The organism is Pseudomonas sp. PDM27, assembly GCF_019219205.1.
Taxonomy (GTDB): Bacteria; Pseudomonadota; Gammaproteobacteria; order Pseudomonadales; family Pseudomonadaceae; genus Aquipseudomonas; species Aquipseudomonas laurylsulfatiphila.
In genome coordinates this window covers 1-57,671 of the sequence record NZ_JAHUWF010000004.1, presented here as the reverse complement: position 1 = coordinate 57,671, position 57,671 = coordinate 1, and the positions used below count along the sequence as shown (strand labels likewise).

At 61.5% G+C, this 57,671-nt stretch carries 46 protein-coding genes, 1 rRNA gene, 1 other RNA gene and 1 pseudogene (1 of these 49 running past the window's edge); 20 read left to right on the top strand and 29 right to left on the bottom strand.

The annotated features are described in order from the left end of the window. From KW838_RS10440 to KW838_RS10390, 11 genes are all read left to right on the top strand, one after another. Positions 1-1,269: the 3' portion of a lactate permease LctP family transporter gene (locus KW838_RS10440; RefSeq protein WP_102698884.1), read on the top strand. It extends 426 nt beyond the left edge of the window; 1,269 of the gene's 1,695 nt are visible here — the last part of the coding sequence; its start codon lies beyond the left edge, outside the window; its stop codon occupies positions 1,267-1,269. A gap of 151 nt (positions 1,270-1,420) precedes the next feature. Continuing rightward, positions 1,421-2,245 carry a (Fe-S)-binding protein gene (locus KW838_RS10435; RefSeq protein ID WP_102698885.1) on the top strand — a complete coding sequence of 275 codons (825 nt, stop codon included), beginning with the start codon at positions 1,421-1,423 and terminating at the stop codon, positions 2,243-2,245. Then, positions 2,242-3,696 carry a LutB/LldF family L-lactate oxidation iron-sulfur protein gene (locus KW838_RS10430; protein WP_218501049.1) on the top strand — a complete coding sequence of 485 codons (1,455 nt, stop codon included), beginning with the start codon at positions 2,242-2,244 and terminating at the stop codon, positions 3,694-3,696. The genes KW838_RS10435 and KW838_RS10430 overlap by 4 nt, the downstream gene beginning before the upstream one ends. Continuing rightward, positions 3,696-4,367: a lactate utilization protein gene (locus KW838_RS10425; RefSeq protein WP_218501048.1), complete on the top strand. Its 672-nt coding sequence runs from the start codon at positions 3,696-3,698 to the stop codon at positions 4,365-4,367. Before KW838_RS10430 ends, KW838_RS10425 begins: the two co-directional genes overlap by 1 nt. Next, a complete protein-coding gene (locus KW838_RS10420) occupies positions 4,364-7,174 on the top strand; it encodes an FAD-binding and (Fe-S)-binding domain-containing protein (RefSeq protein WP_218501047.1) in 2,811 nt (936 codons plus the stop codon). The genes KW838_RS10425 and KW838_RS10420 overlap by 4 nt, the downstream gene beginning before the upstream one ends. 190 nt (positions 7,175-7,364) lie before the next feature. Then, positions 7,365-7,640: a hypothetical protein gene (locus KW838_RS10415; protein ID WP_218501046.1), complete on the top strand. Its 276-nt coding sequence runs from the start codon at positions 7,365-7,367 to the stop codon at positions 7,638-7,640. A gap of 173 nt (positions 7,641-7,813) precedes the next feature. Beyond that, entirely contained in the window at positions 7,814-8,092 is a 279-nt protein-coding gene (locus KW838_RS10410) for a hypothetical protein (protein ID WP_218501045.1), read from the top strand. Positions 8,093-8,186: 94 nt separating this feature from the next. Continuing rightward, positions 8,187-8,583: a transfer-messenger RNA gene (ssrA, locus tag KW838_RS10405) on the top strand. A 170-nt stretch (positions 8,584-8,753) separates the two neighbouring features. Then, a complete protein-coding gene (locus KW838_RS10400) occupies positions 8,754-9,215 on the top strand; it encodes a cysteine hydrolase family protein (protein ID WP_218501044.1) in 462 nt (153 codons plus the stop codon). Between the two features lie 162 nt (positions 9,216-9,377). Next, the gene (locus tag KW838_RS10395) at positions 9,378-9,740 is read left to right on the top strand and encodes a DUF6124 family protein (protein ID WP_218501043.1); all 363 of its coding nucleotides are present in this window, start codon (positions 9,378-9,380) and stop codon (positions 9,738-9,740) included. Between the two features lie 115 nt (positions 9,741-9,855). Further along, positions 9,856-11,262 carry a DUF2252 domain-containing protein gene (locus KW838_RS10390; protein ID WP_218501042.1) on the top strand — a complete coding sequence of 469 codons (1,407 nt, stop codon included), beginning with the start codon at positions 9,856-9,858 and terminating at the stop codon, positions 11,260-11,262. A 446-nt stretch (positions 11,263-11,708) separates the two neighbouring features. Here KW838_RS10390 and KW838_RS10385 read toward each other — a convergent pair whose 3' ends face one another. Beyond that, positions 11,709-12,542, bottom strand: a complete 834-nt coding sequence (locus tag KW838_RS10385) for a phosphatase PAP2 family protein (protein WP_218501041.1) — start codon at positions 12,540-12,542, stop codon at positions 11,709-11,711. Between the two features lie 31 nt (positions 12,543-12,573). After that, entirely contained in the window at positions 12,574-13,245 is a 672-nt protein-coding gene (locus KW838_RS10380; protein WP_218501040.1) for a histidine phosphatase family protein, read from the bottom strand. Between the two features lie 260 nt (positions 13,246-13,505). Here KW838_RS10380 and KW838_RS29870 point away from each other — a divergent pair. Then, positions 13,506-14,567, top strand: a pseudogene (locus KW838_RS29870) (methyl-accepting chemotaxis protein); the annotation flags it as partial. Further along, positions 14,562-15,425, top strand: a complete 864-nt coding sequence (locus tag KW838_RS29865; protein ID WP_371317832.1) for a methyl-accepting chemotaxis protein — start codon at positions 14,562-14,564, stop codon at positions 15,423-15,425. The pseudogene KW838_RS29870 and the gene KW838_RS29865, both read left to right, overlap by 6 nt. A 124-nt stretch (positions 15,426-15,549) precedes the next feature. Here the strand turns inward: KW838_RS29865 and KW838_RS10370 are convergent, their stop codons facing one another. From KW838_RS10370 to KW838_RS10335, 8 genes are all read right to left on the bottom strand, one after another. Beyond that, the gene (locus KW838_RS10370) at positions 15,550-15,969 is read right to left on the bottom strand and encodes a type II toxin-antitoxin system VapC family toxin (protein WP_218501038.1); all 420 of its coding nucleotides are present in this window, start codon (positions 15,967-15,969) and stop codon (positions 15,550-15,552) included. Further along, on the bottom strand, positions 15,966-16,211 hold the full coding sequence (locus KW838_RS10365) for a plasmid stabilization protein (protein WP_007973186.1): 246 nt from the start codon (positions 16,209-16,211) through the stop codon (positions 15,966-15,968). Before KW838_RS10365 ends, KW838_RS10370 begins: the two co-directional genes overlap by 4 nt. Before the next feature lie 87 nt (positions 16,212-16,298). Next, on the bottom strand, positions 16,299-17,672 hold the full coding sequence (locus KW838_RS10360; protein ID WP_218501037.1) for a DUF1329 domain-containing protein: 1,374 nt from the start codon (positions 17,670-17,672) through the stop codon (positions 16,299-16,301). Positions 17,673-17,812: 140 nt separating this feature from the next. Next, positions 17,813-19,768: a DUF1302 domain-containing protein gene (locus tag KW838_RS10355; RefSeq protein WP_218501036.1), complete on the bottom strand. Its 1,956-nt coding sequence runs from the start codon at positions 19,766-19,768 to the stop codon at positions 17,813-17,815. A 41-nt stretch (positions 19,769-19,809) separates the two neighbouring features. Continuing rightward, complete coding sequence (locus KW838_RS10350) at positions 19,810-21,111, bottom strand: phospholipase (protein ID WP_218501035.1); 1,302 nt, start codon at positions 21,109-21,111, stop codon at positions 19,810-19,812. 216 nt (positions 21,112-21,327) lie between these two features. Beyond that, complete coding sequence (locus KW838_RS10345; RefSeq protein ID WP_218501034.1) at positions 21,328-22,896, bottom strand: FGGY-family carbohydrate kinase; 1,569 nt, start codon at positions 22,894-22,896, stop codon at positions 21,328-21,330. A 20-nt stretch (positions 22,897-22,916) separates the two neighbouring features. Beyond that, a complete protein-coding gene (locus KW838_RS10340) occupies positions 22,917-24,506 on the bottom strand; it encodes a glycerol-3-phosphate dehydrogenase/oxidase (protein ID WP_218501033.1) in 1,590 nt (529 codons plus the stop codon). Positions 24,507-24,511: 5 nt separating this feature from the next. Continuing rightward, on the bottom strand, positions 24,512-26,107 hold the full coding sequence (locus tag KW838_RS10335) for an FAD-binding oxidoreductase (RefSeq protein ID WP_102698904.1): 1,596 nt from the start codon (positions 26,105-26,107) through the stop codon (positions 24,512-24,514). Positions 26,108-26,317: 210 nt separating this feature from the next. Between KW838_RS10335 and KW838_RS10330 the strand changes: the two genes are divergently transcribed. Then, a complete protein-coding gene (locus tag KW838_RS10330; protein ID WP_102698905.1) occupies positions 26,318-27,346 on the top strand; it encodes an AraC family transcriptional regulator in 1,029 nt (342 codons plus the stop codon). Positions 27,347-27,365: 19 nt separating this feature from the next. On the opposite strand, the gene KW838_RS10325 is transcribed toward KW838_RS10330, so the two are convergent. From KW838_RS10325 to KW838_RS10290, 8 genes are all read right to left on the bottom strand, one after another. Then, the gene (locus tag KW838_RS10325) at positions 27,366-27,734 is read right to left on the bottom strand and encodes a glyoxalase superfamily protein (protein ID WP_008047543.1); all 369 of its coding nucleotides are present in this window, start codon (positions 27,732-27,734) and stop codon (positions 27,366-27,368) included. 234 nt (positions 27,735-27,968) lie between these two features. Continuing rightward, entirely contained in the window at positions 27,969-29,426 is a 1,458-nt protein-coding gene (locus tag KW838_RS10320; RefSeq protein ID WP_218501032.1) for an amidohydrolase family protein, read from the bottom strand. A 1-nt stretch (position 29,427) separates the two neighbouring features. Further along, on the bottom strand, positions 29,428-30,288 hold the full coding sequence (locus tag KW838_RS10315) for a MurR/RpiR family transcriptional regulator (RefSeq protein WP_007973204.1): 861 nt from the start codon (positions 30,286-30,288) through the stop codon (positions 29,428-29,430). A gap of 14 nt (positions 30,289-30,302) precedes the next feature. Beyond that, the gene (locus KW838_RS10310; protein WP_102698907.1) at positions 30,303-31,652 is read right to left on the bottom strand and encodes a gluconate:H+ symporter; all 1,350 of its coding nucleotides are present in this window, start codon (positions 31,650-31,652) and stop codon (positions 30,303-30,305) included. Between the two features lie 185 nt (positions 31,653-31,837). Next, positions 31,838-33,283, bottom strand: coding sequence for a SulP family inorganic anion transporter (locus KW838_RS10305; RefSeq protein ID WP_095965975.1), 1,446 nt, complete (start codon positions 33,281-33,283; stop codon positions 31,838-31,840). A 202-nt stretch (positions 33,284-33,485) separates the two neighbouring features. Further along, entirely contained in the window at positions 33,486-34,379 is an 894-nt protein-coding gene (locus KW838_RS10300) for an NAD-dependent epimerase/dehydratase family protein (RefSeq protein WP_218501031.1), read from the bottom strand. A 103-nt stretch (positions 34,380-34,482) separates the two neighbouring features. Next, entirely contained in the window at positions 34,483-35,394 is a 912-nt protein-coding gene (locus KW838_RS10295) for a LysR family transcriptional regulator (RefSeq protein WP_007973212.1), read from the bottom strand. A gap of 247 nt (positions 35,395-35,641) precedes the next feature. Then, complete coding sequence (locus KW838_RS10290; RefSeq protein WP_218480177.1) at positions 35,642-36,232, bottom strand: NAD(P)H-dependent oxidoreductase; 591 nt, start codon at positions 36,230-36,232, stop codon at positions 35,642-35,644. A 162-nt stretch (positions 36,233-36,394) separates the two neighbouring features. On the opposite strand from KW838_RS10290, the gene KW838_RS10285 reads away from it, so the two are divergent. Then, the gene (locus tag KW838_RS10285) at positions 36,395-36,709 is read left to right on the top strand and encodes a putative quinol monooxygenase (protein ID WP_057716513.1); all 315 of its coding nucleotides are present in this window, start codon (positions 36,395-36,397) and stop codon (positions 36,707-36,709) included. Here KW838_RS10285 and KW838_RS10280 read toward each other — a convergent pair. Next, positions 36,699-37,463 carry a sulfite exporter TauE/SafE family protein gene (locus KW838_RS10280; RefSeq protein ID WP_218501030.1) on the bottom strand — a complete coding sequence of 255 codons (765 nt, stop codon included), beginning with the start codon at positions 37,461-37,463 and terminating at the stop codon, positions 36,699-36,701. The genes KW838_RS10285 and KW838_RS10280 overlap by 11 nt on opposite strands. Before the next feature lie 216 nt (positions 37,464-37,679). On the opposite strand from KW838_RS10280, the gene KW838_RS10275 reads away from it, so the two are divergent. From KW838_RS10275 to KW838_RS10260, 4 genes are all read left to right on the top strand, one after another. Then, on the top strand, positions 37,680-38,564 hold the full coding sequence (locus KW838_RS10275) for a LysR family transcriptional regulator (RefSeq protein WP_218501029.1): 885 nt from the start codon (positions 37,680-37,682) through the stop codon (positions 38,562-38,564). A gap of 42 nt (positions 38,565-38,606) precedes the next feature. Next, complete coding sequence (locus KW838_RS10270) at positions 38,607-39,185, top strand: NAD(P)H-dependent oxidoreductase (protein WP_102698913.1); 579 nt, start codon at positions 38,607-38,609, stop codon at positions 39,183-39,185. Between the two features lie 49 nt (positions 39,186-39,234). After that, a complete protein-coding gene (locus tag KW838_RS10265) occupies positions 39,235-39,606 on the top strand; it encodes a MerR family transcriptional regulator (protein ID WP_218501028.1) in 372 nt (123 codons plus the stop codon). A 106-nt stretch (positions 39,607-39,712) separates the two neighbouring features. After that, positions 39,713-40,057 carry a cupin domain-containing protein gene (locus tag KW838_RS10260; RefSeq protein WP_046038617.1) on the top strand — a complete coding sequence of 115 codons (345 nt, stop codon included), beginning with the start codon at positions 39,713-39,715 and terminating at the stop codon, positions 40,055-40,057. 164 nt (positions 40,058-40,221) lie between these two features. Here the strand turns inward: KW838_RS10260 and mmsB are convergent, their stop codons facing one another. Beyond that, positions 40,222-41,109, bottom strand: a complete 888-nt coding sequence (gene mmsB / locus KW838_RS10255) for a 3-hydroxyisobutyrate dehydrogenase (RefSeq protein ID WP_116583371.1) — start codon at positions 41,107-41,109, stop codon at positions 40,222-40,224. Positions 41,110-41,119: 10 nt separating this feature from the next. Beyond that, on the bottom strand, positions 41,120-42,646 hold the full coding sequence (locus KW838_RS10250; protein WP_102698916.1) for a CoA-acylating methylmalonate-semialdehyde dehydrogenase: 1,527 nt from the start codon (positions 42,644-42,646) through the stop codon (positions 41,120-41,122). A gap of 150 nt (positions 42,647-42,796) precedes the next feature. Between KW838_RS10250 and KW838_RS10245 the strand changes: the two genes are divergently transcribed. After that, on the top strand, positions 42,797-43,744 hold the full coding sequence (locus KW838_RS10245) for a LysR family transcriptional regulator (RefSeq protein ID WP_104450826.1): 948 nt from the start codon (positions 42,797-42,799) through the stop codon (positions 43,742-43,744). A gap of 100 nt (positions 43,745-43,844) precedes the next feature. Here the strand turns inward: KW838_RS10245 and KW838_RS10240 are convergent, their stop codons facing one another. The 8 genes from KW838_RS10240 to rrf form a co-directional block, all read right to left on the bottom strand. Next, positions 43,845-45,389 (bottom strand): class I SAM-dependent methyltransferase, encoded by a 1,545-nt coding sequence (locus tag KW838_RS10240; RefSeq protein ID WP_218501027.1) that lies wholly within the window; start codon positions 45,387-45,389, stop codon positions 43,845-43,847. 227 nt (positions 45,390-45,616) lie between these two features. Next, positions 45,617-46,081, bottom strand: coding sequence for an OmpA family protein (locus KW838_RS10235; protein WP_102698925.1), 465 nt, complete (start codon positions 46,079-46,081; stop codon positions 45,617-45,619). Between the two features lie 44 nt (positions 46,082-46,125). Next, positions 46,126-47,394 carry a diguanylate cyclase domain-containing protein gene (locus tag KW838_RS10230; RefSeq protein WP_218501026.1) on the bottom strand — a complete coding sequence of 423 codons (1,269 nt, stop codon included), beginning with the start codon at positions 47,392-47,394 and terminating at the stop codon, positions 46,126-46,128. Next, positions 47,391-47,966, bottom strand: a complete 576-nt coding sequence (locus KW838_RS10225; protein WP_218501025.1) for a YfiR family protein — start codon at positions 47,964-47,966, stop codon at positions 47,391-47,393. The genes KW838_RS10230 and KW838_RS10225 overlap by 4 nt, the downstream gene beginning before the upstream one ends. A gap of 119 nt (positions 47,967-48,085) precedes the next feature. Continuing rightward, positions 48,086-50,188, bottom strand: a complete 2,103-nt coding sequence (recD, locus tag KW838_RS10220) for an exodeoxyribonuclease V subunit alpha (RefSeq protein WP_218501024.1) — start codon at positions 50,186-50,188, stop codon at positions 48,086-48,088. Then, positions 50,185-53,874, bottom strand: coding sequence for an exodeoxyribonuclease V subunit beta (gene recB / locus KW838_RS10215; RefSeq protein ID WP_218501023.1), 3,690 nt, complete (start codon positions 53,872-53,874; stop codon positions 50,185-50,187). The genes recD and recB overlap by 4 nt, the downstream gene beginning before the upstream one ends. Continuing rightward, the gene (recC, locus tag KW838_RS10210; protein ID WP_218501022.1) at positions 53,874-57,323 is read right to left on the bottom strand and encodes an exodeoxyribonuclease V subunit gamma; all 3,450 of its coding nucleotides are present in this window, start codon (positions 57,321-57,323) and stop codon (positions 53,874-53,876) included. The genes recB and recC overlap by 1 nt, the downstream gene beginning before the upstream one ends. Positions 57,324-57,561: 238 nt before the next feature. After that, positions 57,562-57,671, bottom strand: a 5S ribosomal RNA gene (rrf, locus tag KW838_RS10205); the annotation flags it as partial.

Genomic DNA, 57,671 nt, shown 5'->3' with positions numbered 1-57,671 from the left:
GCCGCACTCCTTGTAGGACTGGGCTTCAACCCGTTGTACGCCGCTGGCTTGTGCCTGATCGCCAACACCGCACCAGTGGCCTTCGGCGCCCTGGGCATTCCGATCATCGTGGCCGGGCAAGTGACCGGTATCGACGCCTTCAAGATCGGCGCCATGACCGGCCGCCAACTGCCGCTGCTGTCGCTGTTCGTGCCGTTCTGGCTGGTGTTCATGATGGACGGCCTGCGCGGCGTGCGGGAAACCTGGCCTGCAGCGCTGGTGGCCGGCTTGAGCTTTGCCGTGACCCAGTACTTCACCTCGAATTTCATCGGCCCGGAACTGCCGGACATCACCTCGGCCCTGGCCAGCCTGATTTCCCTGACCCTGTTCCTGAAAGTCTGGCAACCAAAACGCGCCGCCGGCCAGCACATCGTCGGCGCTGTCTCGGCCTCCGTGGTGAGCGCCAGTGTCGGTGGTTTTGGCCAGAAGCGCACAACCGTGGCTTCGCCCTACAGCCTTGGGGAAATCTTCAAGGCCTGGTCGCCGTTCCTGATCCTGACCGTACTGGTCACCCTCTGGACCCTGAAGCCGTTCAAGGCGATGTTCGCCGCCGGCGGTTCGATGTACAGCTTCGTGTTCAACTTCGCCATTCCGCACCTGGACCAGATGGTGATCAAGGTCGCGCCGATCGTGGCAACGCCAACGGCTATTCCGGCAGTGTTCAAACTGGACCCGATTTCCGCCACCGGCACAGCGATTTTCTTCTCGGCGCTGATCTCGATGCTGGTATTGAAGATCAACCTCAAAATTGGTCTGACCACTTTGAAAGAGACCTTCTACGAACTGCGCTGGCCGATCCTGTCCATCGGCATGGTGCTGGCGTTCGCCTTCGTCACCAACTACTCGGGCATGTCCTCGACCATGGCCTTGGTGTTGGCAGGCACCGGTGCAGCCTTCCCGTTCTTCTCGCCGTTCCTCGGCTGGCTGGGCGTGTTCCTCACCGGCTCCGATACTTCGTCCAACGCCCTGTTCAGTTCGCTGCAAGCGACCACCGCGCACCAGATCGGTGTCAACGACACATTACTGGTGGCAGCGAACACCAGCGGCGGCGTGACCGGCAAGATGATCTCGCCACAATCGATCGCCGTGGCCTGCGCCGCAACCGGCCTGGTGGGCAAGGAATCGGATCTGTTCCGCTTCACCCTCAAGCACAGCCTATTCTTTGCAACGATTGTCGGCTTGATCACCCTGGCTCAGGCCTACTGGTTCACCGGCATGCTGGTGCACTAAGGACTACAAGCAAAACGGTAAAAACCGACGCCGGGCCACGCCCCCGGCGTCCGCAATTCACACCCCGGTCTGTAAGGCTGCTGAAAGCTTCCCTCACTATATTCAGCGGCCTCAACAGACGAATAACCGGGACCACCCGGAGACACGCCTGATGAGCGAGCTTTTTTACAACGCTGTGCCGAATGCGACCCGTGTCGCCCCGCCACTGCCCGAGCCTCGGCAATACCCCAGCGAGAAACCGTCACGGGTCTACCTGTTCGGGACCTGCGTGGTCGATTTGTTCTACCCCGAAGCCGGGATGGATGCGATCCACCTGCTGGAACGCGAAGGCATTCGTGTCGAGTACCCGCAAGGGCAAAGCTGCTGCGGACAACCGGCCTACACCTCGGGTTACACCGAACAGGCTCGGTCCGTGGCGCGCTCGCAACTGGCGCTGTTTGCCGGGGATTATCCGGTGGTGGTGCCATCAGGCTCTTGCGCCGGGATGTTGCGCGAACACTATACCGACTTGTTCAAGGACGAGCCGCACACGTTGAAACAGGTTCAGGCCCTGGCTGCCAGAACCTATGAACTGGCCGAGTTCCTGTTGTTTGTCTGCAAGGTGCAGTTCAAGGACAGCGGTGAGCCGGTGAAAGTGGCGCTGCACACTTCGTGTTCGGCACGCCGCGAAATGAACACCCACCTGCACGGCCGCGAGTTGTTGTCGCAGTTGAGCAATGTGGAGCGGGTCAATCACGATCACGAAAGTGAGTGCTGTGGCTTTGGCGGAACATTCAGCGTCCGTATGCCAGACATTTCCGGCGCGATGGTGGCTGACAAGACCCGGGCGTTGAAGGAATCCGGCGCGCACAAGGTATTGAGTGCCGATTGCGGCTGCTTGATGAACATCAACGGCTCATTGGAAAAACAGCAGGAAGCGTTGCGCGGTCAGCATCTGGCCAGCTTCCTCTGGCAGCGTACCGGAGGTGCCCGATGAGCACCTCCACGATTATTCCTACGGTTGCCGTAGAAGAAGATTTCCGCACCCGCGCCCACAACGCGCTGGGTGATGCGCAATTGCGAGGCAACTTTCGCAAGGCGATGGACTCACTGATGACCAAACGGGCAGCGGCGTTCAGCGATGCCCATGAAAGAGAACACTTGCGCGCACTGGGCAATGCAATCCGTGCCCGCGCGCTCTCCAAGTTGCCCGACCTGCTCGAGCAACTGGAACAGAACCTGACCCGCAACGGTGTGACAGTGCACTGGGCGGAAACGGTGGACGAGGCCAATGGCATCGTCCTCTCGATCATCCGCGCTCACGAGGGGCGGCAAGTGATCAAGGGCAAATCGATGGTCAGCGAAGAAATGGAAATGAACCATTTCCTGGCTGACCGGGGCATTGAATGCCTGGAATCGGACATGGGCGAGTACATCGTCCAGCTCGACCACGAGAAGCCTTCACACATAATCATGCCGGCGATCCACAAGAATGCCGGTCAGGTCGCGTCCTTGTTCCACGACAAACTTGGGGTGGAATACACCAAGGACGTTGACCAACTCATTCAGATCGGTCGCAAGGTCTTGCGGCAGAAATTCTTCGAAGCGGACATCGGCGTCTCCGGCGTCAACTTCGCCGTGGCCGAAACCGGCACCCTGCTGCTGGTGGAAAACGAAGGCAACGGGCGCATGACCACCACCGTACCGCCCGTGCACATCGCCGTTACCGGCATCGAAAAAGTCGTGGAAAACCTGCGCGATGTGGTGCCGTTGCTGTCGCTGCTGACCCGCTCGGCCCTGGGCATCCCGATCACGACCTACGTCAACATGATCTCCGGCCCGCGCAAGGAACATGAACTCGACGGCCCGCAGGAAGTGCACCTGGTACTGCTCGACAATGGTCGCAGCCAGGCCTTTGCCGACAGCGAATTGCGCCAGACCCTGAACTGCATTCGCTGCGGTGCCTGTATGAATCATTGCCCGGTCTATACCCGAATCGGCGGTCATGCCTATGGGGAGGTTTACCCCGGCCCTATCGGAAAAATCGTCACCCCGCACATGGTCGGCCTGGCGAAAGTCCCGGATCACCCGAGCGCTTCTTCGCTGTGCGGTGCCTGTGGCGAAGTGTGCCCGGTAAAAATCCCGATCCCTGCTCTGCTGCGGCGTCTGCGCGAAGAAAACGTCAAGGCCCCGGACAGCCCCCATCAAGTGATGCGTGGCCAGGGCAGCAAGTATTCGCGCAAGGAGCGGTTCCTCTGGAACGCCTGGGCGAAACTCAACAGTTCGCCGACGCTGTATCGCCTGTTCGGTTTCTTCGCCACCCGCCTGCGCGCCCTCACGCCGCGCAATGTCGGCCCGTGGACGCAAAACCACAGCGCACCTAAACCCGCCGCCCGCTCACTGCATGACATGGCCCGCGAGCACTTGGCCAAACAGGGAGACCGCTGATGAGCGCCAAGCAAAATATCCTCGCCAAACTGCGTAAAAGTCTGACAGGCACCACGCCGGTGGCCGACAACTTTGATGTCGATCTGGTGACCCAGCCTTACACCTACGCGCCTGAGCAACGCATTCCACAACTACGCAAACTGATGGAAGCGGTGCACACGGAAATCCACCTGACGTCCGGTGAACAATGGCCGGCGCTACTCGCGCAATTGCTGCGGGAGCGCCAGTTGCCGAGCCTGCTGATCGCACCGACAACGCCCCATGGCCAACGCATCACGCAGCACTGGGCGAATAATCCCGATCTGCCGCTGCTCAAGGCCTACGACCGTCCGGTCGAAGAATGGAAAGCCGAGCTGTTCAACGACACCCCGGCGAGCCTGACCGGCAGCCTCGGCGCCATCGCGGCAACCGGCAGCCTGATCATCTGGCCGACCCGGGAAGAACCGCGCTTGATGAGCCTGGCGCCACCGGTGCATTTCGCCCTGCTCAAGGCCAGTGAAATCCGCGATAACTTCTATCAGGTGCAACAGGAATTCGAATGGGCCCAGGGCATGCCGACCAACGCCTTGCTGGTGTCCGGCCCGTCGAAGACCGCCGACATCGAACAAGTGCTGGCGTACGGCGCCCACGGCCCGAAAGACCTGGTGGTGTTGATCCTGGAGGACCAATGAGTCTACCGGCCGCTTTCCTGCGAGATGCACAGCAACTGATTCCACAAGAGCGACGTTTCGACGACCCGCTGTCGACCCTGGCCTTCGGCACCGATGCCAGTTTTTATCGATTGATTCCGCAACTGGTGATCCGCGTCGAGTCCGAAGACGAAGTCGTGGCGCTGCTGCAATTGGCGCAACGCGATCAGGTGCCGGTGACCTTCCGCGCCGCCGGTACCAGCCTCTCTGGCCAGGCGATCAGCGACTCGGTTTTAATCGTGCTTGGGGATAACTGGAACGCGCGCGAGATCCGCGACCAGGGCACGCAAATCCGCCTGCAACCGGGTGTGATCGGTGCCCAGGCCAACGCCTGGCTGGCGCCGTTCGGACGCAAGATCGGCCCGGACCCGGCCTCGATCAACGCCTGCAAGATCGGCGGCATCGTCGCCAACAACGCCAGCGGCATGTGCTGCGGCACGGCGCAAAACACCTACCACACCCTGGCCGGTATTCGCCTGGTGCTGGCCGACGGCAGTCGTCTCGACACTGAAGATGCCGCCAGCGTCGCGGCGTTTCGCCAAAGCCATGCCGCGCTGCTGGAGCGCCTGGCGGCTCTGGGTCGCGAGACCCGCGCCAACGCTGATCTGGCTGCGAGAATCCGCCACAAGTACCGTCTGAAAAATACCACCGGCCTGTCGCTCAATGCCCTGGTGGATTTCGACGAGCCTGTGGATATCTTGAGCCACCTGCTGGTGGGCTCCGAGGGCACGCTCGGGTTCATCAGTGCGGTGACCTACGACACGGTGATCGACCACCCGAACAAGGCCTCGGCCCTGATTGTCTTCCCGGATGTCGAGACCTGCTGCAACGCGGTCACCGTACTGAAAAGCCAACCGGTGTCGGCCGTGGAACTGCTGGACCGGCGCAGCCTGCGTTCAGTGCAGGACAAACCCGGCATGCCGCCTTTCGTACAGCATCTGTCGAACAATGCCTGCGCCCTGCTGATCGAATCCCGCGCCGCCTCGTCCGCCCTGCTGCACGAACAACTGGCGCAGATCATGGCGTCGCTGCAGGCGTTCCCGGTGGAAAAACAGGTCGACTTCACGGAGGACCCACGGGAAAACGCCCGTCTCTGGGCCATCCGCAAAGACACCTTCCCCGCCGTCGGCGCGGTGCGCAAGACCGGCACCACGGTGATCATCGAAGACGTCACCTTCCCGGTCGAACAACTGGCCATCGGCGTCAATCGCCTGATCGAACTGTTCGACAAACATCACTACGATGAAGCGATCCTTTTCGGACACGCACTGGAAGGCAATCTGCACTTCGTCTTCACCCAAGGCTTCAACAACACGGAAGAAGTCGCACGCTACCAGGCGTTCATGGACGACGTGGCGCAACTGGTGGCGGTGGAGTTCGGCGGCTCGCTGAAGGCCGAACACGGTACCGGACGCAACATGGCGCCGTTCGTCGAACTGGAATGGGGCAGCGATGCCTACCAGTTGATGTGGCAACTCAAGCGTCTGCTCGACCCCAACGGCATTCTCAACCCGGACGTGGTGCTCAGCGAAGATCCGCAGATCCACCTCAAGCACCTCAAGCCCTTGCCGGCCGCCGACGAGATTGTGGACAAGTGCATCGAGTGCGGCTTCTGCGAACCGGTCTGCCCGTCGAAGGGCCTGACCCTGAGCCCACGCCAACGCATCGTGATCTGGCGCGACATTCAGACGCGAAAACGCGCCGGCATCGATACCACCGAACTCGAAGCCGCGTACGAATACCAGGGCATCGATACCTGCGCCGCCACCGGCCTGTGCGCGCAACGTTGCCCGGTCGGCATCAACACCGGCGAGCTGGTGAAAAAGCTGCGCAGCCGCACGGCCACCCATACGAAAACCGCCAACTGGCTTGAAGGAAATTTCGCCACGGCGCTACAAGGGGCGCGGTTCACCCTGCACGTCGCCAATGGCGCACGGATGTTGTTGGGCGCGCCACGCCTGGCAAAACTCTCGGCGACATTGACGAAGCTGTCCAAAGGCCAGGTCCCGCAATGGACCAACGCCATGCCGCAGCCGGAAAAAGCCATCCGCTTCAGTCCCGCCGTGTCGGACGAACGCCCTCGGGTGGTGTACCTGGCGGCGTGTGTGTCGCGGGTCATGGGGCCAGCGGCGGGGGATAAAGAGCAGGTGTCGTTGTACGACAAAACCCGCGGGCTGCTGGAGAAGGCCGGTTACCAGGTGGTCTTCCCGGACAATCTGGACAACCTCTGCTGCGGCCAGCCGTTCGCCTCCAAAGGCTACGCCGAACAAGCCGAACACAAGCGCCAGGAACTGATCGGCGCCTTGCTGCACGCCAGTCGCGGCGGGCTCGACCCGATTTATTGCGACACCAGCCCCTGTACGTTACGGCTCACTCAAGACCTGGGCGACGTTCGACTGGACCTCTACGACCCGGTGCGTTTCATCCGCACGCACTTGATGGATCGCCTCGATTTCACACCACAGGAAGCGCCGATTGCGGTGCACGTCACCTGCAGCACTCAGCACCTTGGCGAAAGTCAGGCGCTGATCGATCTGGCACGCAAATGCAGCAAAAACGTGGTCATTCCTGAGGGTATTCACTGCTGCGGCTTCGCCGGCGACAAGGGTTTCACTACGCCGCAGCTCAATGCCCATTCGCTGCGCACGCTCAAGGAGGCGGTGCAGCAGTGCAGCGAGGGGATTTCCACCAGTCGCACGTGTGAGATCGGGCTGACGCAACATGGCGGCATTGATTACCACGGTCTAGTCTATCTGGTGGACCGCGTTACCCAGGCTAGGGTGCCCTGATAGCAGGACCCAAGGAAGGTGCATAGATGTACCTACTTGCCGGAATCGATAGTTCTACAGCAGAAAAACAGAACCCTGAGGTGCCGCCGCAGTCCACTGATCAAGTCCCGCCAATGCGGGGCTCTCCCAACACTCGGTAGCTCGATTTGATGGCCAGCAATGCCTGGCCCTTCAGCTCAAGGAGATACACATGAATCGTTCTGTGCTGTTAGGTTTGTTTCTTACTGCTTCCATGATGGCTTCCACTTCGTTTGCTGCAGAAGAAGACCTTTGCGCGGTCAATCTGCAAACCATCGAAAACGCAAAGGCACAGATTCCTCCGGAAATGGCTGACCAGGTGAAAGCCTCCGTCGAGCAAGCCAAAGCCGACCATGCAAAAGGCACCAAGGCAGGCATTGATGATTGCGTCGCCGAGACCAACGACGTCATCAAGGCCGTCACCGACGCGAAAAAAGGCGGGAAGTAATCCGATACGAAGCAAACCAAAACCCGCCAACGGCGGGTTTTGTTGCATCCGGGGTCTGGAAATGCGTAACCGCCCGCATCGCAGGAGAAGCTCGACACGTTGTCTGAAAAAACCGAATTCCTGCGTTGAATCGTAGTCTTTGAGGTAGGCCCCATCCGTTCAAGGTGATATCCATGAAACCTACCACGCTCGCTGGTCTGTTCATTTGCGCTGCAATGCTGGCCTCTCCTGCATTGGCGGCGGACAACAACCTGTGTACGAGCAAGCTGCAAGAGCTCAAAGGCAAAGTGAATGCGCTGCCGGCGACCTCCGGAAACACCGCCATGGAGATCAAGAGACTGATGTCCAGCGCCGAAGCCTCACAAGCCTCCGGAGACGACACAAAATGCGTCACCGAAGCCACCCAGGCATTGGCACTCGCTGACAAACAGCGTAACGAACCCAACCCATGATGTGTGGTGGCCTACCTTCGGGTTGGCCTTCTGAGTCGCGTTGACGTACACTGTACAGGCTTGTTGCTCACTTGATTCACAGAGCACCAGGCTCGGGGCCGTTTAGGATTCGACGCCGGTTGCGAAACTTTAGGTGCATGCCGAGTTGGTAACAGAACTCGTAAATCCACTGTTGCAACTACTTATAGTTGCCAATGACGATAAATACGGCCAGGAATTCGCTATCGCTGCGTAAGCAGCCTTAGACCTGAGCTTCTGGTACCTTCGGGTCCAGCAATCACCAGGGGATGTCTGTAAACCCAAAGTGATTGTCATATAGAACAGAATCGCCGTGCAGTACGTTGTGGACGAAGCGGCTAAAACTTACACAACTCGCCCAAAGCACCCTGCCCGTCGGGTCGCTGAGGGTTAACTTAATAGACACGGCTACGCATGTAGTACCGACAGCGGAGTACTGGCGGACGGGGGTTCAAATCCCCCCGGCTCCACCAATCAAAGCTGACAAGGCCCGCCCAGTGCGGGCCTTGTTGCATCTGGGGTTTGATCATTCATGCCTCACACCCTGTGGGAGCGGGCTTGCCCGCGAAGAGGCCAGCGAAACCGCCCGGATATTTTCCAAACGCAGGTCCCCGCGTCACCGCCCTCTCTCCCGGAGAAGCCCATGCGCCAAGCCCTCCTCATCATCGACGTACAACCTTGTTTCGCCCCACCGCAGTGGCTGGTCGACGGTATCCAGGCACTCATCGGCACCCTGCCCAGTGTCGCCACGGTCGAGCGTCACGACGAGTCCATAACCCCCTTCGAAAAACAGCTTGGCTGGCACCCCGCGCCGGACGATGACAGCCTGATCCCCGCCGACCGCATTTTCATCAAGCACGGCTACGCGCCCACGCCGCAAACCATCGACTACCTGAAAAGCCTGAACGTCGAGCGCGTACTGGTGTGCGGCCTGCAGACCGAAACCTGCTGCCTGGCGGCGGGGTTTGCGCTGTTTGATGCGGGCTTGCAGCCGACCTTGATTACGGATTTGACGGTGGGGTCGTCGCTGGACCGGACGGGCGGGCTGGGGGTCCGGCTTTGGGAGCATCATTTCAAGCACACGGTGAAATCGAGCGACCTGTGACTTCCCCTTGTCCTAGGACATTTCCCGCAAAACGCATCGCCTTTCATGAACTGGCGGGGCCTGCTTCTCGACGATAGCCTTCCTGGGTCGCTGAAAATCAGCGACCGGCTTTGACAGGCTGAAAAACGGGGCAGCTCCTATAAACAAACCAGGATCTCCATCATGAAAAGACACAGCCCCACCCTGCAAGACTCTTCACCTGATACAACAACCGAAACACCCGACTTATCCAACCTCTCCAACACCACCGAACCCGCCATCAGCGCCCGCCTGCGCAACCCCAATCACCTCGACCCCGTCAGCCACGTCTTCACCATCCGCCCCGACATCGACACGCCGTCCCTGCTCACCCACGCCAGCGAAACCCTCGCCTCGCTCAACGTCATGAGCACCGACCTTGCCTGCGAGCTTGAGAGTTCGCGTCGCAACATCGCCCTGGCGATCCAGCAGTTGGCTGTGCTGGCGCAATTGCTGGTGAACCGGGCGCTGGACAACATCGCGCCACTCGACGAAGCAGAGGCTTGAGATGGATCGATACAGGCCGATGCCAGACAGGTCAGTCGCCGGGCAAACACGAACCCGCAAAGCCCTTCTACACTCCATTCGCAAACGCCCTAAAACACCCGTCGAATAGGCCCCCATGACCACCCTCACCGACCGTTTGAAGCAAGGCAAGGATGCGCGCAAGAAGTGCTCGCGCAGTTCGCAAGCAGCCTTGGGCAATGTCGATCGCGACCCGATTCCGCTGATCAAGGCGTCGAGTGAGGGACGCATCAAATCGCTGGTGGAGCTGCGCTACGGGCGCATGCTGGTGTCGCCGTTCACCTTCTATCGCGGCAATGCGCTGCTGCAGGCCCACGACCTGGCGGGCACCTCGAACATGGGGATGGTTTCGCCGATTTGTGGTGATAGCCACCTGATGAACTTCGGCGGTTTCGCAACGCCTGAACGCAACCTGCTGTTCAGCGTCAACGACTTCGATGAAGCCCATCCCGGGCCGTGGGAGTGGGACTTGAAACGCCTGGTGGCGAGTTTTCTGGTGGCCGCCCGCGACTTGCGCCATGGCGAGTCGGTTGAAGAAAGCATCTGCCATGAGGTGGTGAGTGCCTATCAGAAAACCATACTCGAATGCGCCGAACAAAGTTCGCTGGAAACCTGGTACGAGTCCATCAGCTATAACGACCTGCTGGCGCAGGCCAACAAAAACACCCTGGAACACGTGGAACGCGCCATCGAAAAAGCCGAGCGTCGCACCCATGCCGAACTGCTGCCGAAAATCAGCGAACGCGACGCCCATGGGCGTCTGATCATTCGCGATGACCTGCCGGAAATTTTCCACCTGCACAAGAACACCACGCTGCTGGACGCCGATGATGACTGGTTGCGCCTGTCGGACTGGCGTCCGCTCTACGACACCTTCATGCGTGACTATCGCGGCACCCTGCAAGCGGACCGCCGTGAGCTGCTGTCGCGTTTTCACGTGCAGGACATGGCGTTCAAGGTGGTGGGCGTCGGCAGTGCCGGCACCCGTTGCCTGGTGGCGCTGCTGACCGACGATCAGCAGTTCCCGCTGTTCCTGCAATTCAAGGAAGCCCGGCGCTCGGTGCTCGCCGGCTACTTGAAGGCCAGGTCGAGGGTGCGGCATGAAGGGCAGCGGGTGGTCGAGGGTCAACGCTTGATGCAATCGGCCAGCGACCTGTTCCTCGGCTGGACCACCGGGCCCAGCGGGCGGCATTTCCATGTGCGGCAATTGCGCGATATGAAAATATCCGCCGAACTCGAGACCTTCGATGGCGAAGCCTTCGCGGCCTATGGCCGGCTTTGCGGCCGGGCCCTGGCTCGCGCCCATGCCAAGTCTTCCGGGCAGGCGGCGGTGATCAGCGGCTATATCGGCAAGAGCGAGGCATTGGCCGATGCGCTCTATAAGTATGCCCGGGGTTATACCGAGCAGAACGAGCGTGATTTCGAGCGCTTCCAGCAAGCCTGCCGCAAGGGCCGTTTACGTGCCCGATCGGAAGCCGACTTTGCCGCGGATCATTTGCCGTAGCGGTGTCGCAGGCTCTGGTGCGGGGCTTTGTTCGAGATGAATTTTTCTTCACCCCACCCTCTCGCGCCAGCCTGTACATTTCACTCGCTCATTCAAGAAACTACGGTTTGCCCGCCCTCCCGCGGGCTTTTTTTTTGGTTGTTTCGGGGAGCATACCTATCCATTTCTGCGGTAACGGCCGCCTATGGTTGCGCTTTTACAGCACCGCGAGGCGAGCTAACGCTCGACCTCGTTGTTTGGTGGTGCACGCGTTCCCCTGTAGGAGCTGCCGAAGGCTCGGGCCGCGTTCGGACGATCTTTTGATTTTGCGATCTGGAGATTGCTGAAGATCAAGATCAAAAGATCGCAGCCTTCGGCAGCTCCTACAGATATTTCGTTATCTGTTTTCCCTTGGGATTCCCCCAAGCCGAGGCATCTGTGCGCCGCGGTGCAGTTGTTACGCCCACTCAATTCACTGGCTGAGTCTCAGCCACCGGCACCGGTTGTTGCGCTTTGGAGAACACCGGTAGTTCCAGCCTCGCTCGCCCGTAAAACGCCAGTGCCGTCAGCAAACACGCCAGCCACACGAAGATCCCGGCCCAGAAGGTGTGGGACATGTAGTGCCAGCCTTGCAGCACCCGCGTTGTGCCATAGATGAAACCGAGGGTCAGCGATCCGTACATGATCGCCTTGGAATAGCGCCAGCGATAACGGCGAGCCACGAAGTACAACGCCAGCATGGTGAAACCGCCCGAGGCATGTCCGCCCGGCCAGCAGCGACCGTCACCGGCGACTTTCAGCAGGTCGAAATTTTCATACCACTCAACGTGCTGCATTTTGCCGCCGTACAGTGTCGTCTCGATCGGGCAATACACGCTGGTGTGGCCTTTGAGGTAGTGAATGACCCCGGTGCTGATGGAAAACGCGAACACCACGTAGAGAAAGTCGCGACGGTGGCGGTTGGCAAAGCGCAGTACCGGTGCCACTTTGATTTTTTCCAGGAAGGCGATGATTTTCGAGTGCTTTTCAGCCTTCAGGCGCGGCCAGAGAAACGACAGCAAGGCACCGATAATCGCAATTTCGCCGGTCCAGTTCGGGATGATCCGCGCCCATTTGTGGGTGATTTTCTCGAACAGGTGGACCTGGTCCAACGGGTACGTCTGCGTCACCGGATCAAAAAAGTAATTGTTGAAGGCGATGTCGATGCGGGTCATGTCGAACATCAGGAACACCACGGCTGCGCAGGCCAGCGGAATACCAAAGTTCACCCAATAAAAGCGGTAGCGGGAGGCAGTCTGCATGCTCAATCCTGATTCAAAGGGAGGGTGAAGTTCAACGGGGTGTCACCGTGGGCCAATCCGATGCTTCGATAAAACCCAGCATGCGCGGACTGTTCGGCGTTTCGGCGGAGATAAACAGAGACGCTCCATAACCCAGGGTCGACGTGGTCAAATCGAGGTCCTTTTCCAATTGCGCCATGCATTCGCTGTGGGTCACCAGAATCAGGTTACGTCCGGCCACCTTGTGCGCCAACGCGTCACGCAGCATGGTGCCCTTGCAACTGATCAACCAGTCTTCGCCCGTGCCGGCCTTGTTGAACATGAAGCCGGCGGTCTGCGCCGTACGCAGGATCGGGCTGTGGTAGATATCGGACTTGTCCAGGCCCAGGTTACGGAAATGCGCCCCGACATTTGTGGCAATACTGCGCGAACGCTCGGTAATGCCATCGTTGCCGATCAGGCAGGCAGCCGAAGAGTGATCGCAGCGTTCGACGTGGCGCACCAGCACGATCAGGTCGCCCTTGGCCCACCCCTTCATCAACGCCTGTGCACCGCGCACATTGCCATGAGCCAGGTCCGGAACGGTGGCCGGTCGCAGTAAAAACACCGTCAACGGGATCACCAGCAGCGCCGAGGCCAACACCACCGCAGCGTTGCGATAGCGGGCGAAGCGCTTCAGATCGATCGAGCGTTTTATCCCGAAAAGACTCAGTCTTAATTCCACATCAAGCCGCCTCGCCGGCACGCACTACCTCATTAGATCCCCGGAGGTTAAAGAAGCGTGCGTCGGTGGCGGGTGAAACCCATGTGAAAAAAAGCTTAAAAACGCTGTAAAAACCTTGTTACAGAATCAGTTTGGAAAAATCCTTTCAGCTCCCGCCATTGCTGCCGATACATCCTGCTTACACAGCTTGGCGGCCCCCAAAAAAAACAATCTTCCAGCCAACCGACGAAAAAGTAGCACTACGTTCCTGGAGGAATTTGATGAATAGCTGGTTCGGCAACATCAGCGTGAACCTGAAACTGGGCCTTGGATTTGGCCTCGTGCTGGCACTGACCTGCGTCCTCGCCCTGACCGGCTGGACCAGCCTGGGCGGGTTGATCGACCGCAGTAACTGGATGAGCGACATCACCCAGCTCAACGCCGGCCTGACCAAGCTGCGCGTGGTTCGCCTGCAATACATGCTGACCAACGGCGACGAAACCGCCGCGCAGGGCGTGCAGACCACCCTCGACGCCTTCTCGGCCCAGCAACAGGCCCTGCTGGCGAAGTTCAAGAGCCCGGAAAACCTCAAGCTGCTCCGGGAGCAGGGCACCGTGATCGACGCCTACAGGACGTCCCTGGGCAAAATGCGCAACGCTTATCGCGCCGGCAACAGCGCCCGCGACGCCATGAGCGTCAACGCCGAAACCGCCAACTCGCTGATCAATGACATCAACACCCGCGTGCAGCAAATGCCGCTGAGCGACCAGCGCTTCGAACAGTTCCAGGCCATTACAACGGCCAAGGAAGCGTTCCTGTTGGCGCGTTACGAAGTACGTGGTTACACCGCCACCACCAATACCGAAACCGAGCAAAAAGCAGTCAGCCAACTGGACGCCGCCATCGCCAGCCTGAAACCGCTCAACGCGCATTTCGCCGACGCCCAGCAAGACGCCCTGCGTCAGCTGGAAACCGCGCTGGGCAACTATCGCAGTGCCTTGCAGGCCTACAAGGCCGCCAGCAATGACGCAGTGCAGGCGCGCAAGGAAATGACCGACCAGGGCGCCGCCATCGTGTCCCAGAGCGATCAGCTGTATCAGATCCAGCTCGACCGCCGCGACGCCGAAAGCGCCCGGGCGCGCACGCTGCAACTGATCAGCACACTGTTGGCATTGTTGGTGGGCATCATTGCCGCCGTGGTCATCACGCGCCAGATCACCCGTCCATTGCGCGAAACCCTGGCGGTGGTCGACCGCATCGCCAGCGGCGACCTGTCCCAGAACGTGCTGGTCACCCGTCGTGACGAACTCGGCGTGTTGCAACAAGGCATCGCACGCATGGGCGTGACCCTGCGCGACTTGATCAGCGGCATCCGCGACGGCGTGACCCAGATCGCCAGCGCCGCCGAGGAACTGTCGGCCGTGACCGAACAGACCAGCGCCGGGGTCAACAGCCAGAAAGTCGAGACCGATCAGGTCGCGACCGCCATGCACGAGATGACCGCCACCGTGCAGGAAGTCGCGCGCAACGCCGAAGAGGCTTCGCAAGCCGCTGCGGCGGCGGACGGCGAAGCCCGTGAAGGCGACAAGGTGGTCAACGAAGCCATCGCCCAGATCGAGCGCCTGGCCAGCGAAGTGGTACGTTCCACCGAAGCCATGAGCGTGCTGCAACAGGAAAGCGACAAGATCGGCAGCGTCATGGACGTGATCAAAGCCGTGGCCGAACAGACCAACCTGCTGGCGCTCAACGCCGCCATCGAAGCGGCCCGCGCCGGTGAAGCCGGTCGTGGTTTCGCCGTGGTGGCCGACGAGGTCCGCGGCCTGGCCCAACGCACGCAGAAATCCACCGAAGAAATCGAAGGCCTGGTGGCCGGCCTGCAGAACGGCACGCAGCAAGTGTCCGCCGTGATGAACAACAGCCGCGTCCTCACCGACAGCAGCGTGGCCCTGACCCGCAAGGCCGGCGAGTCACTGGAGAGCATCACCCGCACCGTGTCCAACATCCAGTCGATGAACCAGCAGATCGCCGCGGCTGCCGAACAGCAAAGCGCCGTGGCCGAGGAGATCAGCCGCAGCATCATCAATGTGCGCGATGTGTCGGAGCAGACGGCTGCAGCGAGCGATGAGACCGCCAAGTCCAGCGTTGAACTGGCGCGCCTGGGTGGTCAATTGCAGCAGATGGTGAGCCACTTCCGCGTGTGATGAATTCAGGCTCGCCCTGTAGGAGCGAGCTTGCTCGCGATGGTGGTCAACGATAACGCGTGCATTCTGAATGACCGCGGCGCTGGCAAGTTCTTCGCGAGCGAGCTCGCTCCTACAGGGGAGCTCAGCTCATCCAGGGATCTATCACTTCAACACCGCTGAACTCGAAATCTCGAACATTGCGGGTGGCTATTGCCGCCCCATGGCTTCGGCAAGTGGCGGCAATTTGCGCATCTGCCATTGAAACCGCACGCCCATTTGCCTCAGCACCTGCCGTCAGCGCTGCGTACTCAACTGCGGCATGAGCATCGAACGGCAAAATGCGTCCGGCAAAGTCCTCTTCGAACATGGCCATGGCATGGGCTTCAAGTTTTTGTTTGCGCTTGCCAGATGGAAGGCGCGCGATTCCGTGAAGTATTTCTGCCACCGTCACCGCACTGACTGCCAGATCCATCGCTGGCTGCGCATCAACCCAGGCAAGCACCCGGCTTTCAGGCTCGACTCGCATAAACTCTGAAAGAACGTTGGTATCGAGCACTATCATTCAGAAAAATCCACCGCCGTTGCTTTCTCTGAACGCTCTGGCAGATCAAGCTCGACTCCCCCCAGAGTGCTGAAACGATTGCGGATCCTGCTTCCAAGTCCACCGGCGCGATCAACCGTCGCCAAGGCCCTGCCCAGAATCAGGCGAGCCTCTTCTTCCATGGAATGTCCGTTATGAGCCGCTGTGATGCGCAGTTGCTCCTTGAGCTTCTCATCAAGGTTTCTAATTGTGATGCTGGCCATGATGCCCCCTGCAATCAATGAAATCATTGATTGCAGGCTAGCACATCCTGGCAAACCAAAACCCGGCAATCTTCCGAATGGCCAATATCACCGCGTCCCACGCTGGCGCAATGCCGACGGCATGAAGTACGCGTCTTCCGGCACCGGTTGGGCGAAGTCCACGGTGCCCTGCTCTTCGTTATCCAGATTCTGCACGTAGTAACGACGCGCCTGCAGGTCATGGAAAACGTCCAGCGCACTCCAGGTGGTGGGCAGGTCGTAGAAGTTTTTCAGGTAGGCCATCGACACCCGCCACAGCTCCCCTCGCCCGTCATACTGATCGACCAAGGCGGCACCCCAACTGTCCTCGTCGAGAAACAGCACGCGCTTGGAATAGATATGCCGCGCGCCCGGTTTGAGCGTGCCTTCGACCACCCAGACCCGGTGCAGCTCATAACGGGTGTACTGCGGGTTGAGGTGGCCCGGTGTGAGCAACTGAGCGTACTTCACCTCAGGGCTGCCGACTTTGTAGTTGTTGTAGGGAATGTAGACCTCTTGCTTGCCCTTGAGCTTCCAGTCGTAGCGGTCCGGCGAGCCGTTGAACAGGTCGGTATCGTCCGCCGTGCGCAGGCCGTCGGATGAGGCGATCGGGGTGTCATACGCGAGGTTCGGCGCCCGGCGCACACGGCGTTGGCCCGCATCGTAGACCCAGGCCTGACGCGGGTCCTTGAGCTGGTCCAGGGTCTCGTGAACCAAGGCCGCACCACCCGCCAGGCGGGCCGGGCTCTTCACGAACGCCAGGTAGTAAAACAGGATGTTTTTCAGGTCGGCGAATTGCCCGCCCGGGCGGTAATAGTTGAAGAGCCCCTCCTGCTGCGAGGTCACAAGCGCGAAGCTGCCGTTGCGTTGCACCGGCGCTTCGGAGGCACGACGGACCACATAGATACCGCGATAACGGGTGATGTGGTTCCACAGTACCTCGACCCCATCCTTGGGCACCGGGAACGGCACACCGCCATAGGCATCGGCAAAACCGCTGCCGCCATCGAGCAGCTTGGTCGCGGTCGCATTCTTCAAGGTGTTGTCATACAGCCACTGCGGCGCCGAGCCAGAGCGGCGTGAGGGATAGACCGGCATCTGGAAGGTGTCGGGGTAGCTATTGAACAGGGCGATCTGGCCCGGGCTGAGGTGGGCCTTGTACTGTTCAAGGTTGGCCTTGGTGATGGTGAACAGCGGCTTGTCCGCCGCATACGGGTCCAGGTGATGCTGGCCTGGCTTGTAGCCCGCCGGTGCCTGGGTGATGCCGCCAGCCCAGGCCGGAATGGTCCCGGCGGCGTTGCCGGCACGCTCGGCGCCCATTGGGGTCAGGGTGGTTTTCAGTTGTTCGGCCAGCTGGGGCGTGACCGCGGCCAGCGCGCTGCCGGCGGCCAGGCTCAGGAACAGCGCCAGCGTGGTCTTGGTCAGTCGTGGTAAGTCAAACATGGACGTTCTCCGAAATACACAAAAGATCCAATGTGGGAGCGGGCTTGCTCGCGAAGAGGGCGGCACATCCAGCACAGGTGTCACCTGATACACCGCTTTCGCGAGCAAGCCCGCTCCCACAAGGGGGTTGTGCGCAACAATCAAAGGAAGTACTTGAGGTTGAAGCCGATGTTGTCGCGGTCACGCAGGCCGTTGTCCTGCCCGCCGCCATAGAACTCGGTGTATTGCAGCTCGGCCTCCAGCCTGTTCTGGTAGTTGGCCTTGATCCCCAGGGTGTAGGCCTTGCGGCCCTCGATGACGTTGCCCGCCTGATAGCTGTTGCCCTCGAAGTCATCCTTGTAGACGACATAGGGCGAGACGTTGACCCCGGCATACACGTCGTTCCAGGTGCCGTTGAGCATCGCGGTGTAGCTGTAGGAGTTGCGGTTGACCTGGTCGTCGCGCTCGCCACCGGACACATAGGAAAAGTTACCGGTGCCCGCGTAGTAACGGTTGCTGCCGTCATAAGCGGTGTATTGCAGGCTGCTGCCGCGCAGGTGCTCGGACGCCAGCTCGAATACACCGAACATCGAGTCGAACGACAGGCTCGGGCCAAAGTTGTAAATGGTGCCCAGGGACGTGTTGAACGCTTCCACCCGCTCGGCGTTATTGATCTGGCTGTCGAGCGTGACCTGCTGCCCGCCGATGTTGATGGTCTGGCCGCCTGCCGCTGCAGCGGCGCCGTTGGCCAGGTCGCCGATCAGGTCGTTGGTGGCGGCGATCCCGATGGGCAGGTTCGGCCGATAAGCCACTTCACCGAACACCGACGCCTGGCCCAGGGTGGTGTTGAAACTGAAGCCGTACATGCGGATGTCTTCGGCGTAGCGCCGGTGCGCCTGAATATTGCCCAGCACATCCACGGTCGCCAGGCCGTTGGCCAACTGCCCCGCCTGGCTGCCGGCGACACCGGTCAACAGGTTGGTCAGGGCATTCATGTCGATGCCCTGGTACCCGCCCAGATCGGCGGAAATGGTCGGTTCCTTGGCGTGGTAGTTGACCATGTACAACCCGAACTCGGTGCTGTTGAGTGCTTCTGCGATGTAGCGAAAAGCGAAACCGAACTGGCCGTCGTTGCGCGCGTTGAAATCCTTGCCGATCGTGGCCACCTTGACGGTGTTGCCAAAGGTCGGGGTGACCCCGTTGGCATACAGGCCGGTGGTGCTCAGGGCCTGGTTGAGCAGCGGGTTGTTGCCCAGCGCGCTGTACAGATCGATCACGTTGCCGAAGCCAGGCACCGGGGTGTCCAGCGCGGTACCGCTGAAGTTGTTGTAGGCGGTGTTGCCGCCGTCGGCGAACAGGTCCGTCTGCGAGTAGAACGTGCCGACCGGGTCGATGCGGGTTTCCTTCCAGTTGGTCTGGTAAAAGCTTTCCATGGTCAGGCTGTCGGTCAGGCCGATGTTGAAGCTGAGCGCCTCTACCGGGACCAGCACTTCCTTGACTTCGGCACCGGGCAAACGGTACTTGGCCGCATCCACCGGGTTGGTGGTGTTGATCCCGCCACGGTAGAAAATCCCCTCGCCCCAGTTGAACACCTGGCGCCCGATACGTGCGGTGACTGGCATCTGCGCCACGTCCCAATTGCCATAGAGGTAGGCGTCGAGCAACTCCACCCGGCTGCCGGCGATATCGCGGGTCTGGCTGGTGAAATGGTCGTCCTGCGGGTAACTCTGACTGGGTTGCGACGGGTTGTTGTTGTCGTAGTAATCGTTGCGCTTGTCCATCAGTTGGGTGTCATAGAACGCAGTACCGCGCACGAACATCCCGTAGTTCTGATAGTTGGCCTCGAGCTCCGAGGTGATCTTGTACACCTCGGAAACCAGCCCGGTGTCGAAGTTGCGATTGCCGTCGTTGGTGTTGACGTCGTCGTTGTTCTTGTCCCGGCCCTGGACCCGCCACAAGCGGCCATAAGACAAGGTACTGTCGAATGAACCGGTGACCTGGTTGTCCAGCACGCTGAACTCCTCGGCCTGCACGCCGTCGACCGCGCACAGTTGCAGCAGCCCTGCCAGGCCCACGCCGGGAAGCGCCGCGCCAGACAGGCGAAATCGAGTGCTCATGATCTTTTCCTCTTTCCCTGGATTTATTGTTGTTGTGTGCGTTACTGCGAGGGTTGGCGCGCCAATCCCGCACCGGCATAAATCCGGCTGTGCGCGCCGAAATGCCCCAGCAATGTGAACAGCTGTCGGTTAAGTGCCGGATGGTCGAAGTCTTCGCGCTGCAGTTGATTACCGCGGCTGAAATCGCCGGTGATCGGTGCCGTATCCAGCCATTGGCCGATGGCTTCATCGAACGCTGCGGACGCGTCGACGGACTCGGCACTCACCACTTCGCGCAGGTAGTCCACCGAGTACGGCGGGTATCGGGCGTCCTGGGCAGAATCGGTATAGGCGTCGAGCATCGGATGGGGCTGGCCCGTGCGCAGCAAACGACGCAACCAGCTCGACTGATACTTCTCCACTTCCATGTGCCGGGTCGCAACACGTTCTATGGACGCCTGCTTGTCGGCCGCGAAACCGGCCAGTGCCTTGCCTTCCAGCAGAAGAAGACTGGCGAGGTCGACACCGGGCAATGGCTTGGCGTGATAAGGCTGGGTCAGGTCCTGAATGTGGTGCAGGCCCCAGCCGAGAAAGCGATAACCCCAATATGGATGGCCGGTGGCAAAGGCCAGTCGCGCCAATCCCATGTATTGATAGGCGCGCCAGTCGGGCCAACTGCGTTCGAGAAATCCGGCAGCGGCGTACACCACCGGGCTTTCATGGAAGAACCCCATGTGGAACGGCGCCTGGGAGCTGTACTGAAACCGCGCGTCACCGAAGGGCTGTGGGCCGAAGCCGTACAGCACGCCGACATCGCCGGGGTTGTCGCTGAACAGGTTGATGTCATGGCCGTAATCCGGCTCATCGGCGGCGCTGGCCAACACGGCCAGGGGCGCGACTTTTTCGTTGTCGGACACGCGGATGAAGCGCTGGCGATTCCACGGCGAAAGGGTCTGCTCGACCATGACCTGCTCGGCCTTGAGGTGTTCACGCTCGGGTTGATCCTTGCCCGGCATCGGCTGGATGACCATCGCCAGATGAATCTGTGGATTGATGCGCAGTGCGGTGAGGAAGTCGTGGCGCAGATTGTCCCCAGGCACGGCTGGCAATCGCAGGTTGTCGGGGCGCGGCGGGTACTGGGCGAAGTGCTCGCGGGCGAAGCGCTCCTGCTCGTCGAGCAACGCGCTCACGGCCTCGTATTGTTGCGAGAGAAACTGTTCCAAAGGCTCGACTTCGACCTGCGGTGCATCGCGCAAGGCCGGCAGGTCCTGCAACGCCAGGTAGCTGCCCACCGTATGGTTGGACCAGCCCCACGCCATCGGCGCCGTTCCACAAAGCAGCAACAGGAGGAATGTCAGCTTCATTGCCTGGTTCTTATTGGATGTGCAGTGAGGGTTGAGCCTAACAACCGACCCTGCCCCTGACACTGTCCAATCTCACCAGAAAAGTTCTCCGATAGCGCCACATGCACGCGGCCTATGGATTCCCCCTGTAGGAGCTGCCGAAGGCTGCGATCTTTTGATCTTGCTTTTAAAAGATCAAAAGATCGCAGCCTTCGGCAGCTCCTACAGGGGGGGCTTTCAGGCGGGGTAACCGGTGATTTTGCGGATGCTCTGGTACAACGGCTTGAGCTGTCGATACATGCGCAGGTAGACCTCTTTGTACAGTCGCTCATAGACCTGTTGCGCCTCGGGTTGCGGCAGGAAGACCGCACCGACCCGCGTCATGGCGGCCATCGCCGTGGGGAAATCCGCGTACAGCCCCAGCCCCACCGCGCAGCAAATGGCCGCGCCCAGGCCGGAGGCTTCGTAGACATGCGGACGCTCGGCCGGCAGGCCGAAAATGTTCGCCGTGAGTTGCATCGCGGCATCACTCTGGGAGCCACCACCGGCGACACGCAAGCGCGTGACGGAGACCCCCGAACGCTTCTCGATCTTCTCCATGCCCTGGCGCAAGGCATACGCCAGGCCTTCGAGGATCGCCCGGTAAATGTGCGCGCGGGTATGCACGTCGCCGAAGCCGATCATCGCGCCCTTGGCTTCCACACCCGGCTCGCGGATGCCGGGCGACCAGTAGGGTTGCAGCATCAACCCCATGGAGCCCGGCGGCACGGCCTCGACCAGCGCATCGAAGAGCTGCTCGGGCTCCACGCCCTGGGCCTTGGCCTGCTGCATTTCCCGCAGGCCGAACTCGTTCTTGAACCAGCTGACCATCCAGTAGCCGCGATAGATCATCACCTCGCAGTTGAATTGATCCGGCACCGCCGACGGGTAAGGCGGTATCAACGGGACGATTTCCAGGTAGCGCGAGCGGGTGCTGGTGATCGTCGCCGTGGTGCCGTAGGACAGGCACACGGTGCTGGCGTCGACGACACCGGAACCCACGACTTCGCAGGCCTTGTCGGCCCCCGCGGCAATCAGCGGCAGCCCCTCGGGAATGCCGGTGTGGCGGCTGGCCTCGGCGCTGATGTAGCCGAGGATTTCACCGGGCTTGTGCAGGCTCGGCAGTTGCTCGGGACGCACCGCCAGCGCCTGCCATTTCCAGTCGGTGGGTGCGGCCCATTTCAGGCGTTTGAAGTCGAAGGGCAAGTAACCGACGCAACAGCCCACGGAATCGACAAAGCGACCACAAAGACGATGGGTGAGAAACCCCGAGAGCAGCAGGAACTTGTCGGTCGCCGCCCACACCTCAGGCTGGTGGCGGGCGATCCAGTTGGCCTCGGCCTGGGCGCGGAAGTAGTCCACCGTGGCTTGCGCGCCGACCAGTTTGAACAACCAGCCCCACGGCCCCTTGATACCGCCTTCGACTTCGCTCTGACGCTGATCGAGCCACAGAATGGCCGGGCGCAAAGGCTTGCCCTGGGCGTCGACGTTGATCACCGTGCCGCGTTGGGTGGTCAGGGACACGCCGGCAATCTGCGAGCGATCGATCCCGGTTTGCTGCCACACCTGCTGGCAGGCTTCACCCAGCTTCTCCCAGTAATACTCCGGGTCTTGCTCGGCCCACCCCGGTTGTGCCGAGTAATAGGCCTGCAACTCGACCTTGCCCTTGCCCAGCAGATTGCCCTGCAGGTCGAAGAGCAGCGCGCGCACGCTCTGGGTGCCATTGTCGATGGCCAACAGGTAACGCTTGTTCGGGTGGTTATCCATGGAGCTCTCTTCAATGGGCATCAATGCGTGGCATCCGGCAATCCGTGATGGCGTTGCCACAACGCCCGATATCGCTGTACCTCCAGCTGCCAACGCTCATCGTCCCAGCCCAGTCGTGGCTGGCAGAGTTGGCGAATGGCCGCGAAACAATCCTCGCCGCCACGCGGCAGCAGCAGGCCCAGGCGGGTGCGGCGCAGCAGCAGGTCATCGAGATGCAGAACCATTTCCGCCTCGCAGGCAACGGCCAGTTCCGCCCACAAGGTGTCCGTGCTGCCTACCGTTTCATGGCCCAATCGGGCGATCAGTTGCGCCAGCCTCGGCAGGTCACGACCATGCCGCCCGGCCAGGCGCCGCCACTGGCTGGCGCTGAGCCCCGGTATCGCCAGCGGCGGCACGAAGGCGAACACCGGCGCGGCATCATCGTTGAAGGGCCGTTCGAGCATGCTCGCGCAGGCCCTGAGCACTTCGATCGCCTGCGGGCGAAAGGTGGTCAACTTGCCGCCGGCCAGGGTCACGCAACCCGGTTCCTGCCACAGCACATGCTCACGGGTTTCATTCGACGGTTTGAGTTCACCCGCCACGTTGCCCACCACCGGGCGCACGCCCGACCAGGTCGACAGCACATCGGCTGCAACCACTTCAGCGCCGGGAAATTGTTGAGTACAAGCCGCCAGCAGATAATCGAGTTCCTCAGCGCTGATACTCGCGCTTTGATCCAGATCCTCGCGATGATCGAGGTCCGTAGTGCCGACCACCGTGGCACCCTCCCAAGGGAAAACGAACACCGGTCGACGGTCACGCTCATGCAGGAAGGTGAAGGCTTGCGCCACGGGCAGGCGCCAGCCCGGCAACAACAGATGACTGCCACGCAACGGGCGCAACTGGCGAGGCGCATCGGGCAGGCGCAAGCGCTCGGCCCACGCGCCGGTGGCCACGGCCAACACCCCACAACGCACTGTCAGTGATCCGCCCCCCTCGCAGTCTTCGACCTGAACCCCGCAAACGCGCCCCTCCTCACGCAGCAATTGCTGCACGCGCACGCCGTTGAGCACCACGGCGCCGTCGGCCCGGGCCTCGCCCAATACGCGTATCACCAAGCGGGCATCATCGGTCAGCGCATCGACAAAACAGGTGCCGCCCAGCAGGTCATCTTCCTTCACCCCGGGGGCCAGATACCGCAGTTGCTGCGCGTCATGAAAGTGATGGCTGCGCCGCCCGGCCAACGCGTCATAGATGGACAGCAATCCACCCAGCACCCGCGGTCCGGGAAAACCGCCACGGTAATGCGGCATCATGAAACTTATCGGCTCGACCAGCCCCGGCGCTTCGTCCAGCAGCCTCTGGCGTTCACGCACCGAATCGCGGGTCAGGCGCCACTGGCCCTTGGCGATGTAACGCAAGCCGCCATGGACCATTTTCGAAGAGCGGCTGGAGGTGCCCCAGGCGAAATCGCGCTGCTCCAGCAGCAGGCAACGCCACCCTCGGCGCGCGGCTTCGCGCAGGATGCCGGCGCCGCTGATGCCGCCGCCGATGACGATCAGGTCCCAGGTTTCAGCCGCCAGCGTCGGCAGCACCTGCTGACGCCACGCCGCGTTCCAGTCCAGGCTCATGGCCGTCACTCCTGCAACAGCGTGCCAGGGTTCAGTCGCCCGGCCGGATCGAAGTGCCGACTCAGTGCCTGCAGGGTGTCCATCGCCAGCGCGCCCTTCTCGCGCATCAGGTATGGCGCGTGGTCCTTGCCCACGCCATGCTGGTGACTGATGGTGCCGTGGTTGTCGACGATGGTCTGGCTGGCCGCCTGCTTGAGTGCCTGCCAGCGCGCCAGGGTGGCGGGGTAATCCGCCGCCGGGCGAAACACGTAGGTGGTGTAGATGCTCGACCCTTCGCCGTAGACGTGGGACAGGTGGGTGAACACGTGGACCCGCTCGCCTTCCGCCGCCAAGGCGTCACGCAAGCTGTTTTCGATCAGGGTGAGCAGGTTATCGACGTTGCTCCAGTCGGTGGCCGTTTCCAGGGTGTCGACCACGTAACCGGCGTTCCACAGGTTCTCGCGCAGGTAGGGAAAGCGGAAGCGGTTCTGCGCCCACTTCTTGCCGAGCAAGGTGCCGGTAAACACCCCGCCGAACGCCTTGAGGTGCTGCCGGGCCTGACGCAGGGACAGCGCATTTTGCCGACGGTTGCCGGTCACGCCGAACGTCAGCAGGCATTTGCCCTCACCGGCGCCGCGTAGCGCCAGGTACTTTTCCAGCCAGGCGATCTGCTGCGGGTGACCGGCCAGCGCCAGCTGGGTTTCGGTTTCCACCGCGTTGGACAGGCGCAGCATCGACAGCGGCACCCGCGCCTGGGCCAACTGGCGGATGGCTTGCAGCGCCTTGGGCCAATCGGGCAGGAACACACCGTAGAAACGTTCATCGGCGGGCAGTGCGCTGACCCGTACCTTCACCTCGGAAATGATCCCGAAACGGCCCTCACAACCCAACACTACTTCGCGCAGATCGGGGCCGGCCGCCGAGGCCGGAAAGGAGGGAATGTCCAAAGGTCCGGCAAAGGTTTCCAGGGTCCCGCCGGCGAACAGTTGCTCGATTCGCCCATAACGCAATGACTGCTGGCCACTGGAACGGCTGGCGACCCAACCGCCCAGGGTCGACAGCTCCCACGATTGCGGGAAGTGCCCCAGGGTGTAACCACGGGCGCGCAACTGACTTTCCACCTGCGGGCCACTGGTGCCGGGGCCGAAGGTGGCCAGCAGGCTCTCTTCGTCGAGGTCCAGCAGGCGACTCATGCGGGCCAGGGAAACCGTCACCACCGGCCGCGCGGAACTCGGCGGGTTGATGTGACCGGCCACCGAGGTGCCGCCGCCATAGGGAATCAGGCACAGGTCCTGTTCATGGGCGAGCAGCAGTAAACGGCGAATCTGCTCAGCGCTCGTGGGATAGGCCACGGCGTCGGGATAATTGCCCAGCTCGCCCTCACGCAACGCCAGCCAGTCCGGCAGGCTCTGGCCGCGAGCATGCAGCAAACGATCATGGGCATCCACGCTGTACAGGAAGTGTTGCTGCAACCGCGACGGGGGCACGCGGGCCAATGCCGTCTCAAGCGTCGCATCGGGCAGCGCTCGACCGTCACCTACCCGCCGGGCGAGAAAACTCGCGCCCTGGGCCGGCAGCTCGACCACCGTGGTTGCATCTCCCCAGCCGTTCCAGCGTCGCATGCGTGTGTCCTTTTGCGGTTCTTATCAGTGATATTTCAGGCCCCCATACTAGTCAGCCGCCGGAAAGTGTCACGGTCGCATCGGGCCAGTTCGAGTAGCCAATTGAGTCAAACGTCGCGCAGGCGTCAGCCATTTACTTTAGCCGTGGTTTCAAATTACCTTTCAGGGCATTCATCCGCGCACGCGGGCCTTGATCAAAGGAATACGATCATGCAATCCCTGGGCTTCACCTCCGTTCCGCCGCTGCTCAAATACCTGCGTCATGCCGAACAACTGGGCATGGCCATCGAGCCTGCGTTGACGGCTGCCGGGTTGCAGGCACAGCAGTTGAGCGACAACAGCCTGCGGTTGCCCGGCGAAGCCCATGAACGGCTGCTCGATTATTTCTGCGAACACTCGGGCGATCCGTTGTTCGGTCTCAACGCCGCGCGTTTTGTGTTGCCCAACTCCTGGAGCGTGCTGGGTTACATCACCATGAACTGCGCGACACTGGGCGATGCGATGAGCCGCATCATGCCGTTCGAGAAGCTGGTGGGAGACATGGGTGTCAGCCGCGCCGAGGTGCAAGGCAGCGATGTGCACCTGATCTGGACCTGCCGCCATCAACGCCCGCGAATTCGCCGGCACCTGGTGGAAAACGTGCTCGGCTCCTGGCTGCAATACGCGCGCTGGATCGCCGACACGCAACTGTCGCCGGCCGCCGTCTGGCTGGAACATGCCTGCCCGGCCGACACGACGCTGGCACAGTACGAGCAGTTCTTCGACTGCCCGGTACTGTTCGACCAGCCTTATTCGGCGCTGATTGTGCCGTTGCCGTATTTGCAGTTGCCCTTGCGCCAGGCCGATGCGCAATTGCTGCGCACGCTGGAAGAACATGCCCAGGGGTTGATGGCCACACTGGAGGACGCGTCGCTGGAACAGCGGGTCAAAAGCATCCTGCGCCAGCTGCTCAAGGAGGGCCTGCCACGCAAGGAGCAGGTGGCCGAGCATCTCGCCGTGTCCGTGCGCACGCTGCAACGCCAGCTGCATCAGGCCGGTACGTCGTACCAGCAGATCCTCGATGACCTGCGCCAGGAACTGGCCGAGCATTACCTGCTCAACAGCACCCTGCCGATCCAGGACATCGCCCAATACCTGGGTTTCACCGAACCCCGCTCGTTTCACCGCACGTTCAAAAGCCGGCGCGGGATGCCGCCCGGCGAGTTTCGCCAAACCCACCGGGTGCCGAACGAAGGCTGAAGGCTCAGGGGTTGAAGGTTCAGAGGCTGATCGCGTTGGTGAACACCAACCGATTGCCGAACGGGTCGGCGATGGTCATGTCCTGGCTGCCCCAGGGCATGGCCTGAATCTGTGGATGGGAAAACCTGTATTCCCTGGCCAGCAATTGCTGTTGAAACTGCTCCAGCTCATCCGTCTCGATCCGCAGCGCAGAGCCCGGTGCGCTGTCGCCATGGTGTTCGGACAAGTGCAGCACACAATCGCCACGGGAGATTTGCAGGTACAGCGGGAAATCCGCTTCAAGTCGATGCTGCCAGTCGATCTTGAAACCGAGGAAGTCGACGTAGAACTCCACTGCCTTGGCTTCGTCGAAAATACGCAGGACCGGAGTGGTTTTGCCGAAGCTCATCGGATTGCTCCCAGACAATGAAAGACCTGTAGGAGCGAGCTTGCTCGCGATGGTCGTTAACGATGACGCGTCTCTACTGGATAAACGCGGCGCTCTTTTGTCCATCGCGAGCAAGCTCGCTCCTACATAGACGTACCGACCCGCAATGGTAGTCGGGTTTGATGTCAGTCCTTCGGCGCGGAAATGCCAACCTTTAATCTCAAAGTGCCATCACTGTGACGCAATCCGCGAAACTCACTGAAAACCCGTGCGCAAATCCCCTTGCCGCGCCAAAAACCGCCCTTCCCTGCGTCCGTTGGCCTGGCCATCGCGGTAACTCAACACACCGTTGACCCATACGCCCTCGATGCCTTGTGCTGCCCGCTGCGGATCGTTGAAATCAGCCACATCACGAATGGTCGCCGGATCGAACAACACCAGGTCCGCCCAATGGCCTTCGCGGATTTCACCGCGTTCCTTCAAACCGAAGCGTGCCGCCGACAGCCCGGTCATTTTGTGCACGGCGGTGTGCAGCGGGAACAGTCCTACGTCACGGCTGAAATGTCCGAGCACCCTGGGGAATGCGCCCCACAGACGTGGGTGTGGGAACGGGTCTTCCGGCAAGCCATCGGAGCCGACCATCGACAGCGGATGCGCGAGGATCCGGCGCACATCCGCCTCATCCATGCCGTAGTACACCGCACCGGCCGGTTGCAGTTGGCGGGCGGCATCGAGCAACGACAGGTTCCATTCGGCGGCGATGTCCATCAGGTCGCGGCCGCCCATCTCCGGGTGCGGCGTCGACCAGGTGATGGTGATGCGGTGGGCATCGGTCACCTGCTTGAGGTCCAGGGTCGATGAACTCGCGGCATACGGATAGCAATCGCAACCCACGGGGTGCGATTTCGCTGCTTCTTCCAGGGACGCCAGCAACTGCGGACTGCGCCCCCAGTTACCGGCTCCGGCACATTTGAGGTGGGAAATGATCACCGGGCTCTGCGCATGGCGACCGATCCGGAACGCCTCGTCCATGGCCTCCAGCACCGGCTCGAATTCACTGCGCAAATGGGTGGTGTAGACCGCGCCGAACGCGGTCAACTCTTCGGTCAGTTGCATCAGTTCTTCGGTCGACGCCGAGAAGGCGCTGGCATAGGCAAGGCCGGTGGACAGGCCCAACGCACCGGCCTCAAGGCTCTCGCGCAGTTGCTCGCGCATCGCGCTGATTTCATCAGCCGTGGCAGTGCGGAACAGATCGTCGAGGTGGTTGCTGCGCAACGCGGTATGACCCACCAACGCGGCGACGTTCAGCGTGGTGTTCGCCGCTTCGACCGCCGCCCGATAGTCGCGGAAGGTCGGGTAAACGAACGCCGCCGCCGTGCCGAGCAGGTTCATCGGGTCCGGCGGATCACCGCGCAAACTCACCGGTGAAGCACTGATCCCACAGTTGCCGACGATCACCGTGGTCACGCCCTGGCTGAGCTTGGGCAGCATCTGTGGTTGGCGAATGACCACGGTGTCGTCATGGGTGTGCACGTCGATGAAACCCGGCGCCAGCACATGGCCCTGTGCGTCGATTTCTTCATTGGCACGGGCATCGCGCAAGTCGCCGATACGCTCGATGCGCCCGTTGAGAATCGCCACGTCGGCGGGGTAACCGGGGCTGTTGCTGCCGTCGATGATCAGGGCGTTGCGAATCAGCGTGTCGTACTGCATGTCAGTCTCCCAGCGGCAAGTGATCGTCGCCGCCGCGGTATTCGTCGAGGGCGAGTTTGATCCGCCGCAGACGTTCTTGATTGTCTTCAGGGTTGGCCAGGGCCAGCTCGGTGGCGAGCACATCGATGGCCAGCAGCATGCCGTAGCGCGCCGCCGTGGGTTTGTAGATGAACGAGGTTTCGGCGCTTTGCAGCGGTAGGACGATGTCGGCCAGTTGCGCCAGCGGCGAGTCACCGCGAGTGATGGCCAGGATGCGCGCGCCGTAGTTGCGCGCCAGCTCCACCGTTTCAATCAGTTCCGGGGTGATCCCGGTCAGCGAGCAGACAATCACCACCTGTTCGGCGCTGAGGCTGGCGGCGGTGACGCGCATCATCACCGCATCGTGGCACGCCGTGATCGGATAGCCCAGGCGCACCAGGCGCACTTGCAGTTCATCGCTGCACAGGGTCGAGCAGCCGCCCATGCCGAAGGCGTGGATCATCCGCGCCTTGCCCAGCAATTTTACCGCATCGGCGAAACGCGACTCATCGAATGCCGCCAGGTGCTGGCGCAAGGTCGATTCGATGTCACCGACGATCTGCCCGTAGAACGCCGACTGCTCGGGGGTACCCGCCGGGTCGAGAAACCGGCTGCCGACACCGCTGGCCTGGGCCAGTTGCAAGCGCAAATCACGCAGATCCTTGCAACCGACCGTACGGGCGAAACGCGACAGCGTGGCGCTGCTGACCTCTGCCCGCAGCGCCAGTTCATCGAGGCTGGCGGAGGCGGCGAAGCCTACGTCGTCGAGCATCAGGCGGGCGATGCGTCCTTCACCGGCGCTGAAGGAATCCTGGCGGGCGCGGATCTGGTAGAGGATGTCCATGCAAGTGGCTCCGGCTAAATCAGGTAGGAAAGGCCAACGGTCAGGCCGAAGGCAATGACCGAGATCAACGTCTCGAGCACGGTCCAGGTCTTGAAGGTTTGGGCAACGGTCATGTTGAAGTATTCCTTGATCAACCAGAAACCGCCGTCGTTAACGTGGGAAAAGATAACCGACCCGGCACCTGTCGCCAGCACCAACAGCTCCGGATGGGGATAACCCAGACCAATGGCCACCGGTGCGACCACGCCTGAAGCGGTGGTCATGGCCACAGTGGCAGAACCGGTGGCGATGCGCATCAGCGCAGCAAACAGCCAGCCCATCAACAGCGGCGACAGATGAAATTCGTGGGCCAGGCCGACAATCTGGTCGGTGACGCCGGCGTCCACCAGAATCCGGTTCAGGCCACCGCCGGCGCCCACCAGCAGGGTGATGCTCGCGGTCGGCGCCAGGCATTCGTTGGTGAACTTGAGGATCGATTCGCGGTTGAAGCCCTGGGCCAGGCCGAGGGTCCAGAAGCTCAGCAAGGTGGCCAGCAACAGCGCGATCACCGAGTTGCCGATGAACAGCAGGAACTGGTTGAAACCACTGCCCGGTGTGGAAATCAGATTGGCCCAGCCGCCGATCAGCATCAGCACCACCGGCAGCAGGATGGTCGCCATGGTAATGCCGAACCCCGGCAGGCTGTCGCGGGGTTCACGCTCGAGGAATTGGCGCTCCAGCGGGTTTTCCGCCGGTAATTGAATGCGCGGCACGATGAACTTGGCGTACAGGGGACCGGCAATGATCGCAGTCGGAATGCCGATCAGGATCGCGTACATCAACGTCTGCCCCACCGACGCCTGATACACCTGCACCGCCAGCATCGCCGCCGGGTGTGGCGGCACCAGCGCATGCACCACCGAGAGCCCGGCGACCATCGGCAAGCCGACCATCAGGATCGACACGCCCACGCGCCGCGCCACAGTAAAGGCAATCGGCACCAGCAAGACGAAACCCACTTCGAAGAACAGTGGCAGCCCGACCAGAAACGCGATGGTCACCATCGCCCAATGCGCGTTCTTCTCGCCAAAACGGTCGATCAAGGTCCGCGCCACCTGCTCGGCGCCGCCGGACTCGGCCATCATCTTGCCGAGCATGGTGCCCAGCGCCACCACCAGTGCGATGTGCCCCAGGGTTTTGCCGACACCGGCCTCGTACGCCCCCACCACGCCGGACGGCGGCATCCCGGCGACCAGCGCCAGGCCAAGGGAAATCAGGGTGATGACAATGAACGGATTGAGCCGGTAACGGGCGATCAGAACGATCAGCGCGATGATGGCAACGGCGGCATACACCAGCAGCCAATAGCCGAAGGACAGGGTCATGCGGTACTCCTCGAGAGGGTCACGTCGAAATATTTGTGAAACTCTTAAAACATTTCTGACGGCGATTTTCAAACGAGGTGAAAGTAATTTTCGTGCAGAGGTAAGGGGTGTCGCGCAGAGGTATGAGTTGTCGCAAATAATGAAAATCAGGCAGGCGGATTTTCATCGCGCCTGCCTGTTTGATTTCAGTCGTGCTGCATCCGGGCGCGCTTGAGCAATTTCTTGCAGCGCTCGGACAAGTGCAGCACCCGCAAGTGCTTGCCGGCCTTGGCGTAGCGCTCGCGCAAGGTGCCCAGCGCGGCGATGGCCGAGTAGTCGACAAAGCTCAGGTGCTGGCAATCCAGGGTCACTTGCGCCGGGTCGTTGGCCGGATCGAACTGATTGAGAAAGGGTGTGGTCGAGGCGAAGAACAGCGTGCCATGCACCCGGTACAGCTTGCTGCCGTCATTCTCCAGATGGCTGTCGGCATACAGCTGGCGGGCCTGCTGCCAGGCAAAGTTCAGCGCGGCAATGATGATGCCGCAGAGCACCGCGGTGGCCAGGTCGGTGAACACGGTAATCACCGTTACCGCGATGATCACCAGCACGTCGTTGAGCGGCACCTTGTTCAGCACCCGCAACGAGGCCCAGGCGAAGGTCTGTTGCGACACCACGAACATCACTCCGACCAGCGCGGCCAATGGAATGCGCTCGATCAGCGGCGACAGAAACAGGATGAACAGCAGGATCGACACCCCGGCCACCACCCCGGACAAGCGCCCGCGGCCACCGGAACTGAGGTTGATCACGGTCTGGCCGATCATGGCGCAACCGCCCATGCCGCCGAATGCACCGGACACCACATTCGCCGCCCCCAGCGCCACGCACTCGCGGTCCGGGTAGCCACGGCTCTCGGTGATTTCGTCGGTGAGGTTGAGGGTCAACAGGGTTTCCAGCAACCCGACCAGCGCCATCAGGATCGCATAGGGCGCGATGATGCGCAGGGTGTCCAGATTCCACGCGATGTCCGGCAGCGCCAGCGTCGGCAGGCCACCGGCGATGTGTGCCATGTCGCCCAGGGTGCGGGTTGGCAAGCCAAGCAGATACACCGCCAGGCCCACGCCGAGAATCGCCACCAGCGCCGGCGGCACGGTGCGGGTCAGGCGCGGCAGCACGTAGACAACGGCCATGGTCACCGCGACCAGGCCAAGCATCATGTACAGCGGCGTGCCGCTCAACCAGGCCTCACCGTCCTTGAAATGCTCCAGTTGCGCCAGGGCAATGATGATCGCCAGGCCGTTGACGAAGCCGAGCATCACCGGGTGCGGCACCATGCGCACCAGCTTGCCGAGCTTGAGCAGCCCGAACGCCATCATGATCAGCCCGCCCAGTAACACCGTGGCCAGCAAGTACTGCACGCCGTGTTGCACCACCAGCGCGACGATCACCACGGCCATCGAGCCGGCCGCACCGGACACCATGCCCGGTCGCCCGCCGAACAACGCGGTCAGGGTGCAGATGATGAACGCGCCATAGAGCCCCATCAGCGGATTGAGGTGGGCCACCAGGGCGAAAGCGATGCACTCGGGCAACAGGGCGAAGGACGTGGTAAGCCCGGCCAGGACATCGGCGCGTAGACGTTTTGCTTTCATGGGGGGGACCGCACACAGGGAGAGACGAAAAAGAGTGTGCGGATGTTACGGAATCGAGGACGGCCCGACCAGTTAATGGGCTGCTGAAAAAGCTTCGCGAGCAAGCCCGCTCCCACAATTGATCGCGCTCCGTCAGAAGGAATGCGATCGAATGTGGGAGCGAGCCTGCTCGCGAAGAACGATAACGCGGTCTAAAGCGAACTCACACCATCTCGTCACGAATCCACTCAACCACCGAAGTCCGCTTCGGCACCCAACCCAACAGATCCCGCGCATGCTTGCCGCGCACCCGACTGTTGGAACCCAAACCATAGTTGGCCATTTCGTAGCCCCACTCGGCTTCGGCCTCCTTGAGCGGCCAGTCCTGCGGCTCGCCCAGGTTCAGCGCCCGGGCCATCGCCGTGGTCATGTCGATGAACGACGCTTCACCGCTTTCAACGAAGTAGAAGGTGCCCGGTACATTTTTGGTCAGCGCCAGCAGGTACAGCGCAACCACGTCCTCGATGTGCACGTTGGACCAGATGTTGCGGCCCGTGCCGACATGGCGCACCACACCGCTTTTGCGCGCTTGTTTGAGCAGGCGCGGCAGCTGCACGCTGTCGCGATGGACGCCCAGGCTGTGGCCGTAGATCAAGGTGTTGCAGATCACTGCCGAGTTCACCCCCTCCATGGCCGCCGCCAGGATCAGGTTATCGATGGCCACGCGCGCCGCCTTGTCGACGGTCGGTTCCGGCAGGTTGTCTTCGAAGTAGATGACATCGCTGGATTGGCCGCCCGAGGCATCACCGACAATGCTCGAACCGCTGGTGTGCAGGAACACTTTGCCAGAGCCGCGCAAGGCATCGAGCAAGGCTTCCACCGCACCACGATGATCGCTGCTGGCCGCGTTGATCACTGCATCGGCAGCGAGCGCCTGATCGGTCAACAGGTCGCGGTCGTCCAGACTGCCCACCACCGCAGAAATGCCCAGTGCACGCAGCTCATCGGCCTGTTCGGCGCTGCGCACCAGACCGGTGACAGCGTGGCCGGCCTGGACCAGGCCCGTGGCGATGGAACCGCCGATAAATCCGGCAGCGCCGGTAACGAATACGTTCATGGAGAAACTCCCTGCGTGGATAAGTGATGCAAGGAGTATCCGGTAGCGATGACTGACGAAAAATCCCCGCCGGCCCAATTCACTTTTGCGCTGGGGTCACGAATCAGCCCTTGAAGTCTGCGCTCGCATAATCCGCCAACTTGCCCTGGATAAAGTCCAGGAAGCATTGAATCCGCAAGGCCAGCTGCGAGTTGCGGTAGTACACCGCATTGATCGGTTGGCGGTAGCCGCTGTTGAATTCGGCCAGCAACACTTTCAAGCGTCCGGCACGAATGTCCTCGATGGTCATGAAGTGCGACAGGCTGGCGATGCCCTGCCCGTCCAGTGCCAGATGGCGGATGGTCTCGCCGCTGGAGGCGCTGATCGACGCCTGGATCGGCCAGCGATCGCCATGCACATAACGCAGCGGCCATTGGTTGAGGCCTTCGTTCTGGGTGAACCCCAGCAGCGTATGGTCGGCCAGGTCAGCCACGGCCTGCGGTGTACCGTGTTTTTCCAGGTAGGCCGGGCTGGCGACGATGTGCAGCGGGCTGCAACCGAGGGAGCGGGCATGCAGTGTCGAGTCGGTCAGGGTGCCAATGCGAATGGCGATGTCGGTGCTCTGTTCCAGCAGGTCGATGATCAAGTCGTTGCTGTTGAGTTCGAGCTGGATGTCCGGGTAGAGCCTGCGGAATTCATCGATGTAGGGCACGATGGCGTGCAGCATGAAGGGTGATGCCGCGTTGATCCGCAGCCGCCCGGACGGCGTTTGCTGGCGTGAGGACAGGCGTTCTTCGAGTTCGTCCATCTGATCGAGAATGCGCTTGGCGTGCTCGAAGAAGTACTTGCCCTCCTCGGTCAGGTCCATGCGTCGCGTGGTGCGATTGATCAAGGTGGTGTCGAGCTTGGCCTCCAGCCGCGACAGCGTACGACTGACCGCCGAAGGCGTTTGCCCGACCTGCTCGGCCGCCGCGGAAATCGACCCGCATTCAATCACGCAGACGAATATCTGCAATTCATCGGATCTGGCTTTCACGTGTGTCCCTTATCGATAGTCCTGCGCCGTTCTTCTGAGCACAGAGAAACCATTGTGGCGAGGGGGCTTGCCCCCGTTGGTCCGCGAAGCGGACCCACAACCCACTAACGCGGTGGTTCAGGAAGTCGCGCGTCAACTGACTTTACGACGGCTTCGCCGCCGAACGGGGGCAAGCCCCCTCGCCACAAAAGCTCCTTCGCCACAGAAACTGTGCCTGACTCAAACAATCGATAGTAGCCCGAAACGGTTACGCCGACAGGCCAAACACCTCAGTCAAATGCTGCTCATAACGCGCCACATCGCCTTCGATGTTCGGGCGCTTCATCACGTCTACACAGAGGAACGTCGGCAGACCGGTCATGCCAAGGAACTCGTTGGCCTTGTGGAACGGGAAGTACACCGCGTCCACACCTTTGGCTTCGAAGAAATCGGTCGGGTCGTCGAAGGCTTGCTGCGGGGCGTTCCAGGTCAGCGACAGCATGTATTGCTTGCCGTGGATCAGGCCGCCGCTGCCGTACTTCTGCGACGCGTCGGAACGGGTGCGGCCGTCGCTGGCGTAGAGGCTGCCATGGCCTTCGGTGAAGACTTCATCGATGTACTTCTTCACGGTCCACGGCGCGCCCATCCACCAGCCGGGCATCTGGTAAATGATCACATCGGCCCAGAGAAACTTGGCCACTTCTTCGGCGACGTCGTAGCCCTCGTCGATGAAGGTGGTTTTGATATCCACACCACCGCGATCCAGCACGCTCAACGCGGCTTCATGCAGGGTGGTGTTGTAGCGGCCGTCGGAGTGCGCAAATTGTTTGCCGCCGTTGAGCAACAGGACTTTTTTCATGGAAGGTCTCGGGAAGGGTCGGGAATTCGATGACGGCAGAGTACCGGTCGGCCTCGCGCGGAATAAGCGTCGATTTGGCAAAATTCATTTGACCTACAAGCACGAATCAACAAGCGATTGTTGCCTTAGACTGGGCCCATTCTGACCTGAGGAGAGATGTAGATGAGTGAAATCCAGGGCTTCATCCTGCACGCCAAGACCCGTCCGGAAAAATCCGACGCCTTCGAAGCGTTTTTCAGCGGCTACGTGCAAGCAAGCCGCGCCGAACCCGGCTGCATCGAATACCACATGCTGCGCGACAAACAGGACCCGACCCTGTTCATCTTCTACGAGATCTGGCAGTCCCAGGCCCATCTGGACGTGCACTCGAACCTGCCGCACATGAAGCAATTCCTCGAGCAGCGCGATGAGTATCTGGAACGGGACTTCGAAATCCGCGCCATCGACATGATCAGCCCGTCGTCCGCTAGCCGCTGATCAGCAAATGGCCGCCAAGCACACCCAGGCCAACGAAAAACACGCGCTTGAACCACAGGGCGCTGATGCGCTGGCGCAGCGATTGCCCCAGCCACATGCCGAGCATGGCCGGGATCAGCGCCAGCAGCGACGCGCTCAACTCGCCCCCGCCGAGCGCGCCGCGCCATAGCAAGCCACCGGCCAGGGCCAGGGTCGAGACGGTGAACGACAGGCCCAGCGCCTGCACCAGTTCGTCCCGGCTCAAACCCAGCGCTTGCAGGTAGGGCACCGCCGGAATCACGAACACGCCGGTGGCCGACGTGATGACGCCGGTCAGCAGGCCACACAGCGGACCGAGCCAGCCTTCACGCTGGGATCCTACGTGCAAGGTCGGCAGGCACAATCCGCTCAGCGCATACAGCAACAACGCAGCGCCCAACCCTCGCACCACCCAATGGCCACCGCTCATGCCGATCCACAGCGTGCCTGCCCCGGTGCCGATGAAAATCGCCAGCAACATCGGCCACAGTCGTTTGACCAGCCCGGACAAATGCCCGCCGAATGCCAGTTGCCAGACGTTGGTAAGCGTGGCCGGAATGATCAATAGCGCGGCTGCCTGCGACGGCGCCATAGCCAGACCCAGCAGTCCCATGGCAACCGTTGGCAAGCCGAGGCCGATCACGCCCTTGATCATGCCGGCCAGTAAAAAGGTACCGATCACCAACAGTGACAGGGCCAATCCGAGATTCTGGTAAAACGCCGAGAGTGTATTCATGGGGCTATGGTGGGCCCGCGGGGGTTGATTGAAAATCTGCCATATACTGAGGCTGCCTCTTGCTTTGACAGAGGCTGATTGTTTCGCTGCGGCAACTGGCCTCTTCGCGAGCAGGCTCGCTCCCACAGGGGGTTATGCGCCGATCACATACCCTATGTGGGAGCGAGCCTGCTCGCGAAGGCGTCGGTCCAGACAACAGACAATCCGGGACAAACAATGCACTTCGACCTGACCGACCTGCGCCTGTACCTGAACATCCTCGACTCCGGCAACATCACCGCCGGCGCCGCACGCAGCCATCTGTCACTCGCGGCGGCCAGTGCACGAATTCGCGCCATGGAGGCATCGCTGGGCGTCGAGTTTCTTCAGCGCAACCGTCGCGGGGTCAGCCCGACGCCGGCCGGCGATGCCCTGGCCCGGCACGCCCGGGTTCTGCTGCAACAGGCCGAACGTCTGCAACAGGAACTGGCTGAATATGCCAAGGGCGTCAAAGGCCAGGTGCGGCTGCTGTGCAATACCACGGCGATCACCGAGTACCTGCCGGAGTTGCTCGCGGACTTCCTGCACAACCACCCCAACCTCGACATCGACCTGCAGGAACTGCCCAGCACCCGCATCACCCACGCCTTGCGCCAAGGCGCGGCGGACCTGGGCATCGTTTCCGACGCGGTGGACACCGATGACTTGCAGACCCGAGCATTCCGCGATGATCCGCTGGTACTGATCATCCCCCGCGATCACTCCCTGGCACAGGCAACCTCGGTGAGCTTCACCGACACGCTGCATCACGATTACGTCGGCCTGAATGCCAACAGCGCGCTGGCGGTGTATCTCGAAGAACAGGCGCTGCACGCAGGCCTGCGCATGCAGATCCGCATCCGCGCCGATGGCTTCGATGGCGTGATGCGCATGGTCGCCCGTGGGGCGGGCCTGGCGATTGTGCCGCTGGCCGCGGTCGAGCGCGGGTCAGGCGGACTGCCCTTCAAGAGCCTCGCCCTGCAGGAACCCTGGGGCCAACGCAAATTGCTGCTCTGTGCACGGGACTTCGCCGCATTGCCCGGTTATGCCAAGGCCCTGCTGCATGCCTTGACTCTCCCCTGAGGGGCAGACTTTATCCTTGAGGTTTGATCTTCGAGGACAGCGATGATGGGCAAACGAATACTGGTGATCCTCGGGCATCCGTCCAGCAACAGCTTCTGCGCCGCCCTTGCCGAGCGTTACGCACTGTCGGCCGTGCGCGCCGGGCATGAGGTGCGTCAGTTGTTTCTTGGCACCCTGGATTTTGACCCGGTGCTGCGCGAAGGCTATCAGCAGGTCCAGCCGCTGGAGGCCGACTTGCGTAACGCCCAGGCCGACATCCTGTGGGCCGAACAGCTGACGCTGGTTTATCCGATCTGGTGGGGCGGCGTACCGGCCTTGCTCAAAGGCTTTTTCGACCGGGTGTTCTTGCCGGGTTTTGCCTTCAAGTATCGCCAGGGCAAAGCCTTCCCCGACAAACTCCTGCGCGGCCGAACCGCCCACTTGCTGGTGACCATGGACACACCGCCCTGGTACTACCGCTGGATCTACCGCATGCCCGGTTTGCATCAGGTCCGTAAAACCACACTGGAATTCTGTGGCATCAAGCCAACCCGCACCCTCACCTTCGGGCCCATTCTCGGCGCCAGCGCAGACCGGCATGCAGCCTGGTTACGCCAGGCCGAAGCTATCGCCAGCGCTTGAGTCGGTCGATAATGCACCGAGCTTTATCCTCGGAGAAAAGGACCTTCCCATGTACATCGGCCAAGCCGCGCAACGTTCCGGAACCACTGTCAAAAGCATCCGTCACTACGAATCGATTGGCCTGCTGCCTGCCGCTCGACGTCAGGGCAAGTACCGCATCTATGACCAGCACAGCGTCGATCTGCTGATCTTCATCAAATGTGCCCAGCAGCTGGGTTTCAGGCTCAAGGAATTGCACTCAGCCTTCGCCGGACAACAGGCCCCGCAGTTGCCATGGGAACGGGCCCATCAGGTCATCGCCAGCAAAAAACGGGAAATCGCCGAACGGATAGCGGCGCTGTCGCAACAGCACGCGCAATTGATCGAGTTCGAAAACAGCCTCGAACAATCCAGGCTCGACTGCCCGTTGACCCGTCTTTGAGGGCTGTGCGTTTCTGGGCAGCTCAGTGTCGAGCACAGACAACTGAGCCACGGACAGGCGCTATAGGGTGCGACTTCAGTTCTTGAGCCCACTGCCCGGAGTCATCATGACCGCACCGATTACCGTTCTTCGCGACACCCACCCGCTGCCCGTGCTCGACGCCTGCAAATGGGAAAAGCTCGAAGGCGACCCGCACACCGTCAACCTCAACGCTTACACCAGTGAAGACGGCAGCAAGATCATGGGCACCTGGATCTGCACGCCCGGCAAGTGGTACGTGGAATACGTAAAGTGGGAGTACTGCCATTTCCAGGAAGGCTACTGCATCATCACCCCGGAAGGCATGGCGCCGATCCACCTGCGCGCGGGTGACATTTTCGTCGTTGAACCGGGGATGAAAGGCACCTGGGAAGTGGTGGAGACCGTGCGCAAGTATTTCGTGTTTGCCTGATGCAAAAAAACCGGGGATCACCCGACGTGATCTCCCGGTCAAAAGTCTTTAGGTAAGCGCCGTACCCTGTGGGAGCGAGCTTGCTCGCGATAGCGGTGGGTCAGTCACCATCAATGTCGACTGTAACGACCTCATCGCGAGCAAGCTCGCTCCCACAGTTTTTGCTATTGCGGCTTGCGATAGCTATTGATGATCGCCGAGAAGTCGTTGCCACCCTCCCCACGCAAACTCATCGCCTGATACAACTGCTGGGCCACCGCGCCAAGCACCACCGGCTGGTGCGCCTGACGCGCCGCTTCAGTGGCCAGCCCCAGATCCTTGAGCATCAGTTCTGCCCCGAAGCCGCCGGTGTAGCCGCGCGACGCCGGTGCTGTTTCGACGATGCCCGGCCACGGGTTGTACATCTCCGAACTCCAGCAACGCCCTGTGGAACTGTTGATGATGCCCGCCAGCACCTTGGTGTCGATGCCCAGCGCATCACCCAGCGCCATGGCTTCGCTGACGCCGACCATGGAAATCCCCAGCAGCAGGTTGTTGCAGATTTTAGCGATTTGCCCGGTGCCGACCTCACCACAATGGACGATGTTGCGGCCCATCTGCGCCAGTACCGGCTGCAGGGTGGCGAACAGTTCAGGCGTGGCGCCGACCATGAAGGTCAGGGTGCCGGCGGCGGCACCACCGGTACCACCAGAGACCGGCGCATCGGCCATGGTCACGCCCTGTTTGGCAGCGGCGGCGGCCACGTCCCGTGCGGTCTGCGGATCGATGGTGCTGCAATCGACGGCCGGTACGCCTTTGCCGATACCGGCGAGCACGCCGTCTTCACCCAGCCACACACTGCGCACATGCACCGCGGCAGGCAGCATGGTGATCACCAGTTCGGCGCCCTCTGCCGCTTCACGGGCCGATGCACTGATACTGCCGCCCAATTGCTCCAGCTCCGCCAGCACAGCCTTGTTCAGGTCCACCAGGCGCAGTGCATGGCCGGCCTTGATCAGGTTGCGCGCCATCGGCGCGCCCATGTTGCCCAGACCGATAAAAGCGATTTTCATGTCCGGCTCCTTATCGCAGGTTGATCGTGGTGTTCACACCGTCGTTGACGCTGTTGTCATCGAACCAGCGACTGGTGACGGTCTTGGTCTGAGTGTAGAACTGCACCACTTGCTTGCCGTACGGACCGAGGTCGCCGAGCTTGGAGCCGCGCGAACCGGTGAAGCTGAAGAATGGGACCGGTACCGGAATCGGGATGTTGATGCCGACCTGGCCGACGTCGATTTCATTCTGGAACTTGCGCGCCGCTGCACCGCTCTGGGTGAACAGGCCCGTGCCGTTGCCGAACGGGTTGGCGTTGACCAGGGCGATGGCCTCGTCGAGGGTGGCGACTTCCAGCACCACCAGCACCGGGCCGAAGATTTCCTGGGTGTAGATCTGCATGTCGGTGGTCACGCCGGAGAACAGGGTCGGGCCGACAAAGTTGCCCTTCTCGTAACCCGGAACCGAGATCTCGCGACCGTCCAGTTCCAGTTTGGCGCCTTCCTTGATGCCGCTTTCGATCAGGTCGAGAATCCGCGCCTTGGCTTTTTTCGAGATCACCGGACCGACATCAGTGCCCGGCTCGCTGCCGGCATTGACCTTGAGCTTCTGCGCCAGCGCCTTGAGGTCCGGCAGCCATTGCTTGGCCGCACCCACCAGCACCACCACAGAAGTGGCCATGCAGCGTTGACCGGCAGCACCGAAGCCGGCACCCACCAGCGCATTCAGCGCCTGTTCGCGATTGGCGTCCGGCAGCACCACGGCGTGGTTCTTGGCGCCCATCATCGATTGCACGCGCTTGCCGTGTTTACCGGCCAGGTCATAGACATGAGTACCGACGGCGGTCGAACCGACGAAGGAAACCGCCTTGATGTCCTTGTGGGTGCAGAGTCCGTCCACCACGTCCTTGCCGCCATGCACGACGTTGAGCACGCCGGCCGGAATGCCCGCCTCGATCGCCAGCTCCACCAGGAGCATGGTCGACATCGGGTCCTGTTCCGACGGCTTGAGCACGAAGGTGTTACCGCAGGCGATGGCCATCGGGAACATCCACAGCGGAATCATCGCCGGGAAGTTGAACGGGGTAATGCCCGCGCACACGCCGATCGGCTGGCGCAGGGTGTAGGTGTCGACGCCACCGGCGACGTTTTCAGCGAATTCGCCCATTTGCAGGCTGCCGATGGAGCAGGCGTGCTCGACCACTTCCAGGCCACGGAAAATATCGCCTTCGGCGTCGGCAATGGTCTTGCCCTGCTCGGCACTCAGGACCGCGGCGATGCGCTTGGAGTGCTCGCGAATCAGCGCCTGGAGCTTGAGCATGATGCGCATCCGCGCGCCGATGGGGGTCAGCTTCCAAGTCTGGAACGCACGATGAGCGGCGCTGATGGCGGCATCGACTTCTTCGGCGGTGGCAAACGGAACTTTGGCCAGCACTTGCTGGGTCGCCGGGTTGATGATGTCGTGCCATTCGGTGGTCTTGGATTCGACCCACTCGCCGTCGATCAACAGTTTGACCTTTTGCACGGTGGTTTCGTTAGGCGTGAGCGATACGTTCATGTGGGTCTCCGAATCTTTGTTGTTATCTTGGGAGCCAAGGCGAGAGAGTCGCCTTGAGATGAGCTGTTTGTCGCGAATTGGTTCTCGGACTGTTTTTGGAGTATAGATGTGCAAACTTCTGATAAGAACGCACATAAAAACCGGTCCAACATGCAAAAAAACATCACCTCCCTCGGCTCGTTGAACTGGGATGACCTCAAGTTTTTCCTCGAGGTCGCCCGCACCCGCAAGGCCAGCACCGCGGCCAAGCGTCTGGCGGTGGACTACACCACGGTGTCGCGGCGTATCAGTTCGCTGGAAACGGCGCTGGGCACCTTGCTGTTCGAGAAGTCCCGGACCAACGGCTTTGTCCTGACTGCCGAAGGCCAGCGGTTGATGGGGTATGCCGAATCGATCGAAAGCACCTTGCACATGGCGTGCGAGCAGGTTTCCGGGTCCGGCGTGGCGCTGTCCGGTCATGTGCGCATGGGCTGCACCGAAGGCTTCGGCAGCTTTTTCATCACGCCGCAGTTGAGCCACTTCGTCGACACCTACCCGGCGATCTCGGTGGACATCCTGCCGCTGCCGCACTTCATCAGCCTGTCCAAGCGCGAGGCCGACATCGTCATCGCCCTGGAGCGTCCGGAGCATGGCCCGTACGTCTGCTGCAAACTGTGCGACTACCGGTTGCAGCTGTACGCGACCCAGGATTATCTCGACAACCACCCGGCCATCCGCCGCCCGGCAGACCTGGCGAAACATTCGTTTATCAGTTACGTCGACGACCTGGCGTTCAGCTCGGAGCTGTTGTACCTGGCCAACGTATTGCCCGGTGCCAGCGCCAACCTGCGCAGCACCAGCGTGATCGCGCAGTTCGTGGCGGCGCAACAAGGACGCTCGCTGGCGATCCTGCCGTGCTTCCTCGCCACGCAAGACCCGCGCCTGCTGCCGGTGTTGCCGCAGGAAATCAACATCACCCGACAGTTCTGGATGTACTGCCGGGAGGACCTGCGCAAGCTCAAGCGGATCACCCTGTTGTGGGATTACATCCGCCAGGTCACCGAGCAGAATCAGGGCCTGTTGATGGGCGAAAGCCGGGAGATGTTGTTTGCCGACTGAAAATCTGAAGGAATCAGGTAGCGGCACCGTAATGAGGTCAGCAGGTTAAAGCCCACGCGAGGGCTCCCATGATGGGGGTGCCTGCACCCCCCTCTGTCGGTCAAATGATGTTCAACGCCTTGAGAACCACCAGCGATTGCTCGGCAAACGCTTCGGCCTGTTCAGTCAGTTCGGCGATATTCTCTTCAGCCGTGGTCAACGGCTGATTGTCCTTGATGAGGACTTCGCCTTGTTCAGCGAGAACGCCCCACGCCAGCTGTGCCCATTCAGCCGGATGTTTTCTGCCTTGCTTGATGGATATCAGGAACAGCAGCTGGAAGCGGCTGACCGGCACGCCGCCGCCCGTTACCGGACTGGCCAGGACCTGGATTTTGTTACTGAGCAACGCACGTTTGCAAAGCTGCAGATTGAGGGTGTTGCAGCGCGCCTGCACCAGTTTCTCGGCCACTTCGCTCTGGCACGGTGCTGCAGCGCCCATCCCGATCAATACGGTGATGGCCTGCACCAGATCGTCATAAGGCATCGAGGGCACGGCCACGGCCAACTGGCGCAACGTTTTCGGTGCATAGGCGTTGGCCGTCAGCGCTTCGAGTACAGGGCCATAGACCTCTGCCTGCAGCGTCGCTTCGCCGGCAGGCCCCCTGACGGTGTCAGATATGCTTTCTGCCGCCTGCAGCAGGACAAAACGCGTGTTGTACATACCCTGGCGCTGTTCAGCGGCAGACAGTCGGCTGGCGCCGCGCACGTACAGATCTCGACGGAATTGCTGGTTGACGAAGTAGTCGCGCGCTTGTTCACGCATGACCGGGTGCTCGATTCCTTCCAGGAAGTCCATGCCTTCTGCGCTCAAGTTGAGCGGGTCCACCGAGTCCAGCGGGACGGCCGTCGTGGCGTAGTCGAGTTTGGCAGGGGCCAGGGCATCGACCACGTCGGTGAAATACATGCAGTTCCAGTCGCGGTTGAAGTATTCATGGGCGACGTACTGACGATCCTGGCCTTTGATGCCTTGGAGCTTGTCGTCCAGGTTCGGTACCGCGCTGGCGTAGTTGGGATTGGCCGCCAGCAGCGTTTCGGAGAATTGCAGTGCGGCCTCGATACGCTGGTCCGGGCGAACGGAGGTGTGCGTGGCGAAGCGGTCGTGCAGCCTGAACAGATGACGCAAGGGCGCCGACGGCGACCAGCCGGGGAAGCAGTTGTAGCTGATGTACAGCAGGCCACCGGGCTTGAGGTGACGACGGGCGAACTCGACGATCAGTTTCTGGTTGTCGCGGCTGACCCAGGTCCAGATGCCATGCAGGCTGATGCTGTCGAATTGTGGCAAGTCGTCGCGGGCGAGCAGTTGCTCGAAGCTGTCGTCATACAGCCGCGCATCGCTGTTCCAGGCAGTCGCCAGTGCATTGGCATGGGCTGCCTGGCCCGGGTGGAAATCCGTGCCTATGTAGGCCCCTGGGTTGGCGGCGGCATGGATATTGATCGAGACACCCTGGCCAAATCCCAATTCGCAGTGATAGCCGTCGGTCGTCTCAAGACTGGCAAAACCGCGCAACAACAAGCAATAGCGCTGGAAGACTGGATTGATTTCCCGGCTGTAGCTGTAGGTGTAGCCCTCGTCCGTAAAATACCCTTCGTTCCAGGCGTCGCTCATGCTTGTACCCCTTTATTTCGAGAGTGAAAAGTTGCTCTTATAAGGGGTAGCTCTTACGCCCTACAAGCAATAAACAGCGTGTGAGCGAACTTTTCGTGTCCACACCAGGCTGTAGCCGTTGCGGCCACAGTGGGTACAGCTTGAACGTGAACGATAGGGACGCCCTTGGCTTGCATGAGGGAGGCTAGCGAGTCCGCCTATCCAGCTCACCAAGAGCCGCTCGCCGATTAGTCGGAGCTGACGACGATGGCGACCCGGCGATTCTCCGTGCGGCCACTGGAGGTGCTGTTGGTGGCCACCGGTACGCTGCTGCCCAGGCCGCGCAACTGGATATTTTCCGGCTTCATGCCGACCGTGTTGAGCACCCTGGCCACGCTTTTCGCCCGGCGCACGGACAGTTGCTCGTTGTAGGCCTCTTTGCCCGATGCATCGGTGTGACCATCGACCCGCACTCGTTCGATCCCCACTCCGAGCAGTGCCTTGCCGATGCGCTCGACGATCTCGGTGCTCTGCTGGTTCAGGCTGTCATCGTCGCTGCCGAACAACACCTTGCCGGACAACCCGAAGGCCCAGCCATCGTCGGTCAGCTCGAAACCCTGCTGTTTCAGCACGGCGATCTGCGCCGGGGTCAGGCCTTTTGGCGGGGCGGTCTGGCAACCGGTCAGGCTCAGCAAGGCCACGAGCAAAGTCATGGTGAAAAAACGCAGGGAACGCGGGTTGAAAGTGAACACGGAAGTCAGCTCCTGTTTTGAACATCGGCGGCAGGGTGCTCCGACCCTGCCGTGTACTGTGCGCCTCGGGACAGGCGCTTGGCCTGGTACATCGCACCATCGGCGGCGTTGAGCAGGGCACCCGGCGTTGCGCCATGATCCGGGTACACCGCGACGCCGATACTGAGTGAGGTCAACACCTGGGTACTGCCCGGCAATGGAATCGGCATGTCCATGCTGGCCAGGATCTTGTCGGCAATTCGTTCGGCGTCTGCGGTCTTGTGCAGCGGTGTCAGCAGCACGGCAAACTCATCGCCACCCAAGCGCGCCACCAGGTCCCCTTCCCGCAGTTGCGCGCGAACCCGGTTGGCCACGGCCACCAACACCGCATCCCCCGCCGCATGGCCGAAACTGTCGTTGATTTCCTTGAAGCGATCGCTGTCGAGAAACAACACCGCCACTCGCTCGCCGAGCTTGTTGGCGTTGCGCAGCGCGCGCATCAGGCGACCTTCGAAAAATGCCCGGTTGGGCAATCCGGTGAGGCTGTCGTGACTGGCCTGATGCGCCAGGGATTCGTTTTCGCTTTGCAGGTGCGATTGCCAGGCTTCGAGCTCATCGAGCAGGGCATTGAAGTCGTTGCCGAAATCATCGAGCTCGGCAATGTCGGCGGGCGGCACGCGCTTGTCGAAGGCCCGGTCACTGCGCGCGGCGTGGGCGACGGTGGCCAGGTTGCGCAGGGGCTTGATGATCCCGCGAAGTTGTCGGCGCGCCAGAAAGAGCGCAACCCAGGCACTGACGGCCGTGCACAAGAGGATGCCCACCAGGCCGCTGAGCAAAAAGCGCATCAGGTTGCCGCCGTGCCCGGTGAGCCTGATGCTGCCGACTTCCCGTCCTTGATGGAGGATCGGCATGCTCATCGGTTCTTCGAGAAACGCTTTGGCGATGTGCCGTTCGAGATCAGATACCCAGTCGGTTTCCGGTCGTTGCCAACGGGCCAGCAACTGCCCCCGCTGGTCGAACACCTGGGCGTCGGCCACTTCTTCGGTGGACACAATCAACGCCAGCGCCTCGGTGGCAGCAGGCTTGTCGTTGAACACCACCGCGGCTTCCACGGTGTAGGTGATCGAGCGTGCGATCAGGTGCAGGTTGTGATCCGCGTACACACGCAAGGCCAGCACGCCGAGCAACGTCAGCGAAACACTGGCCATGGCGACGCCCACCAGCGCGACGAGCAAGTTGCCGCGACCGATGACCGAATGCAAAGTCGGGCGACTGCCCGGAGTCAGTAACTTCATGGCGCCGCCGGCTTGCGGCGGGAAAGTTGCAGCACGCTCGGATGGATGCGTACACCGCTGCGAGCGACGGAGTCGAGATTGACCTCGAACGACACCTGCTCGTCGCTGACCCGCAAGCAAAACAGGCTGCCGACCGAGCACTGCTCGTCACTCTCGCTAATGCTCAGCACCGGATGCCCGATCAACGCGGCAAACAATCGGCTGCGTTCTTCGCCAGTCAGCTTGCCGATGTAAACCGCATCGCAGTCACTGACAATCGCGGGGTTGTCGGCCAGCAAGCGTTGCACCGCGACAGGTCGACCGGTCGCCTGGGTCGTGCCTTTGACCAGGTCGTCGGTGTATTCGGTAGGGCCGACCAGACACAGGCGCAGCAGCAAAGGCTCAACGGGCCAGCGGGCATAGCTGAGGATGCCGAGGACCACCTGGGTAACCGCTTTGGCGCGTTGGTCCGCCATGCCCACCGGGGGCTGCGATTGAGCAAAAGCGACGCTGGCCAGCAGACAAAGAAGGATGGCAAGCAGCGCTTTCTTACAGCCAATGACGCGCTCTGTCGTCCTGACAGCCACCTTCATGCAGGGATACTCTTGGACCGAAGCGAAATGATGCCGCAACGATAGCACAGCGAGGAAATGCCAGCGAGGCCACGTACTACGCTGCTTCGGACAATTTCCTACAATCGCTCACTGACCTTTCAGTCTGTCCGCTCGCTGTCGTCCTTCAGCTCCAGCATCAGCCCGCTCAAGCGCTTGACCCGGCGTTTCACCGCCTCTTCAAACACGCCTGCCCGCGATTCGATCAGGGTGAACCAGTCCTTGGCCCGGGTAATCCCGGTGTAGATCAATTCCTTGGTGAGGACCGGATTCAAGGCGTCGGGAAGAATCAACGCGGTGTGCGCGAACTCCGAGCCCTGGGATTTATGCACGGTCATGGCGTATACGGTTTCGACATCATTCAGGCGGCTTGGCAGGACAAATCGCACGCCGCCCTGACCGTCATTTCGTGGGAACGCCACACGCAAAACCTGTTTTCCGTGGCCCTCCTGCTCCGGGAGCTTGAGAGCGATGCCAATATCGCCGTTCATCAAACCCAGCCCGTAATCGTTGCGGGTCATCAGCACGGGGCGACCTTCGTACCACTGCTGGTCGCTGTCGATCAGGCGAGCCCTGAGCAACGCCTCCGTCACTCGCTGGTTCAAGCCCTCCACGCCCCACGGCCCCTTGCGCACGGCGCATAACAGCTGGAACGCGTCGAAGGCTTGCAACACCTCTCGGGCCCAGTCGGTCCAGCGTGAATCTTCCAGCGGGCTGTCGAGTGGCGGCCGCTGTTTGCGCAGTAAGGTCAGGTAATGCCGATAACCCTGCGGGCCCTCACCATGGCCTTCGAGCAGCAAACGCTCCAGCGCCCGGTCCTGCTCACCCTTGAGGGACAAGCCATACACATCGTCATGGCTTCGCGCAGACAACAACTTGCGGGCCTCTTCCGGTTGCTGCTGGTTGACCCAACGAGCGAGCTGACCAATACCGCTGCCCTCACCGAATCGCCGGGAGTGGCGCAGCATCACCACCTGTTGGGCCAGTGGATGAGCGCCCTGCGTATCCTCCTGCAATCCGCCGGCCTGCAGGCTTTCGCCACTGACGGCTTCCAGCCACTGGCGTGTCTGCGGGCTGTACCAGCCAGCCTCCGCGTCGCGACACAGATCCCCCAGTACCGCACCGGCTTCTACCGAAGCCAGCTGGTCCTTGTCCCCCAACAGCACGAGGCGCGCATGGGCCGGCAAGGCGTCGAGCAGATTGGCCATCATTTCCAGGTCGATCATCGAGGCCTCGTCCACCACCAGCACATCCAGCGGCAGGCGATTGCCCCCGTGGTGCCGGAAATGACGTGTCCCGGGCCGACTGCCCAGCAGACGGTGAACGGTGGTGACATCGGACGGGATCTTCTCGCGTATGGCTTCGCTGACTTTCAAGGTCCGGACTTGCTGGCTGATGGACTCTGTCAGACGCGCCGCGGCCTTGCCGGTCGGTGCGGCGAGGCGGATGCGCAAAGGCATGCCGGCCTCGACCGCCGGCGCCTGGAGCAACGCCAACAAGCGCACGACGGTGGTGGTCTTGCCGGTGCCCGGCCCCCCCGTCACGATGCTGAAGGCGCTGCGGGTCGCCAGGGCACAGGCCAGCTTCTGCCAGTCGATCACTTCACCCGGCCGGGCAGGCCCGAACAAACCGGTGAGGCGCCGGAGCAGGTCGTTCGGCGTGGACTCGTGCTCCGTCAGGCGCTCGCGCAGCGAAAGGTCGATCCGCCGCTCGTAGGCCCAATAGCGGCGCAGGTACAGGCGTTTGCCCGATAACACCAAAGGTCGGTCACGCACGTTGTCACGGCTGTCAGCGGCCAGGGCGACCAGGTTGCTGGCGGCCAGCACCTTGCACCAATGAGCACCGTCCAGCGCTCCGAGCAATTGCGACGGCAACAGCATGGCGCCGCCTTGGACGTCACCTTCGGGCGGTAATGACAGGGCGAAGTCCGGTTCTTTCAGCGTCTCGAACAGGTCGAGGCAGACATGCCCGTGGCCCAACTGGTGGCTGGTCAACGCGGCGGCCAGCAAGACCAACGGATCATCCTCCGGCGCCAGCTCATGCAGAAACGCCACAAAGGCTTTGTCCAGTGCGCGCAGCCAGCCACGCTCGACCCAGCGCGTGAGCAGCAACAGCAAGTCGTCGGCACGACTCAGCGGCGCCAGATCGGCCAGGCTTTCGACTGCCAGCGAGGTGGGCAGCAAATCGGTGAAGGTACGACTCATAACAGTACTCCCTGTTCCCAGGCGGGCTCGGCCTTGGGCTCTGGCTTGCCCTGGAACAGCCTGTCCAGACGCTCGATCAGTTCTCTTGGCGGACGGGTGAAAAACACACCCTGGCTGGCCGCACGCGTACCCCGCAGGAACAGGTACAACGCACCGCCGACATGCCGGTCGTAGTCGTAATCGGCGAGCCGCGCCTTGAGCTGGCGATGCAGGGCCAACAGGTACAACACGTATTGCAGGTCATAGCGGTTGTCGAGAATCGACTGCTCCATGGCCGGCAAGGTGTAGGCCGCATCATCGGCGCCAAGCCAGTTGGATTTGTAGTCGGCAACGTAATAGCGGCCGTTGTGCTCGAACGTCAGGTCGATGAAGCCCTTGAACATGCCGTTGAGCAGCACCGGTTCGGCGGCCACCCGGGCCACACCGTCATGAGTGTACTGACACACCAGCGCATCGAGCTTGAGCACATCGACCTTGTGGCTGGCGAACCAGAATTCCATCTCGACCTGGTATTGCGTCAACTGCCCGAATATCACCGGCGCCTGATCGGCACCCAGTTGCAACGGCGACTTGAGCAGATGCTGCAGCCAGTCACTCAGCGTGGTGATCCAGCCCTCCCAGCCTCGGCGATTGCAGCGACGGGCAATGGCGTCGATCACCTCCTGGGGTGCCGCGGCAAACCCCTCGCCCCCCGCCCATTCGAGCAGACCATGGAGGAAGGTGCCGGGGTTCGGGCCGCGCGGGAAGCGATGGATATCGCCGCCACTGGCCACCACTTCCCTGGGAGCCTGCGGGTCGAGACGTTCGTCATCGAACAGTTTTTGCGCCTGCGGACTCTCCGGCGCCTCGTCCGTGCCGACACTCAGGGTGTCGCCAATGCGCAATGCGCTGTAAGAGGCGATCCACCAGTTTTCACTGGCCTTGCGTTTCGGGATCAGCGGAGCCAGCAGCGCCGCGTCGTTTTGCGGTGGCTGGTAATGCTCTGTTGTCGCATCAGGCATCTGGGCATACGCCAGCGCCGGACAGTCCTGTTGCAGGGCGCGCAACCACTGCTGCAACGCCGGGGAGTCGGCCAATGGCGCACCGCCCCCCAACAGATAACCCAAGGCCGACAGATGCAGCACCGAACCATTGTTGTTGCCGCGCTTGAGGTCAGCCACCCCCAGCCAGCAGGCGTGTTGCGCCCGGGTCAGGGCGACATAGAGCAAGCGCAGATCCTCGGCCAGACGCTCATCGTCGGCCAGGGCAATCAATTCTGCCGTTGGCTTCAAAGTGACCTGGGCATTGCCTGATTCATCGTGGTAGTGCAACGGCAGGCGACTGCCGTCCACGGGCTTCGCCGAGCAAATGAACGGCAGGAACACCAAGGGGTATTCAAGGCCTTTGGACTTGTGGATGGTCACGACCTTGACCAGTTGCTCATCACTTTCCAGACGCAGGATCTGCTCCTCGCCTGCCTGACCGGACAACGCCAGATGCTCGGACAAATGCCGGATCAGCGCTTGTTCGCCATCGAGTTCGGCGGCTGCCTGTTGCAGCAATTCGGACAGGTGCAGGAGGTTCGTCAAGACCCGCTCGCCGTCACTGCGTGCGATCAACTCCTGGGGCAGGCGGAAGTCGTGCAGCAAACGACGCAGCATCGGCAGCACGCCCTGCTTGCGCCAGACTTCGCGATAGCCACGGAACTGCATGACCCGGGATTCCCAGGCCAACTCGTCCTGATTCAGCCGCTCCAGCTCGGTCAATGAAAGGTTCAAGGTGATGCTGGCCAACGCGGCCCGTAGCGGGCGTTCGACATCCGGCTCGGCGCAGGCCTTGAGCCAGGTCAGCACGTCGTGCGCCTCCTGGGCGGCGAACACCGAGTCCTTGTCCGACAGGTAAACACTGCGCACGCCCCGCGCAGCCAATTCGCCACGCACCGCCTGCGCTTCCTTGCCATCGCGTACCAGGATGGCGATGTCCGCCGGCAGCAGGCCCCTGAAGGCTTTGCCGTCCTGGGTGAACCCCGCTTGCCCCTGCTGCCCGCCATTGAGCAATGCCGTGATTTCACTGGCGCAGGCCGCCGCCAGATGTTGCCGGTACACCGCGCCGGACAACGGTTGTTCGGCCGACAAGTGCCAGATGTTCAAGGCCGGAACAGGCTGATTATTGATATGCAGGACTTCTTTGCGGCCCTGGGAGGCCACCGGCATGAACGGAACCGGGTTATTGCCATTCGGTTCCCGAAAGAGGAATGCGCCCCGTCCCGACTCCCGGGCTTCGGCACGCTCGAACACATGGTTCACCGCGTTGACCATGCCATGGCTTGAGCGGAAGTTGGTGCCCAGGGTGTGCAGGCGGCCGGTAGTGGCCTGACGGGCGCGCAGGTAGGTATGGATGTCGGCACCGCGAAACGCGTAGATAGCCTGTTTCGGGTCGCCGATCAGGAACAGGCCGCACTCGGGGCTGTTCTCCTCAATCCGGTAGATGCTCTCGAAGATCCGGTATTGCACCGGGTCGGTGTCCTGGAACTCATCGATCAGGGCGACCGGAAACTGTTCACGAATCAGGGTGGCCAGGCGCTCGCCGCCATCGGAATGCAAGGCCGCATCAAGGCGCAGCAACATGTCATCGAAGCCCATTTCCGCACGACGGCGTTTCTCTTCCTCGAATCGCGCCCCGACCCAGCGGGCGGCATGTTGCAGCACGGCGGCATCGGGCGTGGGCAACCCGTCGAGACAGGCCTTGAGACCGGCCATGGCATCGAGCCCTGGATGTCGAGGCGCTTCGCCCTTCCAGGCTTCGGCCATGCCATCCGGGGTCAGTCGCGTGAAACCGGTGCCGATATCCAGTTGCTCGAGGGATTCGTCCTCGGCCCAGGCTTTGATTTTTTCAAACCATGGCTCGAAATAGCGTGCCTGCATCTTGCGACCGTCGACGCTCTTGCTCGCGACACCCTGGTGACAGATTGCAAGCAGCTCGTCCGCCCACTGCGGCCAGGGCTTCTTGAGTTCGACCAGGGCAGCCCGTCGCTCTTGCAAGCATTGCGAAATTATCTCGGCGGGCTCTTTCCCTTGAAGCGAATCGCGCTCACTGGCGAACAGCGCACGAATCCGCAGCAGCAGCGCCGCCGGACCGCCCCAATTGCTGCGCACCCAATTCAGCGCATCACCTTGCATCGGGTAGCAGAACAGCCGCCAGTAATCGCGCAGGACTTCCCCCAGCAAGTCGCTGTGGTCGGTTTCCAGGGTCTGGGTAAACAGGCTGCCGCTGTCGAAGGCGTGCTCGCGCAACATGCGCTGGCACCAACTGTGGATAGTCGACACCGCTGCCTCGTCCATCCATTGGGCGGCGATATCCAGGCGGTTTGCGCACCCGGGCCATTGCTCGGGCAAGTACTGGTCACGCAGCTCGGCAATCAGGCTGTCGGGGGCCGGCGTTTCATCGCGGAAAAAGCGTGCGGCCTCGGCGAGCCGCGTGCGAATGCGTTCGCGCAACTCTTTGGTGGCGGCGTCGGTAAAGGTCACGACGAGGATTTGCGGCGGCAAGAGCTCACGTCCGAAGCCACTGTCTTCGCCGCCATTGCCAAGCACCAGGCGCAGGTACAACGCGGAAATGGTGAAAGTCTTGCCGGTCCCGGCGCTGGCTTCGATCAGTTGACTGCCACGCAGTGGGAACGCCAGGGCCAGCGGTGTCTTCGTACTCATCAACGCGACTCCTCGCTGGACAGTGAACGCCAGGGTGCTTCAAGCAGCGGGCGATAGAGCGCATCACACCAGTCTGGGAAGGTTTCATCGGCGCTCAGGGCATCGTAATCGGCGAATTGGCGTGCGAGTGCCGGACTTTCGCGTCGCTCTCCGTCCGTCGTCTGCCCGTCGCCTTCATAGGCCTTGCGCGCAGCGGCCGCGGCTTTGTCCGGGGCGGTTTGCCCCAGCCACGCGAAGGCGGTCTTGACCGCGATCGGCAGAGGTTGGCGCATACCCGACTGCCAGGCCATCAGCAGATCGCCGAGAATTTTCCGCGCCGTGGACTCGTCCATCGGTGCGAGCAACAGGCTGTCGTCGCTGGCCACCAGTGCGGTGGTCAACGCCATGCCACTGGCACAGGCCACCAGATGCGTGAGCCACGGGCGCGTCAGTCGATGCCATTTGCGCGATTTGATCGAGCCGATGCTGTTGGGGATCGTCGTGACAGACAGCAAACCACCATCAGCGCGTTGATGCAGGCCACTGAGCCAGCCCTCGATGTGCAGGCCTTGCAGTTCAAGATTGACGGGCAACGCACTGCTGAGGGGTGTCGGCCACAAAGCCAGGAGCTGTTGGTGGCGTTGCAGCAAGTCGGGCAATGGTTCGATCAATTCACGTTGCAGGCATTCACCGAAACCGGCCATGGGCAGCAGCCCGCTGTTTTGCAGGCGTTTGGCCTGATCCTCCAGTGCCTGTCCGGTATTTCCCGGATCTGCCAGCGCCGCTTCGAGCAAACGGTCGCTGAGGCTGTAACGCTGCAACGCATCCAGGACAAAAGGCTCTTCATCGGCCAGCGGCACTTCGGCCGCCTCGAAGAAGACTTTCAGTCGCTGGCTGAAAAAGTGCCGTACCGGATTGCGCAGGAAATCCTGCAGTTGACCGAGGCTGAGGGGTTCGTCCTGAACGTGAGGCCCGAGCACTTCGGCGCTCGCCTGTTGCTCTGCCGTTTGATGAAGGACCTGCCATTCGGTGGCATAGCTGAACGACTCATCCCCTGCGTGAAAGTAGCGGGCGCTGAAAGGTTGCAAGGGGTGTTCCCGGGTCATGGCTTCAAGCAGGTCCTCGCCACTCTGTGCCAGTCGCCAACCGCTGGCCAGATGGTCACGCAACTGGCCGATCAATACCGACGCCGGCCTCTCGCTGTTGTCGCGGATGCTGCGGCCCACCCAACTGATGTAGAGCTGATCACGCGCCGACAGCAAGGCTTCCAGTAGCAGGTAACGGTCATCTTCGCGTCGGGAGCGATCGCCTGGCCGGTAATCACTGCCCATCAGATCGAAATCCAGCGGCGGTTGCGCACGCGGATAATCGCCGTCATTCATGCCCAGCAGACAGACCAGTTTGAACGGGATAGCACGCATGGGCATCAAGGTGCAGAAGTTCACCGCACCGGCCAGGAAGCGTTGGGACAAGCGGCCCTGATCCAGGCCTGCAAGCCAGGCTTCACGGACGACCGTCAGCGGCAACTCGTCCTGCAAGCCGACGGACTCGCAGGTCTCGAGCCAGGTCTCGCGCAGCTCTTCGAGCTGGGCCAGCAAGTAGTCATCGTGTTCGTTGCTGGCGAGGAAGAACAACTGCACCAACGCCTGCAAGCGCAAACCCCATTGGCGCGGCTGTGCAGGCTGAGAGAGTTCGTGGTGAGCCACATCCAGCGCGTCCAGCAGAGCCACCAGCGGACCTATGAGCGCAGCGTCCAGACCACCGATTTCGTCGTAGGGTTCGATGCCCTCATAGGCATCGGCGCAGCCAACGGCATAACCGAGCAACATCCGTCGCAAGCCGAAACGCCAGCTGTTTTGCTCCAGCTCATTGGGCAGCCCGAGTCCGGCACGTTGCTCGGCATTCATGCCCCAGCGAATGCCGGCACCTTCGATCCAGCGGTGCAACGTCGGCAGGTCACGCTCCTCGACACCAAAGCGGGCGCGCAGTGCCGGGACGTCCAGCAGATCGAGAATTTCACTGACGGGGAATCGGCTGTCCGGCAGCTTGAGCAGGTGCTCGACCGCAATCAGCAGTGGATCGCGACCACGCTGGCCCTGGTCAGCCAGCGTGAACGGAATGAAGCGCGGGTCCTGACGGTCGAGCTGGCCAAACACGGCACGAATGTGCGGGGCGTAGCTGTCGATGTCCGGGACCATGACGATGATGTCCCGAGGGCGTAATGTCGGATCGGCACTGAAGCGCGCGAGCAGTTGATCGTGGAGAATCTCGACTTCTCGCTGGGCGCTGTGGGCAATGTGAAAACGGATCGATTCGTCCGTGTGCAGATCGATGGCCGGCCAGCGCTCCCGAGTCTCGTTGAGGGGACGCAATTCAAGGATGTCATCCTGCAACTGGTTGAGCACATTCAGCGGCTGACCGTCACTGAACAGGTCGATGCGCCCGTCACGGAATGCCGAGCGATAGCTGTTGGGATCGTCGTAACTGTCGAGCAGGTTGATGTAGTCCCGCCCCTGTTTACCCCAGGCAGCCAGCAGCGGGTGAGCATGCTGGTGCAGGGTTTGCGGATCGATCACTACCGGCATGCCGCTCTTGCGGGCCTGACGCTTGTATTGATGACGCAACAGGTCTTTATCGGCGACGATGTCCGCCCAATGGTGGCGACACGGGTTATGTACGCACAGCAGGACCTGGCTGAATCGGGCCAGCCCCGCCAGTGCTTCCAGGGCTTGGGCAGGCAGCGAAGAAATCCCGAAAACGATCACTCGCGAGGGCAATCCCTGGGGAGCTGTTTCGAGGTTGTTGATGCGCTCGGCGAATCGCTGATGGACCCCGGCACGGCTTTGCGCCATGCCTTGCTCTCCGACATCCAGCAAGAGTGCGCGCCATAACTCTGCCTGCCAGCAGTTGGCGGGCGTCAGGGCTTTGGCCTCGCCCCTGGCGCTTCTTGTTTGATGTCGACCTTCTGCCCAGTCTTCAAGCCAGTCAGCCCGATAGACCTGGTACTGGTCGAACAGGTCCGCCAGACGCTCAGCCAATTGGTAGCGTTTGCGCAGATCGGTGTCATGGGTCAGGAAGCGCTGCAGCGGCTCGAAGTGTGGCTGGTTGATCAACTGCGGCAGCAGGCGCATCAATCGCCAGGTCAGCGGGGCTTTATCGAGCAGGGACTTGGCCGGAATTTCATCGCGCCCAAGGACCATGCGATAGAGCTGCCACATGAAACTGCCGGGCAACTGCACGTCGATGGCGGCGGCGATGCCGCAGCCGCCCATGTCGTCTTCTTCGGCATCTTCCGCCAGTGCCAGCTTCAGCCATTGGGCAATGCCATTGCTTTGCACCAACGCGATTTCATTCTCCAGGGGAGCCAGCGGGTAGCGCCGCATCCAGCTGACCACCAGGCTGCGCAACTCGTCCAGGCGATTGCCGTGAACCACCATGAATCCAGCACTGAGGGACGTGGCGTCCGGCATAAGGCTTCCTTGGAAAATGCAAATTCGAGGGACGACTTTAGCATTTGTAGGAGCGAGCTCGCTCGCGAAGGTCATCAACGATGACGCGGGTTGTCTGGGGTAACGCGGTGCCCTGAAGTTCTTCGTCGGAACGCCGCCCGGAGCAAGCTCGCTCCTACAGGGAACAGCGTTTGAGGTGTACGGAGGCGAAAAAACAAAACCCCTACCTGCATACGCAGATAGGGGTTTCGGAATTTAATCTTGACGATGACCTACTCTCACATGGGGAAACCCCACACTACCATCGGCGATGCATCGTTTCACTTCTGAGTTCGGGATGGGATCAGGTGGTTCCAACGCTCTATGGTC

Coding starts and splice junctions, on each gene's coding strand:
- KW838_RS10435 (WP_102698885.1), top strand. CDS start 1,421: ATGAGCGAGCTTTTTTACAACGCTGTGCCGAATGCGACCCGTGTCGCC.
- KW838_RS10430 (WP_218501049.1), top strand. CDS start 2,242: ATGAGCACCTCCACGATTATTCCTACGGTTGCCGTAGAAGAAGATTTC.
- KW838_RS10425 (WP_218501048.1), top strand. CDS start 3,696: ATGAGCGCCAAGCAAAATATCCTCGCCAAACTGCGTAAAAGTCTGACA.
- KW838_RS10420 (WP_218501047.1), top strand. CDS start 4,364: ATGAGTCTACCGGCCGCTTTCCTGCGAGATGCACAGCAACTGATTCCA.
- KW838_RS10415 (WP_218501046.1), top strand. CDS start 7,365: ATGAATCGTTCTGTGCTGTTAGGTTTGTTTCTTACTGCTTCCATGATG.
- KW838_RS10410 (WP_218501045.1), top strand. CDS start 7,814: ATGAAACCTACCACGCTCGCTGGTCTGTTCATTTGCGCTGCAATGCTG.
- KW838_RS10400 (WP_218501044.1), top strand. CDS start 8,754: ATGCGCCAAGCCCTCCTCATCATCGACGTACAACCTTGTTTCGCCCCA.
- KW838_RS10395 (WP_218501043.1), top strand. CDS start 9,378: ATGAAAAGACACAGCCCCACCCTGCAAGACTCTTCACCTGATACAACA.
- KW838_RS10390 (WP_218501042.1), top strand. CDS start 9,856: ATGACCACCCTCACCGACCGTTTGAAGCAAGGCAAGGATGCGCGCAAG.
- KW838_RS10385 (WP_218501041.1), bottom strand. CDS start 12,542: ATGCAGACTGCCTCCCGCTACCGCTTTTATTGGGTGAACTTTGGTATT.
- KW838_RS29865 (WP_371317832.1), top strand. CDS start 14,562: ATGGGCGTGACCCTGCGCGACTTGATCAGCGGCATCCGCGACGGCGTG.
- KW838_RS10370 (WP_218501038.1), bottom strand. CDS start 15,969: ATGATAGTGCTCGATACCAACGTTCTTTCAGAGTTTATGCGAGTCGAG.
- KW838_RS10365 (WP_007973186.1), bottom strand. CDS start 16,211: ATGGCCAGCATCACAATTAGAAACCTTGATGAGAAGCTCAAGGAGCAA.
- KW838_RS10360 (WP_218501037.1), bottom strand. CDS start 17,672: ATGTTTGACTTACCACGACTGACCAAGACCACGCTGGCGCTGTTCCTG.
- KW838_RS10355 (WP_218501036.1), bottom strand. CDS start 19,768: ATGAGCACTCGATTTCGCCTGTCTGGCGCGGCGCTTCCCGGCGTGGGC.
- KW838_RS10350 (WP_218501035.1), bottom strand. CDS start 21,111: ATGAAGCTGACATTCCTCCTGTTGCTGCTTTGTGGAACGGCGCCGATG.
- KW838_RS10345 (WP_218501034.1), bottom strand. CDS start 22,896: ATGGATAACCACCCGAACAAGCGTTACCTGTTGGCCATCGACAATGGC.
- KW838_RS10340 (WP_218501033.1), bottom strand. CDS start 24,506: ATGAGCCTGGACTGGAACGCGGCGTGGCGTCAGCAGGTGCTGCCGACG.
- KW838_RS10335 (WP_102698904.1), bottom strand. CDS start 26,107: ATGCGACGCTGGAACGGCTGGGGAGATGCAACCACGGTGGTCGAGCTG.
- KW838_RS10330 (WP_102698905.1), top strand. CDS start 26,318: ATGCAATCCCTGGGCTTCACCTCCGTTCCGCCGCTGCTCAAATACCTG.
- KW838_RS10325 (WP_008047543.1), bottom strand. CDS start 27,734: ATGAGCTTCGGCAAAACCACTCCGGTCCTGCGTATTTTCGACGAAGCC.
- KW838_RS10320 (WP_218501032.1), bottom strand. CDS start 29,426: ATGCAGTACGACACGCTGATTCGCAACGCCCTGATCATCGACGGCAGC.
- KW838_RS10315 (WP_007973204.1), bottom strand. CDS start 30,288: ATGGACATCCTCTACCAGATCCGCGCCCGCCAGGATTCCTTCAGCGCC.
- KW838_RS10310 (WP_102698907.1), bottom strand. CDS start 31,652: ATGACCCTGTCCTTCGGCTATTGGCTGCTGGTGTATGCCGCCGTTGCC.
- KW838_RS10305 (WP_095965975.1), bottom strand. CDS start 33,283: ATGAAAGCAAAACGTCTACGCGCCGATGTCCTGGCCGGGCTTACCACG.
- KW838_RS10300 (WP_218501031.1), bottom strand. CDS start 34,379: ATGAACGTATTCGTTACCGGCGCTGCCGGATTTATCGGCGGTTCCATC.
- KW838_RS10290 (WP_218480177.1), bottom strand. CDS start 36,232: ATGAAAAAAGTCCTGTTGCTCAACGGCGGCAAACAATTTGCGCACTCC.
- KW838_RS10285 (WP_057716513.1), top strand. CDS start 36,395: ATGAGTGAAATCCAGGGCTTCATCCTGCACGCCAAGACCCGTCCGGAA.
- KW838_RS10280 (WP_218501030.1), bottom strand. CDS start 37,463: ATGAATACACTCTCGGCGTTTTACCAGAATCTCGGATTGGCCCTGTCA.
- KW838_RS10275 (WP_218501029.1), top strand. CDS start 37,680: ATGCACTTCGACCTGACCGACCTGCGCCTGTACCTGAACATCCTCGAC.
- KW838_RS10270 (WP_102698913.1), top strand. CDS start 38,607: ATGATGGGCAAACGAATACTGGTGATCCTCGGGCATCCGTCCAGCAAC.
- KW838_RS10265 (WP_218501028.1), top strand. CDS start 39,235: ATGTACATCGGCCAAGCCGCGCAACGTTCCGGAACCACTGTCAAAAGC.
- KW838_RS10260 (WP_046038617.1), top strand. CDS start 39,713: ATGACCGCACCGATTACCGTTCTTCGCGACACCCACCCGCTGCCCGTG.
- mmsB (WP_116583371.1), bottom strand. CDS start 41,109: ATGAAAATCGCTTTTATCGGTCTGGGCAACATGGGCGCGCCGATGGCG.
- KW838_RS10250 (WP_102698916.1), bottom strand. CDS start 42,646: ATGAACGTATCGCTCACGCCTAACGAAACCACCGTGCAAAAGGTCAAA.
- KW838_RS10245 (WP_104450826.1), top strand. CDS start 42,797: ATGCAAAAAAACATCACCTCCCTCGGCTCGTTGAACTGGGATGACCTC.
- KW838_RS10240 (WP_218501027.1), bottom strand. CDS start 45,389: ATGAGCGACGCCTGGAACGAAGGGTATTTTACGGACGAGGGCTACACC.
- KW838_RS10235 (WP_102698925.1), bottom strand. CDS start 46,081: ATGACTTTGCTCGTGGCCTTGCTGAGCCTGACCGGTTGCCAGACCGCC.
- KW838_RS10230 (WP_218501026.1), bottom strand. CDS start 47,394: ATGAAGTTACTGACTCCGGGCAGTCGCCCGACTTTGCATTCGGTCATC.
- KW838_RS10225 (WP_218501025.1), bottom strand. CDS start 47,966: ATGAAGGTGGCTGTCAGGACGACAGAGCGCGTCATTGGCTGTAAGAAA.
- recD (WP_218501024.1), bottom strand. CDS start 50,188: ATGAGTCGTACCTTCACCGATTTGCTGCCCACCTCGCTGGCAGTCGAA.
- recB (WP_218501023.1), bottom strand. CDS start 53,874: ATGAGTACGAAGACACCGCTGGCCCTGGCGTTCCCACTGCGTGGCAGT.
- recC (WP_218501022.1), bottom strand. CDS start 57,323: ATGCCGGACGCCACGTCCCTCAGTGCTGGATTCATGGTGGTTCACGGC.